Source organism: Ruegeria sp. AD9 (assembly GCF_056542305.1).
In genome coordinates, this window is the sequence record NZ_JBQFZP010000013.1 from 1 (window position 1) to 54,546 (window position 54,546).

64 protein-coding genes (1 of these 64 only partly in view) are annotated in these 54,546 nt (G+C 59.9%); 27 read left to right on the forward strand and 37 right to left on the reverse strand.

The annotated features are described in order from the left end of the window. From ACR0AM_RS16340 to ACR0AM_RS16350, 3 genes are all read right to left on the reverse strand, one after another. Positions 1–91 (reverse strand): GTP-binding protein (locus ACR0AM_RS16340; protein WP_215675807.1); only part of this gene is annotated, 91 nt, incomplete at its 3' end. A 112-nt stretch (positions 92–203) separates the two neighbouring features. Further along, a complete protein-coding gene (locus ACR0AM_RS16345; protein ID WP_480473846.1) occupies positions 204–797 on the reverse strand; it encodes a hypothetical protein in 594 nt (197 codons plus the stop codon). 99 nt (positions 798–896) lie between these two features. Further along, on the reverse strand, positions 897–3,245 hold the full coding sequence (locus ACR0AM_RS16350) for a DNA topoisomerase IV subunit A (RefSeq protein ID WP_480623485.1): 2,349 nt from the start codon (positions 3,243–3,245) through the stop codon (positions 897–899). A gap of 201 nt (positions 3,246–3,446) precedes the next feature. Here ACR0AM_RS16350 and ACR0AM_RS16355 point away from each other — a divergent pair, with 201 nt between their 5' ends. The 6 genes from ACR0AM_RS16355 (at position 3,447) to ACR0AM_RS16380 (ending at position 7,713) form a co-directional block, all read left to right on the forward strand. Beyond that, a complete protein-coding gene (locus ACR0AM_RS16355; RefSeq protein ID WP_480623486.1) occupies positions 3,447–4,076 on the forward strand; it encodes an SH3 domain-containing protein in 630 nt (209 codons plus the stop codon). A 69-nt stretch (positions 4,077–4,145) separates the two neighbouring features. Continuing rightward, complete coding sequence (locus ACR0AM_RS16360) at positions 4,146–4,973, forward strand: SDR family NAD(P)-dependent oxidoreductase (RefSeq protein ID WP_480519504.1); 828 nt, start codon at positions 4,146–4,148, stop codon at positions 4,971–4,973. Positions 4,974–5,050: 77 nt separating this feature from the next. Continuing rightward, positions 5,051–5,254: a twin transmembrane helix small protein gene (locus ACR0AM_RS16365; protein WP_480494604.1), complete on the forward strand. Its 204-nt coding sequence runs from the start codon at positions 5,051–5,053 to the stop codon at positions 5,252–5,254. After that, positions 5,254–5,826, forward strand: coding sequence for a cob(I)yrinic acid a,c-diamide adenosyltransferase (locus ACR0AM_RS16370; RefSeq protein WP_480473851.1), 573 nt, complete (start codon positions 5,254–5,256; stop codon positions 5,824–5,826). The genes ACR0AM_RS16365 and ACR0AM_RS16370 overlap by 1 nt, the downstream gene beginning before the upstream one ends. A 199-nt stretch (positions 5,827–6,025) precedes the next feature. Then, on the forward strand, positions 6,026–6,784 hold the full coding sequence (locus tag ACR0AM_RS16375; protein WP_267364208.1) for an electron transfer flavoprotein subunit beta/FixA family protein: 759 nt from the start codon (positions 6,026–6,028) through the stop codon (positions 6,782–6,784). Continuing rightward, positions 6,784–7,713: an electron transfer flavoprotein subunit alpha/FixB family protein gene (locus ACR0AM_RS16380; protein ID WP_267364206.1), complete on the forward strand. Its 930-nt coding sequence runs from the start codon at positions 6,784–6,786 to the stop codon at positions 7,711–7,713. The genes ACR0AM_RS16375 and ACR0AM_RS16380 overlap by 1 nt, the downstream gene beginning before the upstream one ends. A gap of 58 nt (positions 7,714–7,771) precedes the next feature. Here ACR0AM_RS16380 and ACR0AM_RS16385 read toward each other — a convergent pair whose 3' ends face one another. Further along, a complete protein-coding gene (locus ACR0AM_RS16385) occupies positions 7,772–8,575 on the reverse strand; it encodes a DUF6473 family protein (RefSeq protein WP_480623487.1) in 804 nt (267 codons plus the stop codon). Positions 8,576–8,739: 164 nt separating this feature from the next. Here ACR0AM_RS16385 and ACR0AM_RS16390 point away from each other — a divergent pair, with 164 nt between their 5' ends. Then, a complete protein-coding gene (locus ACR0AM_RS16390; RefSeq protein ID WP_209506328.1) occupies positions 8,740–9,615 on the forward strand; it encodes a 3-hydroxybutyryl-CoA dehydrogenase in 876 nt (291 codons plus the stop codon). A gap of 47 nt (positions 9,616–9,662) precedes the next feature. On the opposite strand, the gene ACR0AM_RS16395 is transcribed toward ACR0AM_RS16390, so the two are convergent. From ACR0AM_RS16395 to ACR0AM_RS16425, 7 genes are read right to left on the reverse strand one after another with little or no spacing between them, the layout of a single operon-like run. Next, positions 9,663–10,562 carry a lysophospholipid acyltransferase family protein gene (locus ACR0AM_RS16395; RefSeq protein WP_480623488.1) on the reverse strand — a complete coding sequence of 300 codons (900 nt, stop codon included), beginning with the start codon at positions 10,560–10,562 and terminating at the stop codon, positions 9,663–9,665. A 40-nt stretch (positions 10,563–10,602) separates the two neighbouring features. Continuing rightward, on the reverse strand, positions 10,603–10,872 hold the full coding sequence (locus tag ACR0AM_RS16400; RefSeq protein WP_209506323.1) for an HPr family phosphocarrier protein: 270 nt from the start codon (positions 10,870–10,872) through the stop codon (positions 10,603–10,605). Positions 10,873–10,888: 16 nt separating this feature from the next. Beyond that, on the reverse strand, positions 10,889–11,281 hold the full coding sequence (locus ACR0AM_RS16405) for a PTS sugar transporter subunit IIA (RefSeq protein ID WP_209506320.1): 393 nt from the start codon (positions 11,279–11,281) through the stop codon (positions 10,889–10,891). Next, entirely contained in the window at positions 11,278–12,159 is an 882-nt protein-coding gene (rapZ, locus tag ACR0AM_RS16410; RefSeq protein WP_480623489.1) for an RNase adapter RapZ, read from the reverse strand. Before rapZ ends, ACR0AM_RS16405 begins: the two co-directional genes overlap by 4 nt. After that, the gene (locus tag ACR0AM_RS16415) at positions 12,156–12,626 is read right to left on the reverse strand and encodes an HPr kinase/phosphorylase (protein ID WP_480473855.1); all 471 of its coding nucleotides are present in this window, start codon (positions 12,624–12,626) and stop codon (positions 12,156–12,158) included. The genes rapZ and ACR0AM_RS16415 overlap by 4 nt, the downstream gene beginning before the upstream one ends. 3 nt (positions 12,627–12,629) lie before the next feature. Further along, on the reverse strand, positions 12,630–14,348 hold the full coding sequence (locus ACR0AM_RS16420) for an ATP-binding protein (protein ID WP_480623490.1): 1,719 nt from the start codon (positions 14,346–14,348) through the stop codon (positions 12,630–12,632). Positions 14,349–14,379: 31 nt separating this feature from the next. Continuing rightward, entirely contained in the window at positions 14,380–15,084 is a 705-nt protein-coding gene (locus ACR0AM_RS16425) for a response regulator transcription factor (protein WP_209506312.1), read from the reverse strand. A 345-nt stretch (positions 15,085–15,429) separates the two neighbouring features. Between ACR0AM_RS16425 and ACR0AM_RS16430 the strand changes: the two genes are divergently transcribed. From ACR0AM_RS16430 to ACR0AM_RS16440, 3 genes are all read left to right on the forward strand, one after another. Continuing rightward, positions 15,430–17,028 (forward strand): phosphoenolpyruvate carboxykinase, encoded by a 1,599-nt coding sequence (locus ACR0AM_RS16430; RefSeq protein ID WP_480623491.1) that lies wholly within the window; start codon positions 15,430–15,432, stop codon positions 17,026–17,028. Positions 17,029–17,310: 282 nt separating this feature from the next. Next, the gene (locus ACR0AM_RS16435) at positions 17,311–17,697 is read left to right on the forward strand and encodes a hypothetical protein (protein WP_480483750.1); all 387 of its coding nucleotides are present in this window, start codon (positions 17,311–17,313) and stop codon (positions 17,695–17,697) included. 33 nt (positions 17,698–17,730) lie between these two features. Then, on the forward strand, positions 17,731–18,276 hold the full coding sequence (locus ACR0AM_RS16440) for a hypothetical protein (protein ID WP_267364195.1): 546 nt from the start codon (positions 17,731–17,733) through the stop codon (positions 18,274–18,276). A gap of 4 nt (positions 18,277–18,280) precedes the next feature. On the opposite strand, the gene ACR0AM_RS16445 is transcribed toward ACR0AM_RS16440, so the two are convergent. Further along, the gene (locus ACR0AM_RS16445) at positions 18,281–19,045 is read right to left on the reverse strand and encodes a sulfite exporter TauE/SafE family protein (RefSeq protein WP_480483751.1); all 765 of its coding nucleotides are present in this window, start codon (positions 19,043–19,045) and stop codon (positions 18,281–18,283) included. Positions 19,046–19,189: 144 nt separating this feature from the next. Between ACR0AM_RS16445 and ACR0AM_RS16450 the strand changes: the two genes are divergently transcribed. The 3 genes from ACR0AM_RS16450 (at position 19,190) to ACR0AM_RS16460 (ending at position 22,121) form a co-directional block, all read left to right on the forward strand. Next, positions 19,190–20,881, forward strand: coding sequence for an acyl-CoA dehydrogenase family protein (locus ACR0AM_RS16450; RefSeq protein ID WP_480623492.1), 1,692 nt, complete (start codon positions 19,190–19,192; stop codon positions 20,879–20,881). A gap of 252 nt (positions 20,882–21,133) precedes the next feature. Then, positions 21,134–21,688, forward strand: a complete 555-nt coding sequence (locus ACR0AM_RS16455; RefSeq protein ID WP_480623493.1) for a hypothetical protein — start codon at positions 21,134–21,136, stop codon at positions 21,686–21,688. Between the two features lie 40 nt (positions 21,689–21,728). Then, positions 21,729–22,121: an META domain-containing protein gene (locus ACR0AM_RS16460; protein ID WP_480623494.1), complete on the forward strand. Its 393-nt coding sequence runs from the start codon at positions 21,729–21,731 to the stop codon at positions 22,119–22,121. Here ACR0AM_RS16460 and recO read toward each other — a convergent pair. The 4 genes from recO to era form a co-directional block, all read right to left on the reverse strand. Next, a complete protein-coding gene (gene recO / locus ACR0AM_RS16465) occupies positions 22,105–22,830 on the reverse strand; it encodes a DNA repair protein RecO (RefSeq protein WP_480623495.1) in 726 nt (241 codons plus the stop codon). The genes ACR0AM_RS16460 and recO overlap by 17 nt on opposite strands. A 198-nt stretch (positions 22,831–23,028) precedes the next feature. Further along, entirely contained in the window at positions 23,029–23,568 is a 540-nt protein-coding gene (locus ACR0AM_RS16470; RefSeq protein ID WP_480559686.1) for a hypothetical protein, read from the reverse strand. 90 nt (positions 23,569–23,658) lie between these two features. Continuing rightward, positions 23,659–23,988, reverse strand: coding sequence for a DUF1491 family protein (locus tag ACR0AM_RS16475; protein WP_209598772.1), 330 nt, complete (start codon positions 23,986–23,988; stop codon positions 23,659–23,661). Next, positions 23,985–24,893, reverse strand: a complete 909-nt coding sequence (gene era / locus ACR0AM_RS16480) for a GTPase Era (RefSeq protein ID WP_209506233.1) — start codon at positions 24,891–24,893, stop codon at positions 23,985–23,987. The genes ACR0AM_RS16475 and era overlap by 4 nt, the downstream gene beginning before the upstream one ends. A 160-nt stretch (positions 24,894–25,053) precedes the next feature. On the opposite strand from era, the gene ACR0AM_RS16485 reads away from it, so the two are divergent. Further along, positions 25,054–26,436 (forward strand): multicopper oxidase family protein, encoded by a 1,383-nt coding sequence (locus ACR0AM_RS16485; protein ID WP_480623496.1) that lies wholly within the window; start codon positions 25,054–25,056, stop codon positions 26,434–26,436. 51 nt (positions 26,437–26,487) lie between these two features. Here ACR0AM_RS16485 and ACR0AM_RS16490 read toward each other — a convergent pair whose 3' ends face one another. From ACR0AM_RS16490 to acpS, 4 genes are all read right to left on the reverse strand, one after another. After that, positions 26,488–26,964: a hypothetical protein gene (locus ACR0AM_RS16490; RefSeq protein ID WP_480623497.1), complete on the reverse strand. Its 477-nt coding sequence runs from the start codon at positions 26,962–26,964 to the stop codon at positions 26,488–26,490. 154 nt (positions 26,965–27,118) lie between these two features. Next, positions 27,119–27,796, reverse strand: a complete 678-nt coding sequence (gene rnc / locus ACR0AM_RS16495; protein ID WP_480473871.1) for a ribonuclease III — start codon at positions 27,794–27,796, stop codon at positions 27,119–27,121. Beyond that, positions 27,793–28,632 carry a signal peptidase I gene (gene lepB, locus ACR0AM_RS16500; RefSeq protein WP_267366112.1) on the reverse strand — a complete coding sequence of 280 codons (840 nt, stop codon included), beginning with the start codon at positions 28,630–28,632 and terminating at the stop codon, positions 27,793–27,795. The genes rnc and lepB overlap by 4 nt, the downstream gene beginning before the upstream one ends. A 62-nt stretch (positions 28,633–28,694) precedes the next feature. Further along, entirely contained in the window at positions 28,695–29,114 is a 420-nt protein-coding gene (gene acpS, locus ACR0AM_RS16505; RefSeq protein WP_209506227.1) for a holo-ACP synthase, read from the reverse strand. A gap of 127 nt (positions 29,115–29,241) precedes the next feature. Here acpS and ACR0AM_RS16510 point away from each other — a divergent pair, with 127 nt between their 5' ends. Continuing rightward, positions 29,242–30,090 carry a CE1 family esterase gene (locus ACR0AM_RS16510; RefSeq protein WP_480623498.1) on the forward strand — a complete coding sequence of 283 codons (849 nt, stop codon included), beginning with the start codon at positions 29,242–29,244 and terminating at the stop codon, positions 30,088–30,090. 38 nt (positions 30,091–30,128) lie between these two features. Here the strand turns inward: ACR0AM_RS16510 and ACR0AM_RS16515 are convergent, their stop codons facing one another. From ACR0AM_RS16515 to folK, 6 genes are all read right to left on the reverse strand, one after another. Next, positions 30,129–30,755 carry a LysE family translocator gene (locus ACR0AM_RS16515; RefSeq protein ID WP_480559680.1) on the reverse strand — a complete coding sequence of 209 codons (627 nt, stop codon included), beginning with the start codon at positions 30,753–30,755 and terminating at the stop codon, positions 30,129–30,131. Then, the gene (locus ACR0AM_RS16520) at positions 30,752–31,498 is read right to left on the reverse strand and encodes a pyridoxine 5'-phosphate synthase (protein ID WP_480623499.1); all 747 of its coding nucleotides are present in this window, start codon (positions 31,496–31,498) and stop codon (positions 30,752–30,754) included. The genes ACR0AM_RS16515 and ACR0AM_RS16520 overlap by 4 nt, the downstream gene beginning before the upstream one ends. Beyond that, complete coding sequence (locus ACR0AM_RS16525) at positions 31,498–32,190, reverse strand: DUF2062 domain-containing protein (protein ID WP_480623500.1); 693 nt, start codon at positions 32,188–32,190, stop codon at positions 31,498–31,500. The genes ACR0AM_RS16520 and ACR0AM_RS16525 overlap by 1 nt, the downstream gene beginning before the upstream one ends. A 16-nt stretch (positions 32,191–32,206) precedes the next feature. Further along, entirely contained in the window at positions 32,207–34,339 is a 2,133-nt protein-coding gene (locus ACR0AM_RS16530) for a RelA/SpoT family protein (RefSeq protein ID WP_480473878.1), read from the reverse strand. A gap of 26 nt (positions 34,340–34,365) precedes the next feature. Next, complete coding sequence (gene rpoZ, locus ACR0AM_RS16535) at positions 34,366–34,719, reverse strand: DNA-directed RNA polymerase subunit omega (protein ID WP_209506215.1); 354 nt, start codon at positions 34,717–34,719, stop codon at positions 34,366–34,368. Between the two features lie 94 nt (positions 34,720–34,813). After that, complete coding sequence (gene folK / locus ACR0AM_RS16540; protein ID WP_480519471.1) at positions 34,814–35,383, reverse strand: 2-amino-4-hydroxy-6-hydroxymethyldihydropteridine diphosphokinase; 570 nt, start codon at positions 35,381–35,383, stop codon at positions 34,814–34,816. Between the two features lie 149 nt (positions 35,384–35,532). Here folK and ACR0AM_RS16545 point away from each other — a divergent pair, with 149 nt between their 5' ends. From ACR0AM_RS16545 to ACR0AM_RS16575, 7 genes are all read left to right on the forward strand, one after another. Beyond that, entirely contained in the window at positions 35,533–36,108 is a 576-nt protein-coding gene (locus tag ACR0AM_RS16545; protein ID WP_209506211.1) for a LabA-like NYN domain-containing protein, read from the forward strand. Between the two features lie 189 nt (positions 36,109–36,297). After that, entirely contained in the window at positions 36,298–37,248 is a 951-nt protein-coding gene (ispH, locus tag ACR0AM_RS16550) for a 4-hydroxy-3-methylbut-2-enyl diphosphate reductase (protein ID WP_480623501.1), read from the forward strand. Next, positions 37,245–37,697: a DUF3429 domain-containing protein gene (locus ACR0AM_RS16555; protein WP_480473882.1), complete on the forward strand. Its 453-nt coding sequence runs from the start codon at positions 37,245–37,247 to the stop codon at positions 37,695–37,697. The genes ispH and ACR0AM_RS16555 overlap by 4 nt, the downstream gene beginning before the upstream one ends. After that, a complete protein-coding gene (locus ACR0AM_RS16560) occupies positions 37,694–38,281 on the forward strand; it encodes a class I SAM-dependent methyltransferase (RefSeq protein ID WP_480494645.1) in 588 nt (195 codons plus the stop codon). Before ACR0AM_RS16555 ends, ACR0AM_RS16560 begins: the two co-directional genes overlap by 4 nt. After that, positions 38,274–38,741 carry a ribonuclease HI gene (gene rnhA / locus ACR0AM_RS16565; RefSeq protein WP_480519465.1) on the forward strand — a complete coding sequence of 156 codons (468 nt, stop codon included), beginning with the start codon at positions 38,274–38,276 and terminating at the stop codon, positions 38,739–38,741. Before ACR0AM_RS16560 ends, rnhA begins: the two co-directional genes overlap by 8 nt. Next, positions 38,738–39,361, forward strand: coding sequence for a trimeric intracellular cation channel family protein (locus ACR0AM_RS16570; protein ID WP_267364069.1), 624 nt, complete (start codon positions 38,738–38,740; stop codon positions 39,359–39,361). Before rnhA ends, ACR0AM_RS16570 begins: the two co-directional genes overlap by 4 nt. A 64-nt stretch (positions 39,362–39,425) precedes the next feature. Beyond that, positions 39,426–40,028, forward strand: coding sequence for a COG3904 family protein (locus tag ACR0AM_RS16575; protein ID WP_480623502.1), 603 nt, complete (start codon positions 39,426–39,428; stop codon positions 40,026–40,028). A 61-nt stretch (positions 40,029–40,089) separates the two neighbouring features. Here ACR0AM_RS16575 and ACR0AM_RS16580 read toward each other — a convergent pair whose 3' ends face one another. Genes ACR0AM_RS16580 through def (ACR0AM_RS16600) form a run of 5 tightly spaced genes read right to left on the reverse strand, consistent with a single transcriptional unit; the run spans position 40,090 to position 42,546 of the window. Beyond that, positions 40,090–40,326, reverse strand: coding sequence for a GlsB/YeaQ/YmgE family stress response membrane protein (locus ACR0AM_RS16580; RefSeq protein ID WP_480473887.1), 237 nt, complete (start codon positions 40,324–40,326; stop codon positions 40,090–40,092). 1 nt (position 40,327) lies between these two features. Next, entirely contained in the window at positions 40,328–40,564 is a 237-nt protein-coding gene (locus ACR0AM_RS16585; RefSeq protein WP_267364066.1) for a hypothetical protein, read from the reverse strand. 10 nt (positions 40,565–40,574) lie between these two features. After that, positions 40,575–41,483, reverse strand: coding sequence for a methionyl-tRNA formyltransferase (gene fmt / locus ACR0AM_RS16590; protein WP_480605983.1), 909 nt, complete (start codon positions 41,481–41,483; stop codon positions 40,575–40,577). 53 nt (positions 41,484–41,536) lie between these two features. Further along, positions 41,537–42,031 carry a peptide deformylase gene (gene def / locus ACR0AM_RS16595; RefSeq protein WP_480623503.1) on the reverse strand — a complete coding sequence of 165 codons (495 nt, stop codon included), beginning with the start codon at positions 42,029–42,031 and terminating at the stop codon, positions 41,537–41,539. Further along, positions 42,028–42,546, reverse strand: a complete 519-nt coding sequence (gene def / locus ACR0AM_RS16600; RefSeq protein ID WP_480623504.1) for a peptide deformylase — start codon at positions 42,544–42,546, stop codon at positions 42,028–42,030. Before def (ACR0AM_RS16600) ends, def (ACR0AM_RS16595) begins: the two co-directional genes overlap by 4 nt. Positions 42,547–42,640: 94 nt before the next feature. On the opposite strand from def (ACR0AM_RS16600), the gene ACR0AM_RS16605 reads away from it, so the two are divergent. Then, positions 42,641–43,813 (forward strand): MalY/PatB family protein, encoded by a 1,173-nt coding sequence (locus ACR0AM_RS16605; protein WP_480623505.1) that lies wholly within the window; start codon positions 42,641–42,643, stop codon positions 43,811–43,813. Positions 43,814–43,960: 147 nt separating this feature from the next. Here ACR0AM_RS16605 and ACR0AM_RS16610 read toward each other — a convergent pair whose 3' ends face one another. Further along, positions 43,961–44,314 (reverse strand): hypothetical protein, encoded by a 354-nt coding sequence (locus tag ACR0AM_RS16610; protein ID WP_480494662.1) that lies wholly within the window; start codon positions 44,312–44,314, stop codon positions 43,961–43,963. A 212-nt stretch (positions 44,315–44,526) separates the two neighbouring features. Here ACR0AM_RS16610 and ACR0AM_RS16615 point away from each other — a divergent pair, with 212 nt between their 5' ends. Then, positions 44,527–45,516: a glutathione S-transferase family protein gene (locus tag ACR0AM_RS16615; RefSeq protein WP_480623506.1), complete on the forward strand. Its 990-nt coding sequence runs from the start codon at positions 44,527–44,529 to the stop codon at positions 45,514–45,516. Here ACR0AM_RS16615 and ACR0AM_RS16620 read toward each other — a convergent pair. Beyond that, complete coding sequence (locus ACR0AM_RS16620; protein WP_209506176.1) at positions 45,498–45,860, reverse strand: response regulator transcription factor; 363 nt, start codon at positions 45,858–45,860, stop codon at positions 45,498–45,500. The genes ACR0AM_RS16615 and ACR0AM_RS16620 overlap by 19 nt on opposite strands. A 185-nt stretch (positions 45,861–46,045) precedes the next feature. Between ACR0AM_RS16620 and cobD the strand changes: the two genes are divergently transcribed. The 3 genes from cobD to ACR0AM_RS16635 are packed head-to-tail and all read left to right on the forward strand — an operon-like array spanning position 46,046 to position 49,103. Beyond that, positions 46,046–47,011 (forward strand): threonine-phosphate decarboxylase CobD, encoded by a 966-nt coding sequence (gene cobD, locus ACR0AM_RS16625; protein WP_480605966.1) that lies wholly within the window; start codon positions 46,046–46,048, stop codon positions 47,009–47,011. Continuing rightward, positions 47,008–47,928, forward strand: a complete 921-nt coding sequence (gene cbiB, locus ACR0AM_RS16630) for an adenosylcobinamide-phosphate synthase CbiB (protein ID WP_480623507.1) — start codon at positions 47,008–47,010, stop codon at positions 47,926–47,928. Before cobD ends, cbiB begins: the two co-directional genes overlap by 4 nt. An 11-nt stretch (positions 47,929–47,939) precedes the next feature. After that, entirely contained in the window at positions 47,940–49,103 is a 1,164-nt protein-coding gene (locus ACR0AM_RS16635; RefSeq protein ID WP_480623508.1) for a lytic murein transglycosylase, read from the forward strand. A gap of 75 nt (positions 49,104–49,178) precedes the next feature. Here the strand turns inward: ACR0AM_RS16635 and ACR0AM_RS16640 are convergent, their stop codons facing one another. From ACR0AM_RS16640 to ACR0AM_RS16655, 4 genes are all read right to left on the reverse strand, one after another. Beyond that, the gene (locus tag ACR0AM_RS16640) at positions 49,179–49,979 is read right to left on the reverse strand and encodes a hypothetical protein (protein WP_480623509.1); all 801 of its coding nucleotides are present in this window, start codon (positions 49,977–49,979) and stop codon (positions 49,179–49,181) included. 272 nt (positions 49,980–50,251) lie between these two features. Next, positions 50,252–50,602 (reverse strand): hypothetical protein, encoded by a 351-nt coding sequence (locus tag ACR0AM_RS16645; protein WP_480494786.1) that lies wholly within the window; start codon positions 50,600–50,602, stop codon positions 50,252–50,254. Positions 50,603–50,655: 53 nt separating this feature from the next. Next, positions 50,656–54,111, reverse strand: coding sequence for a chromosome segregation SMC family protein (locus ACR0AM_RS16650; RefSeq protein WP_480623510.1), 3,456 nt, complete (start codon positions 54,109–54,111; stop codon positions 50,656–50,658). Positions 54,112–54,251: 140 nt separating this feature from the next. Next, positions 54,252–54,546 carry the 3' portion of a hypothetical protein gene (locus tag ACR0AM_RS16655; protein ID WP_480494675.1) on the reverse strand. Its footprint extends 131 nt past the window's final position, so the window shows 295 of its 426 coding nt (coding positions 132–426); its start codon lies off the right edge, out of view; the stop codon is at positions 54,252–54,254.

Here is a 54,546-nt window from a genome sequence, read left to right on the forward strand (position 1 = left end):
CTGCGGTCAGCGTCGTCTTACCATGGTCAACATGCCCAATCGTGCCGATGTTGACGTGCGGTTTTGTACGCTCAAACTTTTCCTTTGCCATTCCTCAGGCGCCCTTTTGCGATTTGGGGGACCCTTGGTCCCGGGTTACTATCTGCGCGCGCGAGATATTTGGTTCAAAGGGGAAAATCAAGCACATCCTGAGGGAAATGCGGTTATCCCGCCGGATTTTGCGTAACCTCGGTGGAATCGAGGGGCTGGATCAGGTCTGGCCGTTTTTCGAACCAGCCATTCTCTTCATGTTCTTCAGCCAGCCACTCTTCGACCCGGTCGGCTACTTTCAGTGACAGACCGGCCATCTGTTCGTTTTTGGTACGCTCGTGCCCCGACCCTTTCAGCGCACTGCCTCCGGTCGTGTCTTCCAGCACCTGGAACTGCTTTCCCTTTGCCAGAAACTTTTCTTTCTTCACGTCATAAACGTTGACCAGCACAATCGCAGTGCTTTTGGGATTGTAGATGATCGGGATTCCCGGGGGCGCCAGCATGTAGCCTTCCAGGCTGATTCCGATGTCATATTCCTGCGTACCTTCATAACGGCCCAGACGAATATCGACTGCATTCTGGATGGCCTTCGTCCATTCGTCGGGTGTTGCATCGCGGGATACTGGCCCTTGCACGGCCTTGTCAGCGAACGCGTAGTTGACCCGCAGCTTGAATTCACCCAACGATTCAGGCGGCTCATAAACCTGCGTCTGCGTGCATGCGGCCATCAGGGCCAATCCGGTGATTAGGGTCAGAATGCGCAACATGTCTCTCTGTCTCGATAGGCCTGTTTTTATTGGGTGTAGCGCACCGATACGGGTTGTGCCAAGCCGTATCGGTGGATTTCTACCGCAACCGGGGTCGGATCACGAAAACTTATAGTCCCGCGGGAAGCCGTAAGGCGCTTTTTTACCTACGCTAGCGCGCTTGGACAGCCATTGGGACATATCTGCCTCATGCCGGGTCTTGTCGCCTCCCATGGACCATTTCAGGCCCTCCTCCCAGTTGAAGGTGGTGATGTCAGACAGACCGCCGTCCAGCTCAAGCGTCCCCTGCCGCCCGCGTGCCATATTGTATTTTTGCAGGCGCACGCCCTTGCCGCGAGTCATTTCGGGCAATTCTTCTGTCGGGAAGACAAGGAACTTGCCGTTCTGGGACACGATTGCAACGTGGTCGCCCTCGACCGGTTTGCAGATCACTGCTGTTTCGTCGTCCTTGACGTTCAGCACCTGCTTGCCGTTTCGCGTCTGGGCCAGCACGTCATCTTCGGGCACCATGAACCCGTTGCCCGCATCCGAGGCCACCAGCAGCTTGCGCCCCGGTTTGTGGATCAGGATATCGATGATCCGTGCCTCGTTCGGCAAATCGATCATCAGGCGCAGGGGTTCGCCCATGCCCCGCCCGCCGGGCAGATTGGCCGCGCTGACTGTATAAAACCGCCCGTTCGAAGCGAAGACCAGCAACCGGTCGGTCGTTTCCGCATGGAAGATAAAGCGCGGCCCGTCGCCATCCTTGAACTTCAATTCACGGGTCAGGTCGATATGACCGGTCATGGCGCGAATCCAACCCATCTGAGAGCAGACGACCGTGATCGGTTCGCGGTCGATCATCGCCTCAAGCGGCACCTCTTCGACCTCACCCGCTTCGGCGAACCGCGTGCGGCGCGCGCCGCCTTCGTAATCTTTGCCGAAGGTCTTTTTCGTCTCTTTCAACTGCTCGGAAATCTTGGCCCATTGCAGGCCTTCGTCGGCCAACAGGTCTTCGAGGTTGGCACGTTCCAGCATCAACTCATCGCGTTCTCGAACCAGCTCCATCTCTTCCAGACGGCGCAGGCTGCGCAGGCGCATGTTGAGGATCGCGTCAACCTGAACCTCGGACAACTCGCCCTCGCCCGGTTTGGGTGAGACATAGTCGGCCTCGCTGGTGGCGCGGATGTGGTCGATCCCCCAATCCTCGCGCATCAGCGCGGCTTTGGGGTCTTCGTCGTAGCGGATGATGTCTATCACACGGTCGAGGTTCAGGAAGGCAACGATAAAGCCCTCCAACACTTCCAGCCGGTGGTCGATCTTGGCCATGCGGTGGCGCGAGCGACGGATCAGCACCTCTTGCCGGTGATCAAGGAAAGCGCGCAGCACTTCCTTCATCGAGCAGACTTTGGGCGTCACCCCGTCGATCAGCACGTTCATGTTCAGGCTGAACCGCACCTCGAGGTCCGAGTTGCGATAAAGCATGCCCATCAGCACCTCAGGGTCCACATTCTTGGAGCGCGGCTCGAGGATCAGGCGGATGTCATCGGCGGATTCGTCCCGCACATCGGCAAGGATCGGGATTTTCTTGGTCTGGATCAGTTCCGCGATCTTTTCGATCAGCTTGGACTTTTGAACCTGATAAGGAATCTCGGTGACGATGATCTGCCACTGTCCGCGCCCCAAGTCCTCGACCTCGTACTTGCAGCGCAAACGGAACGAACCGCGCCCGGTGCGATAGGCTTGCGCGATATTCTCGGGTGGCTCGACAATCACGCCACCGGTCGGGAAGTCAGGGCCGGGCACGTAGTTCAGCAACGTGTCGTCGCGCGCGTCCGGTGTCTTGATCAGATGCAGACAGGCGTCGCAGAGTTCCGAGATGTTGTGCGGCGGGATATTCGTCGCCATCCCCACCGCGATACCACTTGCGCCATTGGCCAGCAGGTTCGGGAACTGTGCGGGCAGGACGACCGGTTCGGTCAGGGTGCCGTCGTAATTGTCGCGGAAATCAACGGCGTCTTCGTTCAACCCTTCCAGCAGCGCCTCGGCCACGATGGTCATCCGCGCTTCGGTATAGCGCGAGGCCGCCGGGTTATCGCCGTCGATATTGCCGAAATTGCCCTGCCCGTCGACCAGCGGATAGCGGACGTTGAAATCCTGTGCCAGACGCGCCATCGCGTCATAGATCGCGGCGTCGCCATGCGGGTGATAGTTGCCCATCACGTCGCCGGAAATCTTGGCAGACTTCCGGAAACCTCCGGTTGCACTGAGTCGCAACTCTCTCATCGCATAGAGGATTCGGCGGTGAACCGGCTTCAACCCGTCCCGCGCATCGGGCAGCGCCCGGTGCATGATAGTGGACAGTGCATAGGTCAGATACCGCTCACCAATCGCGCGGCGCAGCGGTTCAGCTACCTCGCCCCCACCTGCAGGGGCCTCCATGTTGGGGTCATCGATCGTATCGTTCATATATGATGTGATACGACGCAAGTGCGCCCTGGTAAAGCGAGCAGCACATAAATTGCTGGGGAAAAGTCGTGCTTTTTGCAACAGGGGGAGACACCGTGTTGTTTTCCCCCATTTTTCGACTCGTCACCCAAAATATGCTAAGATCTCATCAATTGATTTGCTGCCATTTGTTGATGTTACGATTGCTTTGGGGGATGCGCCATGACGCGCCTGATACTTGTTACCTTTGCCGCGCTCGGCTGGACCTTTTACGTGATGAGCGGCGGCCCCGATTTTGAACCGCGCGGCGTACGCCCTGCCAAACCGGAACGCGTGGTTGTCGTGGCCGAACCGGCTGCCCCGGTCGTTGAACCTGCACCTGTCGAAGATTTGGTCACCCGGGCCGCCGTCAAACCCGCTCTGGCGGATCCACCTGTTGCCGAGGCGGTAACCCAGTTGGGCGAGACCGAAACAAAGGCCCTCCTCTCGCAGGTCGCGGCTGGCTTGAAGGCCAATCCTTCGTTGTTCCAGGACGAAAGCGTGACACTGACCCTGGCGTCACTGGAACAGGGTGTGACCGCACTGGAGCAGGTGATCACCGACGCTGAGTTGCCCGTCGTCGAACTGCCCACGCCTGCCGAGGCCCAGACCGACATCCGCGAAATTTCGGGCACCCGGGTTAATCTGCGCGATGGCCCCGGCACGATCTATCCCATCATCGGCAAGGCCGCGCTTGGCCAACGGGTCGAGGTCCTGAGTGACTCCGGCACCGGCTGGCTGCGCCTGCGCGTGTTGCCCGCGCAACAGGTTGGGTGGATTTCAGCATCACTTGTCCGGAAAACATCAAACTGACGCCCGGACGTCATTGCCCTGCCGCAAACCCCACCCTAGCTTTTGGCGGGGTTCAACTTCGGAAGGCACATGCAGAAATCGATTCTTATTACGGGATGCTCGTCGGGCATTGGGCTGGACGCAGCACACGGAATGCGTGCACGAGGCTGGCGTGTGTTTGCATCCTGCCGACAGCAGCGCGACTGTGATCGCCTGCGCGCGCAAGGGTTTGAAAGCCCAAGAATCGACTATACTGACCAAGACACCATTTCCTCGGGATTGTCATACGTACTTGAAGCAACGGGCGGTACGCTGGACGCGCTGTTCAACAACGGCGCGCATGGACTGCCTGGTGCGGTTGAAGACGTCCCGACAGACGCTCTGCGCCATATCTTTGAAACAAATGTCTTTGGATGGCACGAGCTGACCCGACAGGTTATTCCCGTCATGCGCGAGCAGGGCCACGGCCGGATCGTGCAATGTTCCTCGGTACTGGGCCTTGTCGCCTTCCCCTGGCGCGGCGCATATGTCGCCACCAAATACGCCATCGAAGGACTGACCGACACCTTGCGGCTGGAGCTGCGGGATACCGGCATTCAGGTCGTTTTGATCGAGCCCGGCCCGATCACCTCGAAGCTCAGGGAAAAGGCAATCCCGGTGTTCGAAAAGTACATCGACTGGGAGAACTCGGCCCTGCGGGAAAAATACGAAGGTTCGCTGCTGAAGCGGTTATACGAAAACAGTGCACCGGACCGGTTCGAACTGCCCGCCTCCGCCGTCACCGACAAGCTGGCCCATGCGGTCGAGGCGCGCCGCCCCAAACCACGCTACTATGTAACCACCCCGACATATGTCGCAGGGGTTCTGCGCCGGATTCTGCCAACAAAAGCCACGGACCGCATCCTTTCGGATATCTGAGACGTTATTTCCCGTTCGCTTTTCGGTGCCTTGACGCTAGATGGGTGATAATCGAAAAAACCGGACGGTGACTTTAAATGGACCCTTTAATGGTCATTCTGCTTCTGGCCATGGCGGCGGTTGTCGTTGTGTTAGCCCTGGGCATCGCGAATTTCGGCAAAGGCGGCATGGAAGCAGCTAAGAAAAGCAACAAGATGATGCGCCTGCGCATCCTCTTTCAGTTCATCGCCGTTATTTTAATCGTGATTTACGTCTATCTACGCGGGCAAGGAGTACAGTAATGGTTGTACTGAACAAAATCTACACACGCACCGGCGACGATGGCAAAACCGCACTGGGAAATGGCGAGCGTGTGGCAAAGTATTCGGGACGCGTTGCCGCCTACGGAACAGTGGACGAGTTGAATTCTTTTGTTGGCGTGGCCCGCACCGAGGCTGAAGGCGAAGTCGATGCCGCCCTGTCGCGGATTCAGAACGACCTGTTTGATCTTGGTGCAGATTTTTGCCGTCCTGAAATGGAGAAGGATGCCGAAGCGGACTATCCACCGCTGCGAATCGTATCCGCTCAGATCGACCGGCTGGAAGCCGAAATTGACATCATGAACGAAACATTGGAACCGCTGCGCAGCTTTATCCTGCCGGGGGGGGCGCGGCTGGCCGCGCATTTGCACGTGTGCCGCACCGTATCGCGTCGCGCCGAGCGATTGGCAGTCGAGTTGACAAATATGGAACCGGTTAACGATGTGGCCGTCAAATACCTCAACCGGCTAAGTGACTGGTTTTTCGTCGCGGCCCGTTGCGCAAACAACGATGGCAAGGACGACGTGCTGTGGGTTCCTGGCGCGAACCGCTGAATATTTCCCAGAAAATAGGCACAATGCGGGCAACAATCTTGCGTGCCTCAAGGTAAAAAACTGCAAAACGCGACGTCCCGACGCGACGACGTGACGATTTTGCTCTGTTTTGCGGGTGCAGCAGACGTTATCAAGTCCGACGAGAGCATTGGTGGAGTCGCCTTCGCGGCTTGCCGTTTTTTGAGGAGAAAGCGCTACAATGAAGGTACTGGTACCTGTCAAACGCGTGATTGACTACAATGTGAAGGTCCGCGTGAAAGCGGACGGTAGCGGTGTTGATCTCGCCAATGTCAAAATGTCGATGAACCCGTTCGACGAGATTGCGGTTGAAGAGGCCATTCGCCTGAAAGAGGCTGGCAAGGCAGACGAAGTTGTTGCCGTTTCAATTGGTGTGAAGCAGGCGCAGGAGACGCTGCGGACCGCGCTGGCCATGGGGGCTGATCGGGCGATTCTGGTTGTTGCGACGGATGATGTGCATACCGATATCGAGCCGCTGGCGGTTGCCAAGATCCTGGCCAAGGTGGTCGAGGAAGAGCAGCCCGGCATCGTTCTGGCGGGCAAGCAGGCGATCGACAACGACATGAACGCCACCGGTCAGATGCTGTCGGCCCTGCTGGGCTGGTCGCAGGGCACCTTTGCCTCGGAACTGGATATCGAAGGCGACAGTGCCAAGATCACCCGCGAGGTGGATGGCGGGTTGCAGACCATCAGCGTCAAGATGCCGACCATCGTGACCGTTGACCTGCGCCTGAACGAGCCACGCTATGCGTCGCTGCCCAACATCATGAAGGCGAAGAAAAAGCCGCTGGACGAGAAAACCGCCGCCGATTACGGCGTCGACGTCACGCCGCGCCTGGAAATTGTCAAGACCGAAGAACCGCCGGCACGGGCCGCTGGTATCATCGTTGGCTCGGTGGATGAGCTGGTTTCGAAACTCAAAGAAGCGGGGGCTGTGTAATGGCTGTACTTCTGCTTGCCGAAGTCAACAATGGCGAACTGGCGCTGGACGCCACCGCCAAGGCCGTCAACGCCGCCAGGGCGCTGGGTGACGTGACCGTTCTGGCCGCGGGTGGCTCGGCCGCCGCTGCCGGCGAGGCTGCCGCCAAGATCGACGGCGTGTCCAAGGTGCTGGTTGCCGAAGACGCGTCGCTGGGTCATCGCCTGGCGGAATCGACCGCCGCGCTGATCGTGGGTCTGGCCGATGGGTACGAGCATATCGTGGCCCCCGCGACCACCGACGCCAAGAACGTGATGCCGCGCGTCGCAGCCCTGCTGGACGTTATGGTGATCTCGGATGCCTCGGGTGTGGTTGACGGCTCGACGTTTGAGCGCCCGATCTATGCGGGCAACGCGATCCAGACCGTGAAGTCGAACGACGCCAAGAAGGTCGTCACCATCCGCACCGCCAGCTTTGACGCGGCGGGCGAAGGTGGCTCGGCTGCGGTCGAGACCATCTCGGTCGGCGACAATCCCGGCCTGTCGTCGTGGGTCGAAGACAAGGTGGCTGCAAGCGACCGTCCGGAACTGACCTCGGCTGGCGTTGTTGTCTCGGGCGGCCGTGGTGTCGGCTCGCAAGACGACTTCAAGCTGATCGAAGCTCTGGCTGACAAGCTGGGTGCCGCGGTTGGCGCATCGCGCGCCGCTGTGGACTCGGGCTATGCCCCGAACGACTGGCAGGTGGGTCAGACCGGCAAGGTTGTTGCCCCCGATCTTTATGTCGCGGTCGGCATCTCGGGCGCAATCCAGCACCTTGCGGGCATGAAGGATTCAAAGGTCATCGTTGCGATCAACAAGGACGAAGAAGCGCCGATCTTCCAGGTCGCCGACTTCGGACTGGTCGCCGACCTGTTCCAGGCGGTCCCGGAACTGACCGAAAAGCTCGGCTGAACGCAGCCGAGACCTTAGCCCCACAATCACCAAAGGCCCGCCACCGAGCGGGCCTTTTTCAATTCAATCCCCTCAAAGCCACCTCAAGCTTCAAAGCAATCTCCCTATGCGCTGAGGGGCCAAGCATATGCTCGGCCACAGGCTGTTGCAGCGCCCCGAACAACACGTCCTCGATCTCGTCTGACAAGGAGGACACACTGACCGAGCATTCCACGACATCGGCACATAGCTGTCGAACCTGTTCGATCATGTCAGCGTCGGGCAGGACAAGATCGCGATGCCGGTCCTCCTGTCGCTGTATATGCAGCCAGAGAAGAACAACCCCCGACTTGATCCGGCGTATCAGCTCGGATGTGTTGCGCAACCATGTCTCTCGCAACTCCTGCGCCACAACCTCAAAGCGCGCGTCCTTTGTGGCCCGCAACCGTTCCAGCAAATGCCTGACAAAGTGGATTTCCGTGAAATCGACCTCGGGATAAAGATCCAGCAGATCGCGCGAAGGTTCAAGAAACCGATCATTCCGACGCGGGTGCACGCGATAGAACCTGTTCGACTGGCAGGGCACGTCCAGCACTTGCAGCACACAACGGTCCGATCCGTTGACAAGGTTTAATACCCCCGGATCGGCAAGCAACGCGTCAGCCCCGCAAAAAAGGTTACCAAAATTGATACAAGGTTTCGGCAACCTTTTTGCAAGCAATGCCGGGTACGGATATTCCACGAACCGGCCAAACGTCTCTTCTCCACCCAGGCAGGCCACATAAGGCGTATCAAGATTTCCGGGCGGCGACCGAAACCAAAGATTTGATCCTGCATATTGGCACGCGGCCTCTGTGCCGTTGCTTACACGATGAAAGCTCATACCAAGCCCCCCAAATTTTCACCCAATTGCCAATTTGCGGCCTTAGGTATTGAGAATCTCCTAATGCGCGCATTTGAAGCAAAATTGACCGGTTCGATCCTCTTGCCGCCCGCCCCGGTCTGCCGATACTGTCCCGGTATCCTCCAGGGCAAAGGCAGCTGAACATGGAAGTTAAATCGGTCGGGGTGATTGGCGCGGGTCAGATGGGCAACGGCATTGCCCATGTTCTGGCTTTGGCGGAATACGATGTCTTGCTGAATGATGTCAGTCAGGATGCGTTGAACAGCGCAATGGCCACGATCGAAGGCAACATGGCGCGTCAGGCATCACGTGGCAAGATCACTGACGATGCGATGCAGGCGGCCCTGAAGCGTATTACGACCACCCTTGAATTGCCGCAGCTGGGACAGACCGATCTGGTGATCGAAGCCGCAACCGAGCGGGAAACGGTCAAACAGGCCATTTTCGAAGATCTGCAACCGCACCTCCTGCCGCATACGATCCTGACGTCGAATACGTCGTCCATTTCCATCACGCGTCTGGCCAGCCGTACCGACCGGCCCGAACGTTTCATGGGTTTCCACTTCATGAACCCGGTTCCGATCATGCAATTGGTGGAACTGATCCGCGGTATCGCAACAGATGAGGAAACCTTCAAAGCCTGCAAGGCGGTCGTGGACCGGTTGGGCAAAACAGCTGCCAGCGCCGAAGATTTCCCGGCTTTCATCGTTAACCGCATCCTGATGCCGATGATCAACGAAGCCGTTTATACGCTGTATGAAGGTGTCGGAAGCGTCCAATCCATCGACCAATCGATGAAGCTGGGTGCGAATCACCCCATGGGGCCGTTGGAACTGGCGGATTTCATCGGGCTGGACACATGTCTTGCCATCATGAACGTCTTGCATGATGGTCTGGCTGATACAAAGTATCGCCCCTGCCCGCTATTGACCAAATATGTCGAGGCCGGATGGCTGGGGCGCAAGACGCAACGCGGTTTCTATGACTATCGCGGCGAGGTGCCGGTTCCGACACGTTAAGTAAACCGCCCGTGCCCGGTACGGTACAGGTCAGATGAAAACACGGGTCAGGACTTGCCTGACTTGCCCAGCGACAGTGTATGGTTTCTGAGCCAGGTCATGAAACCACGCGGGTCTCTCTCCAACTGTTCCATGTCCTGATCCGAGATCGGATCACCAATGACCGGCGATTGCGGTTTTTTGCACGAGCGGACGATTTCATGCAGCAACAAGCCTTGCCGCAGGATCGGCGACAGTTTGTTGGCGATCTGGTACCAGCGCGAGTTGCTGCCGGGAAAGAAAATCGGCACCACGCGCGCGCCTGAACGGCGGATCATTTTTGCGGTGAACACATTCCACTCGCGCTCGACTGCGGGGCCAAACCAGTCATCCGATGACATGACGACACCGGACGGGAACAGCGCCACGACGCCGCCGTCCTTCAGATGGTCCATCGCCTTGCCACGCATTTCCAGCATCTTGGCCTGCGCCTCGGGGTCATGCGGAAATGGAACCGGGATCATGAAAGATGTCGCGGCCTCATCCAGACCCGTCAGGACCGAGCGGGTCAGAATGCGATAATCACTGCGGACCCGCCCGATCAACTCGGCCAGAATCATACCATCCACCATTCCGTGGGGGTGGTTGGCAACGACAACCACAGGGCCGGTTTTTGGAATACGGGCGATCTGCTCTAGCGGCGTGGTCAGGTCGATCCCCATCACCTCAAGCGCGCCACCCCAGAACCGCTGCCCACGATAAAATTCGTTCTTTTTCTCGAATTTGTTGACCATCCGCAGAATGGTCAGCTTGCCCGTGCACCATTCGATGGCGCGAATGGCCGTTGAAGTCCAGGCGTCATCGAACGAGTTTGCATAGGTCAGAGTTCTACGGTCGTAGATCTCGCCCTGATCTGCGGTCCCATCCACCACCGGGCTTGTCTTGGTCTCGTGCGTCGTTTCCGCCAATTCCTGGTCTTCCCGTTCTTCCTGTCCCGGCAAGGGCAGCTTAGAACCCCTCTCCGAACTTGTCGTTCACAAGCGCTTCCAGAGCTTCTGCCAATGCTTCAGCATCCGGCCCGGAGGTCTCGACGTCAATAGTTGTTCCGCGAGAGGCTGCCAACATCAAAAGGCCCATAATACTGTCACCTGACGCAGAAATTCCGTCCTTCGACACCTCGGCATGCGCGTCGAAACCTTCCACAACCTCGACCAGTTTTGCCGAGGCGCGGGCATGCAGACCTTTTTCATTGATAATTTTCAGGCTTCGGGTGGTCATATTCATCAATCCGGTTTTAGTCCAAAGTCACATTTTGCGCATTGATGTATTTCCGTCCAGCTTCCATTGCCTGGCGGACAGCATCACCAACGGGTAAGTGGCGGCTTTTGGCCAATTTAATGAGCATTGGCAGGTTTGCCCCATACAATATCCGCCGATCCTGAGGCGCACAGGCCCGCAGGCTGAGATTTGAAGGGCTGCCACCGAACAGGTCGGTTACAACGACAACACCGTCGCCCATATCCACTTCGTCAGCCGCACGACAGATTTCCGCCTGTTTTTCATCCCTATCGTGGTCGGGTTCGATCGCAATGGCCACAAGGCCGGGCTGCGGTCCGACCACATGCTGTGTGGCGGCCAGGTATTCCTGGGCCAAACCGCCATGCGCAACGATCACTATTCCGATCAATCCGACCTCACACTCAACGACCGACGTTCCATCTCGCGATGTCTAATTGCCACCTGCTGCCCGTCCTCTGCAAGGGCCTTTGCAACAGCTTCTGCCATTGCGACGGATCTGTGTTGCCCACCCGTGCATCCAAAAGCCACCGACAGATGTGCTTTTCCTTCGGCCCGAAAGGCCGGCAGCAACAAAGTAAGCAAATCCATAACACGTTCAAGAAAGGGTGCGTAATTCATATCCGATTGAACAAAGCGCGCAACGTCCGAGTGCCGCCCGTCCGCCGCCCGCAACTCGGGGCGCCAATACGGGTTTGCCAGAAACCGGCAATCAAAGACCATGTCCAGCCCGCGCGGAAGGCCCCGCTTGTACGAAAACGACTCGACAGAAACTGCCAGATGTCGCCCCCCTTGGGGCGCAAACCAGTTTTCAACTTCTTCCCGCAGCTGATGCACGTTCAGATGGCTTGTATCGATCAGGGTATCTGCAATCTCGCGTATGGGGGCCAGCAGCTCTTTTTCACGCTGAACGCCGGTCTCAGGGCTGGCATTCTTGGCAACGGGGTGCCGCCTGCGGGTTTCCGAAAACCGGCGCACCAACACGTCGTCGCTGCAATCCAGATACAGAACGGTCAAATCCACCCGCGCCATGCGACCCAGGCTTTCGGCCAGTTCGATAAACCCGATTGTCGAGAAATCGCGATTGCGGGCGTCAATGCCCAGCGCCATTGGGCGGTCGCTGTCCGCACTGTCCAGTAGGCGCAGCAACAGGCCCATCGGCAAGTTGTCGATAGCCTCAAAGCCCAGGTCTTCCAGGACATGAATGGCTGTGGATCTTCCGGCCCCTGATGGGCCTGTAACCAACACGATCCGCCGTTGCTCTGTCATTTGTTCGGCCATTCCGGGTGTACACGCCCATATTTCAGAAGCTGCATCAACGCTGCGGCCAAGTTGGGCACGCCTGCCCCGCGAAGCAAGGGAACAGTTTGCCCCAGCAGCACGATTGTCGCCTCGGCAGGCAACCTCTGCGGCTCGTTTTGATCCAGGTCCATAACATAGTCCAAAGGGACCGGTCCGAATGCATCCGCTTTGATCAAACCAATGTGACGGGCCTCGATCAAACCCTGTATCTGCGGCACGGCGGCGGCAATGACCTGATGGCCCCGCCTTGACAGTTCGACCCGATCATCCGCAACCAGCCCTGCCCCATAGGTCATCATCTGCAATGCCAATGCCGATTTTCCCGCGCCCGAGGCACCGACAATCAACAGCCCGCGCCCGGCCACTGTTATACATGAGGCATGAACACAAGCGCTGTCCCGGTCTTTGGCGTCTGACAGAGAACCTGCTTGCATGGTTTAAACGGGCAACCCCACCACAAAACGCGCGCCCAGCGGGTCTGACGTGATATCAGCCTCTGTCGGGCGGATATTCTCAGCCCAGATTACGCCGCCATGGGCTTCGACAATCTGTTTCGAGATGGCCAAACCGAGCCCCGAATTGTTGCCGAAATGCTCGGGTGGGCGTTGCGAATAGAATCGCTTGAACACTTTGGTCAAGGCCTGTTCCGGAATACCCGGCCCGGTGTCTTCGACCACGACAAGAACACGGTTGTCGCGCTGACGCACCCAGACCCTGATCGCGTCATTTTCTTCACAGAAGGAAATGGCATTGGTGATCAGATTGACGAAAACCTGCGCCAGCCGGGCCTCAAGCCCGTTGATGACAATCGGATCGGATGGCAGATCGGTGATATAGTCGATCCCCTTCGATCGCGCATCCTCACCCAGATATTGACCTAAATTGCCAATCAGTTTGAGCAGATCAAAGGGTTGCTCTTCTTCCTTGACCAGTTCCGCGTCAAGACGCGATGCGTTCGAGATGTCGCTGACCAGCCGGTCCAGACGCCGAACGTCATGCTCGATCACAGCCAGCAGCTTGTCGCGCTGATCTTCGCGCTTGACCATGCGAAATGTACCGACAGCGGATTGCAAGCTGGCCAGGGGGTTCTTGATTTCATGGGCGACATCAGCTGCGAACTGTTCGTTTGCGTCAATCCGATTATACAGAGCATTTACCATGCCCCGCAAAGCGCGGCTAAGGCGGCCGATTTCATCGGGACGGGCGCTAAGATCAGGGATGCGAATGCGCCCCGGATTGACCCCTGTGCCCCGGTCCTTACCCATTTCCGCCGCTGCGGCCAGATCTGCCAGCGGGTTGGCGATGGTCGAAGCCAGCACAAGGCTCAGACCCACCGAAACCAGCAAAGCCACCACGAACATTTGCAGGATGCGTTCCTGCTCGCGACGGGCCAATGCGTCAATCTCGCCTGCTGGGCCGGTGATGGCGACCGCTCCGGCCGGGGTATCTTCGTAGAGGATCGGCGCAGCGGCCACGATCACGGTCTCACCTGCGGCGTCCTGAACAGCCTGCACCTGACTTTGGCCTGCCAGCGCCTGCGGGATTATTCCCTGCACCCGTTGTGCCAGCGTCGGTGCCTCGACCTCGGTCGACCAGTTGAGAAGGTTCGACACACCGATCCACACCGCGTTCAGCGTGTCGCTGATTACTGTGCTGCCGGTTTGCAGCTCGGAATTGGTTTGCAGAAGAACCGGCATGGCCGACACTTGCGGGGCGCCGCGTGTCCAGCCAATCAGGGTGCCACTGGCGTCATAGACAAAGACTTCGCCGCCTTCGGGAAGTGTCAACCCAGACAGCGTATCTCTTACGTCGAGGTTCCCAGCATCCTGTGCGGTGTGTTGCGCACCCTGTCGCAGCTGGGTTTCAAAGACGTTGCTGACCAGCTGCGCATCGCCAAGCAGATTGCGCGCTGTTTGCTGAACCGTCTCTTTCCGCGAATCGTCCAGATACAGCAGCCCCGTAACCAGGATCACCAGCGCGATCAGGTTAAAGGTGATGATCTTGCGCGCCAAAGGCGAGCCTCGCAGAGAAAACAGGTTTCTCTGAGAACGTTTTTCCCTCAGTTCCGCTGACTCGGAATCGTCGGGAATGACCCAGTCATCCCCGAGTACGACGTCACCGTCACGTAGTTCGCTTGCTGCTTCGGTGTCGCGCACGAGAGCCCATTACCCCTTGCTGGCGTGGCGCCTATTCTTCGTTGTACCGGTAACCGATACCATAAAGGGTTTCGATCGCCGAAAACTCGGGATCAGCCGCGCGCATCTTCTTGCGCAGACGCTTGATGTGGCTGTCGATCGTCCGGTCATCCACATAAACCTGATCATCATAGGCCACATCCATCAGCTGGTCGCGGCTTTTGACGAAACCCGGACGCTGGGCAAGTGCCTGAAGAAGCAGGAATTCGGTCACGGTCAGGGATACATCATTCCCTTTCCAGCTGACTGCATGGCGCAGCGGGTCCATCCGCAAGTCGCCGCGTTCCATAACCTTTGTGTCATTGCTATTGGCAGTGATCGCGTCGCCGCTTGTTGCTTCTTGCCGGCGCAGCAGCGCGCGGATGCGCTCAACCAGCAACCGTTGCGAGAAGGGCTTTTTTACATAGTCATCCGCGCCCATGCGCAGACCCAGAACCTCGTCGATTTCATCATCTTTCGAGGTCAGAAAGATCACCGGCATCTGCGTTTTCTGACGCAACCGCTGTAGCAGATCCATGCCATCCATACGCGGCATCTTTATATCGAGCACGGCCATGTCCGGCAACTTCTTGTTGAACGCATCCAACGCGGCCTGGCCATCATTATAAGTTTCAACCTCGAAACCTTCGGCTTCGAGTGTCATGGATACAGACGTCAGAATGTTTCTATCGTCATCCACAAGTGCAATCTTTGACATCGGGCTCACCCCTATTCCTGCTCACTCGCGCAATAATTCGCTTATTTGTAAGGCATTGTTGGCGGTTTTAAGACGCCGAATCAATCCGTAACTGCGAATCGTGCCTTTGTTGCGGCAGGTCTGCGGCAAATTTGCCTTTATGCCCGCAAAAATATGCCCGGTTCTCGGTCATCGAATTTTTGATGGCGCTAAACCCGAGCTTGGTTGCGCTAACTGCGTCAAACCCGCCTGTTCATGTCCTGAACGACCATGATAAGACGCGCTCAGCCGCCGGTTTTCCCGGTACACTGCCCCAAAGGCGCCTCAGGGCCCAAAGCCCCGGCGCCGCCACAGGAGAAGACACACATGACATCTGGACGGGTTAACCCGCAATTCCGCCTCGAGGATCAGGGCATCGAGGGTCTGGGCAATGTCTATTATAACTTCATGGAACCGGCGCTGATCGAAGAAGCGTTGAAGCGCGGCGAAGGTACACTTGGAAATGGCGGTGCCTTTCTGGTCACCACTGGCAAGTTCACCGGTCGCTCGCCCAAGGACAAGCATGTCGTCAAAACCAGCAGCGTGGCCGACACCATCTGGTGGGAAAACAATGCCGAGATGACGCCGGAGGGATTTGACGCCCTCTACCAAGACATGCTGGCGCATATGAAAGGCCGTGACTATTTCGTGCAGGACCTCGTCGGGGGCGCCGATCCAACCTACGCAATCAACGTGCGCATGGTGACCGAGCTTGCCTGGCACAACCTGTTCATCCGCCACCTGTTGCGCCGTCCCGACCGCGAGGATCTGGACGAGTTCACCGCAGACTTCACTATCATCAACTGCCCTAGCTTCAAGGCTGACCCGGCCAAACATAACTGCCGCGGCGAAACGGTGATCGCGCTGAACTTCGACCGCAAGCTGATCCTGATCGGCGGCACCGAATATGCAGGTGAAAATAAGAAATCCGTATTCACCCTGCTGAACTACATGCTGCCCGAAAAGGGTGTGATGCCGATGCACTGCTCGGCCAACCATGCTGTCGGCAACGCGGTCGACACCGCCGTGTTCTTTGGCCTGTCCGGCACTGGCAAGACAACCCTGTCCGCCGATCCGTCGCGCACGCTGATCGGGGATGACGAGCACGGCTGGTCGGATCGGGGCACCTTCAACTTCGAAGGCGGCTGCTATGCCAAGACCATCAACCTGAACGCCGAAGCCGAGCCGGAAATTTATGCGACCACCTCGAAATTCGGCACCGTGATCGAAAACATGGTCTTTGACCCCGAGACCAAGGAACTGGATTTCGACGACGACTCGCTGACCGCGAACATGCGTTGCGCCTATCCGCTTGAATATATCTCGAACGCCTCGAAAAGCGCGCTGGGTGGGCATCCGAAGAACATCATCATGCTGACCTGCGACGCCTTTGGGGTTCTGCCGCCGATCGCGCGGCTGACGCCTGCACAGGCAATGTATCACTTCCTGTCGGGCTTCACCTCAAAGGTGGCCGGGACCGAGCGTGGCGTAACCGAACCGCAGCCCACCTTCTCGACCTGCTTTGGTGCGCCGTTCATGCCGCGTCGCCCGGAAGTCTACGGAAACCTGCTGCGCGACAAGATCGCCCAGCACGGCGCGACCTGCTGGCTGGTCAATACAGGCTGGACCGGTGGCGCCTATGGTGTCGGCAGCCGGATGCCGATCAAGGCCACCCGCGCCCTGCTGACCGCAGCGCTGGATGGTTCACTGCGCGACGCCGAATTCCGCAAGGACGCCAATTTCGGCTTTGACGTTCCCGTCTCTGTCCCGGGCGTCCCCGAAGTTCTGCTTGACCCGCGTCGGACCTGGGATGATCAGGCCGCATTCGACAAGCAGGCCGAGAAACTGGTGCAGATGTTTGCCGAGAACTTTGAGCAGTATCTGCCGTTCATTGACGACGACATCAAAGCCGTCGCAATCGGATAAACGAAAAAAAGGGGCCGCTGAGCCCCTTTCTTTTTGCCGATCCGTAGCTTTTTTGCTGTCCGCCGAATACTCATCTTATAGTTGTATGTCGTTAAAAGCACATACAAGTGCGTTGTTTCAAAGTGCGATCTGCGCTAGGCATATTTACTGTTGAGGCGAAAAAGCCCGGCACATTCGCGCCGGGCACTGACTGAAAGGACTTTATGGAAGCTCATATGCGCACACTCACAACGCTGGATTGAGCAACCTAATCAGGCTTCTAGTCTAAGTAAACGGGGATGAGTGTCAACATGGGACTGGCTGGTTGGTATTGCTATCAGTGTGGTTCAAATGGTCGCGGACATGCGGCGGTTGGCACAGAAAACTACAGGTAACACCATGACGGAAATCTCGAAACTCACCGAACTACGCAAATTGATGCAAAGCATGGAGCGGACGCTTGGGCTGGAAAAACTATCTCCGGTTGAGCGCGACATCTATTACGCCGCGGAAGAGCTTTCAAAATCCACTCAGGAAGTGCGTACGTTCGGTTTGATCGAGCATACTTTGGTCCAAAGCATTTCACGCCCAACTTTTTTCCGCGCGCTGAAATCGCTGGTCGAAAAAGGCTATCTTTCGCAAAGCGGCAGCGCCAACCGCGGGCGGTACATCGTTCATGCCCCCAGATGACGCGCCCCGTGCGCGCACGGTGATGTGATCGCAATGCGCGGCTGGGCGACTGACACCCTTGCGGCTTCACTGGCTTATGTGCTGGCGTCGATACTGACCTTCGCCGTGCTTATGCCAATGCAGAACGTGTTTTTTCCGGAATACCCAAGCCGGGCGAGCCTGCTGTTTTTGCCGCATGGCGTGCGGGTTCTGTCGGCCTGGTTGCTGGGGTGGCGCGCAGTATTTGCGTTGCTGCCGGGTGTGTTCATCGTCTTTGCTTATCTGGCGGGAACGGATGTTTTCCTGCCCACCCGCCTGCTGGCAATTGCTGTCGCGGTTCTGACAGTTCCTGCGGTTTTCTATCTGCTCAAGGCCGTCGGATGGGACCTGTTCCCCAACCCGAACCGCAAACCCTGCTGGATTTGCGTTATGGGCGTGGGCATAGCCACATCCATTCTGGTCTCTGGCCTGACCAATCTGGTCTTTGGCAGTGCAACGGTTGAGTACATCGCCTTCCTTATCGGCGACATCTCGGGCCTGTTCTTTCTGATGCTGGGTCTGTATTTCGCGTTCCGGTTTGCAGACAGGCGACCGGGCTAGAGCTTCAGCCCATCAGGCCACGCCGCAGCAGGTTCAATCCCGCTACCAGTAAAACGAACAGCGTCGCCTTGCGAAAGCTGGCCTGATCGATGCGATCCTGCAATTTCAAACCAACCCACATGCCAAGCATGGCAGGAAAGATCAGTATTACTGAAAACGGAACCGTTTGCACCCGCAGAAAACCGGACCAGACATGCGCGGCCAGTAACATGACCGCCCCCAATCCATAGATGACGCCCTGAATTCGGATCTGCTCGGCCTTCGGGGTATTCAAAGCCGTCAGATAAGCAACTGTGGGGGGACCCCAGATGCCCGACATGCCACCCACGAACCCGGCGACGCCGCCAACAATAGCCTCAACACCGGTTGATGGATGATGTAGCACCAGCCTGACGCCCAGAACCTGCACAAGGGCGAAGAAGGACACGAATGCACCGATCAGCAGCAGGAAGACCGAGCCGGGCACCAGCGTAACCAGCTGTGCGCTCAGCACCAGAAAAATACCGCCAACGACCAGGAACACCCGAAATCGTCGAATAGAGCTGAGTGCGGCGCTGGCGCCCCCGCGAAAAGCCTGAACGCCGTTGGTGACAAGGGTCGGCAGAATAAGCCCTGCCAGGGTCAGATCCGGTGGCAGAAACGAATTCAGGCCAGATACAAACACCATGGGCATGGCAAATCCAACCATGCCCTTGACCCATCCGGCGGCAAAGGCGACGGCGATGGCAAGTAACAGCTCTTGCGGCGACAGAAGGGAAAACAGGTCCATGCCTTCTAGATATCATCTGGATTTTCTTCTGCATTGCAAAAATGATAAGGTAATTTTTGAACTTTCTAGCAGCAAATTGAGTATTTTTGTTGCGCTGCACGTGCAGCATGATATGACCAGACGACCGAGGAAAGGACGCGATTCATGGCCCATGACGGACAGGATATGACCCAAATGACAACTGATGCAGTTTTGCCCGATCTTCTGGATTTAACGCGGGCCGCCGTGCCTGCTGTGGACGCCGTTTTTGAAAAAGCCCGCGCATCCGTGCGTGGCATGGTGACTGCTGAGGGCCGGGTTTCTGGCGCATTGATCGAAACAAATCAGACCGCCGCGCATGGTCTGGCCTGGCTGGCGACATATTCGCAGTCGCTGCAACAGATGCAGCGCTGGGCAGAAGCGCTGCAAGCCGATGGTAAATTTGGCGAGATCGAGCAGTTGCTGCACCAGATAGCCTTTGGCGAATATCTGCACCAGGTCGCGGGCGGAATTCCGATGAACCAGGGCGAGGTGGTGCGTCTTCAGGATATGGGTCTTGGCTGGGACGCGCTGTCGGGCTTTCAGTCGACCGAAGTGCAGACCCTGATGGCACGGGCCAATTCTCAGGCTGCGCGCAGCCGTCTGGTTGCGCTGATGCAGGATCAGGCCGGAGCTACGATGTTCGGCGCGTCCGGTCTGGATGAAGAGCTTGAGATGATCCGGGACCAGTTCCGCCGCTACGCGCAGGAAAAGGTCGAACCAAACGCGCATGACTGGCACCTGAAGGATGAACTGATTCCGCTGGAAATCATTGAAGAACTGGCGGAAATGGGTGTTTTCGGCCTGACCATCCCTGAGGAGTTCGGTGGGTTCGGTCTGTCCAAAGCATCAATGTGCGTGGTGTCCGAGGAACTGTCGCGCGGCTATATCGGCGTTGGTTCGCTGGGTACCCGATCCGAGATTGCGGCCGAGTTGATCATCGCGGGCGGCACCGACGCGCAAAAGGCCCAGTGGTTGCCAAAGATCGCCAGCGCCGAGATCCTGCCGACCGCCGTTTTCACGGAACCTAACACCGGTTCAGACCTTGGCAGCCTGCGCACGCGCGCGGTCAAGGACGCGAATGGCGATTACAAGATAACCGGCAACAAGACCTGGATCACCCACGCCGCGCGAACCCATGTGATGACCCTGCTGGCGCGGACAAACCCCGACAGCACCGACCACCGCGGCCTGTCCATGTTCCTGGCGGAAAAGACACCGGGCACTGACGAGAATCCCTTTCCCACCCCCGGCATGACCGGTGGCGAGATCGAGGTGCTGGGCTATCGCGGCATGAAGGAATACGAGCTGGGTTTTGACGGCTTCCATGTCAAGGGTGAGAACCTGCTGGGCGGAGAAGAAGGTAAAGGTTTCAAGCAGTTGATGGAAACCTTCGAAAGTGCGCGCATCCAGACCGCCGCCCGCGCTATTGGCGTGGCACAGTGTGCGCTGGACATCGCCATGCAATATGCGATCGACCGCAAGCAGTTCGGAAAATCGCTGATCAACTTCCCGCGCGTGTCCGGCAAGCTGGCGATGATGGCGGTCGAGATCATGATCGCGCGTCAGCTGACCTATTTCAGCGCATGGGAAAAAGATCACGGCCAGCGCTGTGACCTTGAGGCCGGTATGGCCAAGCTGCTTGGTGCGCGTGTGGCTTGGGCTGCGGCGGACAACGGGTTGCAGATTCATGGCGGTAACGGCTTTGCGCTGGAATACAAGATCAGCCGCGTTCTGTGTGACGCGCGTATCCTTAACATTTTCGAAGGGGCTGCCGAAATTCAGGCACAGGTCATCGCACGACGTCTGCTCGGGTGACCCATTCCGGCAGTCCTGTTTCCCCGACTGGCCCGGCGCTTGCGCCGGGTCTTTTTCCTGTTTTGTACAATCTGTACGCGGTCCGAACCATGCAGAGTACGTTTTGTACAAAGCAAACCATCGCCCCTCGTGGCCCGCGTGACGGTCACAAATGACCCACGTGTTTCAAAACTTCCCCCTTTGATCCCACCCCTTTCACCGGTAGAGCATCAGCCGAACACGAGACGTCGCAATTAACTTTTGGGATAACGCATGACCCGACCTTTCCTTGCTATGTGTGCTGTTCTTGCGGCTCTTGCTCTGGCGGCTTGCACCACCTCGCAGCCGACGGTGAGCCGGAGTGATGTGGACGCGCTGGCGCAATCGATCCGGGCGCTTGGGGCGGATGTCGATCCGGCCGAGGCACAGCAAGCGGCCACGATTGCCTATGCCTATTCGCAGCAGCTGAAGCAGGACTGGAATGTCACCGACCCGGCAATCATCCACAATGCCAAGGTCATCAACGGGTTCCGCGAAAAGGGCCTGTGCAATGACTGGGCCGAAGCGATGACCAAACGCTTGCGGCAGGAAAATTTCCGGACGCTGGATCTGCACTGGGCCACGTCACCGCCGACCCCGTTTCGCATCATCCACCATTCGGCATCGATCAGCGCCAAGGGGGACACGATGTATGATAGCATTATCCTGGACCCCTGGCGCAACAGCGGTGCCTTGTTCTGGGCGCCGGTGCGCGAGGATACACGATACAACTGGGCACCCCGGCTGGAAGTGCGCGAGCGGCTTCTGAACGGGTCTTTGCCCTACTGACCCGGTTCCGCAGATACGGCTGATACGCTAGAACCCTGCCATGACACGCCTTATCCTGACCCTGCCTTTGATGGCCCTGTCTCAATGCGACAGGGATGAATCCGTTGCCGCCTATGGCGCAGCAGACCGGACATGGGCGCTGCAGGAAATCGACGGACAGCCCTTTGCCGCCAGCGCCCTGCTGCGGTTCCCCGAAGAGGGCAGGATCGCCGGAAACGCCCCCTGCAACAGCTATGACGGCACGCTGAACGCGCCCTACCCGTGGTTCGAAATTCAGGACCTGAGAGCAACGCGGGCCGCCTGCGCCGGGCTTGAGGCCGAAGGGGTCTATTTCGCCGCCCTTTTGGCCATGACCCAATCCGAAGTGTCGGGTGATGTGCTGATCTTGCGCAATGAGGACGGGCACGAGATGGTGTTCACAGCCGCCGAGTGACCTGATCCACGAACCGCGCGCGCGCCTCGGGCAGTGGGTTATGCCCCAGCGCAGGGGCGACGCGGTGGTTCAGGAAATATCCTGTTGTGCGCAAAGCCTGCGCAATCTCGGCATCCGGCGCGGTGCCTTCGCCCCGCAGACAGGGCGGCAGCGGCAACATCTTGTCTGCCCATTCCCCGACCCCTTTGGCACTGACGGCGCGCCCGGTCTTGGGCGACACATAGACCAGCCCCTCGGTCGTGCCGGTCGCGGCGCAGGCGGTCAGGTCAAGGCCAAAGCCAAGTTCGTCCAGCAACGCCAGTTCCCATCGCAGGTAGGCCAGCGGCCAGATCTCATCCTGTCCCAACAGGTCCATCAACCGCTCGGTCCGGGTGTAGAGCGCCGGATGCGCTTCCCGTTCGGGCAGGCAGAAGGACAAAAGCGACACGACGGCGTTCAGCCCGGACAGAGCCAGCCGCCCGGAAAACGCCGCCGCCGCGCGCGAGCGCAGGGGTTCGACCTGAAAGGTGCCGATATGTTCCTCCAGCCGCGCACGCCACAGCACATCCAGCTGCGCGCCGGGTTGCAGGATCGGTGCGATCTTGCGGCTGGTCCCGCCCCGCACCACACCGGCATGACGCCCGTGGGATTCGGTAAAGACCTCGATAATCGCCGAGGTTTCGCCGTGGCGGCGAGAAGTCAGTAGGATGCCGTGATCGCGCCAGTCCAATTCGGGGTCCTGTCGGTGATAAGTTGTGGTGTTCCCAGAAAATCGTGAAGGGTTCCGTTCTGCAATGGTTTTGCGCATCAAACGCGGAAAGATAGGTGAAACGCTTGGTCCGACGGCAGGGGACTGGGCATTTATGCGGACAACCCGGACACCGTTAAATGCGACACGATGGGATTTGTCACCTGAGTCAACAGCGTTTCACCGACGGGGAAACCGCCTTTCGGCATTGCTTATTAGCGTATGGTTTGTTGCCCAGATTGATTTGAAAACAGGAAACGCCTCTTCGTGGAACAGCGTGTGGGCAGCGCCACCGTCACCGTCGTCAAGTAGATCCGCTATGGCCTTGGACAAGGCAATAAGACCCAGCATCTGCTGCGCGTTATCGGCCATCCTTGCCTTTTCCTCGTCGCTAAGGTCTTTGTTCGATTGAAGTCGTGCGAGAAGCCGGTTTGCCTTCGGCAAATACTGGTTTTTGGCAACCTCTCTGAGGTTTTCAGCGTATGACAGGCCCACTGCGATTTCTCTGGCCATCCATCCGCCTTCAAATGAAATTATTGCCGTTGTCATCAAGAAATGCAGGTGACGACTATCATGTTCCGCTTCGCGAAAAAGCCGGAGCGCATTTTGAGTCCGTATCATTTCGGCGCGCTCACCAGAAGTGTCCTGCGCTGAAGTTACCGACGTGCCAAGTGCCAGAATAACAGTAATTATCGCGATAGCGGGCAGCAGTCTATTCACATTCGCCCTCCCCTGATTCAACCACGATAGTATAGCACATGCCGTCGCTTAAGTCCGCTCTGGCCTCAAAGCCGACATGCGTCTGGCCCGCTACTCCAGCCCCTCTTCGCCCAGCAGGTGTCGGCCTTGCCGGTCTTCAACCTCGATCACCCAGAGGTCGGGGTCAAAGCTGCGCTGGCGCTGGATGGCATGATCCACGTCGCCCTCGGGGCCAGAGGAAAGTTCGACCCATGTGCGTTCACCGCTCATCAGATCAAAGCTGCGTTGAAAGGCGGTGGCCTGCCCGTCGAGCGTGTTGAGCTTGACCAGAACCGCGCCCGCGGTGTCGTCGCCATGGGCCACAACAAAGGCGGGGATTTCCTGAAACCGGAGCCGCGCCAGATAGGCGTGAACCCAGAAATCGGCGGTCAGGCGGGTCATGCGTTGCCGTCTTTGAAATCCAGACCCATTTCCGAATAGCGCTCGGATTCCTCAAGCCAGTTGGGCCGGACTTTCACTTGCAGGAACAGGTGGATCTTACGGTCGAGGAACTCTTCCAGTTCCGCCCGCGCGGCCTGACTGACGGCCTTGATCGTCTCGCCCTTCTTGCCCAGAACGATGCCCTTGTGACCGTCGCGCATGACATAGATGACCTGATCGATTCTAGCCGAGCCGTCCTTGCGTTCTTCCCAGGTCTCGGTCTCGACCGTCAGTTGGTAGGGCAGTTCCTGATGCAGGCGCAGGGTCAGCTTCTCGCGCGTCATTTCAGCGGCGATCATGCGCAGGGGCAGATCGGCGATCTGATCTTCGGGATAGAGCCACGGGCCTTCGGGCAATTCGCCCGCCAGCCATTTGCGCAGGTCGTCGACGCCGTGGCCTTTTTCGGCCGAGATCATGAAGGTTTCGGCAAAGGGGTAGCGCGCGTTCAGGTCGCTGGTCAGGGCCAGCAGTTTCTCGGACGGCACCTTGTCGATCTTGTTGATGGCGAGCGCGATGGTGCGGCCCTGCCCGATCTCGGCCAGCCCTTCGAGGATGCGTTCAACCCCTTCGGTGATGCCGCGATGGGCCTCGACCATCAGCACGACGATATCGGCATCGGCGGCCCCGCCCCAGGCGGCGGCGACCATGGCACGGTCCAGACGGCGACGCGGTTTGAACAGACCCGGCGTGTCCACAAAGACCAGTTGCGCATCGCCTTCCATCGCAACGCCCCGGATACGGGCGCGTGTGGTCTGCACCTTATGGGTCACGATCGAGACCTTTGCCCCGACCATGCGGTTCAGGAGGGTGGATTTGCCTGCGTTGGGCTCTCCGATCAGGGCGATAAATCCGGCGCGTGTGGTCATGTGTCTGGCAATCCTGTCTGCAACTGCGCCCCCCTATAGCAGAAAGGGGCGGCGGGCCAGAGGGATTTGTCGCATTGCAGCCCTGCGTCTGCGGTGGCAGGACAGGCGCAGGTGCCCAGCCAGTTCCAGCCCGGCCGCAAATCCTTTCAATGAGGTTGTCATGAAACGTCGCGAGTTTCTTCTTGGAAGCGGCGCCGCCGCAGGTGCGTTTGGGTTGGGCGGATGGTCGCTGGCGGCAGGTGATGCAGCACATGAACTGGTGCTGCAACCCGCCAGTTACCGGCTGCGAGAACAGCTTACCGCGGGGATGGTCAGCCTGTCGCCCGATGCGCCGCCGCCGGTTCTGTTTGGGCGACAGGGCGAGCCTATGCGGCTGAGTGTGCGCAATACGCTGCCGGATTATACCTCGATGCACTGGCACGGGCTGCGCATTCGCAACGAGATGGACGGGGTGCCTTACCTGACCCAGATGCCCATCGGCGAGGGTGAGCGCTTTACCTATGAGTTCACGCCACCGGATGCGGGGACCTACTGGTACCACCCCCATTGCATGACGATGGAGCAGATGGCGCGCGGGCTGACCGGCGTGATGGTGATTGCCGAGCCGGACGAGCCGGGGTTCGACAGCGAACAGGTGATCAATCTGCGGGATTTCCGTCTGGACGAGGATGACGCGTTCCTGCCTGCCTATACAGCGCGGGGTGCGGCGCGGGCAGGCACGTTTGGCACTGTGCAGACCGCCAACTGGCAGGGCGCGGCGGTCTATGAGCACGCGGCGGGCAGTCTGGTACGGCTGCGGGTGGTCAACACGGACACGACCCGCATCTACAAGCTGCATCCCGATGGGGCCGAGACCCGGATCATCGCGTGGGACGGGCATCCGGTCGAGATCGACCTACCGGTGCCAACGGCGGATGAACCGCTGTTGCTGGGCCCCGGTCAGCGGGTGGATTTTGCCGTCCGGATGCCCGAGGGCGAAGGGCAGACGGCGGACCTGATGGCCAAGTTTCCCGGCCAGCCGCACCGCGCCATGGTGCGCTTGCGGGCTACTGGCACATCAGCGGCGCGCGATCTGCGAGAGCTGCGCCCGCTGCGTGCAAATCCCGTTGCGCGCCCCGATCCGGACCGTGCGGATTTGCATGAGTTCGTCTTTGGCTGGACGCCGGAGGGCGGTGCCCCGAATGACGGGTTCTGCGGCACGCTGGGGTATAGTTTCTGGTCGATCAACCGCAAACCCTGGCCGGGCGATGCGGCGCAGGGCACCGGGCCGCTGGCGGTATTGGAACAGGGCAAAAGCTATGTCCTGCGGTTGCGCAACGAGTCGCCCAACCTGCATCCGATCCACCTGCACGGGCTGGCCTTCGTGCCGCTGCGATCCAACCTGCGCATCCTGCCACCACTGATGACGGACACGATGCTGCTGTTGAAGGATGAGGTGGCGGATATAGCGCTGGTGGCGGACAACCCCGGCGACTGGGCGTTTCATTGCCATGTGATCGAACATCAGAAAACCGGGCTGACCGGGTTCATCCGGGTGGTTTGAACGATGAAACCCGTCGGCCCGACACCGGACCGGCGGGTTGAACGGATCAGATCACGGGTGACGTCGCAGGATGGGGTTCAGCACGGCCACAAACACGATGCCGTACAAAACATGTCCGATCAGCGCGACCCATGTGATGCCGACAAAGTTCAGGAACGGCGGCAGACCGGCAAAGGTCGTGACACCTCCAATAGCAAATACCCACAGACCGAAACCATAGATTGCCGAGGCAACAAACATGTGGACCGGACCCAGAACCTTGACCCAGATTGGCTGGAAAATAAGGAACCAGCCCAAAGGATAGGCAATCAGACCGACAATGTAGAAATGCACGAAGAAGCCCAGAAAAGCGTTGCTGGGCAGGCCCAGACTGGACAGCAAACTCTGCGCCAGCCCTTCGGGTGAAAGGTTGGCCCAGCCGATACCTGGGCTGACGACCTGCCCCCAGAAATCGAAGGCCATAGTTGCCACAAACCCGGCAATGAACAGAAAGCCGATATTGACGAGCGAGAGTTTTGCACGTTGCATTGGATTGCCTTTATCCGTTGTTTCCCAAGTGCTTTGACCTGCCGTAGTCAGACTGATGCCAAAGCAGCTAACACCCAGATACATGTCTCGGGTCGTGGCGGATATAGTCTTCAAGTTTGATTGAAACTTGTGACAGGCCGGGCGGCAGCACCGATCAGCTGACCCGATCCAGCAACGCCTTGGCGGCCGCCTGTTCGGCCTGGCGCTTGGAGCCTGCGGTGGCTTGTGCCTCGGTTCCGTCCTGAAGGCGGGCGGCGATTGTGAAGACGGGGGCGTGGTCGGGGCCGCTGCGTTTGACCTCGACATAGCTGGGTGGTTTCTGGCCGCGCGCCTGCGCCCATTCCTGAAGCGCGGTTTTGGCGTCGCGGGCGTCGGCCTCGACCTTGTGGATGCGGTCGCCCCAGAGGGCGAGAATGACATCGCGGGCAGCTTCGAACCCGGCGTCGCGGTAGATGGCGGCAATCACCGCCTCCATCGCGTCGCCCAGCAGCGCCTGTTTGCGGCGCCCACCCGAGAGCATCTCGGACCGGCCCAGTTTCAGCACCGCGCCCAGATCGATCTGGCGGGCGACATCTGCGCAGGCCTCTTTCCGGACCAGAGCGTTGAACCGGGGCGCAAGCTGGCCTTCGGAGGCTTTCTTGTCGGCCTCAAGCAGCGCGGTGGCCATGACAAGACCCAGCACCCGGTCGCCCAGAAATTCAAGCCGCTGATTGTCGGGCCGGGTCGACGATGAGACCGAGCCGTGGGTCAGCGCACGCACCAGCAGCTCGGGGTTGGCAAATTCATACCCCAAACGCTGCTGAAACGCCTTTATCTCGGCTGAGAGCTTCAATTGACCGCCTTGAAGAAGCGATCCCCGCGCCAGGTCCAGAAGAACAGCATCGACCGGCCGGCAGACGAGAACATGATCCGGTCGGCGCGACCGATCAGGTTTTCGTAAGGCACATAGCCAACCCCGCCAGCGGATTGCGGCAGGCGGCTGTCAGCCGAGTTGTCGCGGTTGTCGCCCATGAAGAAATAATGGCCCTCGGGCACAGTATAGATGCCGGTATTGTCCGAGCCCTGATTGCCGATATTCAGCACGTCATAGGTGACGCCGTTGGGCAGGGTTTCGATCAGGCGCGACTTTTCACAGGCGCCGCCAACGCCAACGGGGCCGTTTTCGCAGCGTGGGCGCAGGCGTTGCGGGCCCTGTGGTTCGGCGATTTCGGTGAATATGCCGTCAGGCTGTTGCGGAACCGGTGTGCCGTTGAGGATGATCTGCCCCTCGCGGACCTGAATGCGGTCGCCCGGCAGGCCGATCAGGCGCTTGATATAGTCGCGCCCGCTGACCGGGTGGCGGAAGACAATGACGTCGCCGCGCACGGGATCGCCGCCCCAGATGCGGCTTCCGTCGTCGCCCTGCATCCAGCCACAGAGATCTTCGGCGTCGATATTCAGGCCGACACTGGGAATGATCAGGCTGGGGCATGAGGCGTAGGAATAGCCGTAGGCCATCTTGTTGACGAAGAGGAAATCGCCGATCAGCAGCGTCTGTTTCATCGAACCGGAGGGAATCCAGAACGGTTGAAAGAAGAGTGTCCGGAACACGCCCGCGATCAGCAGGGCATAGACGATAGTCTTGATCGTTTCCCAGACGCCGCTTCCGGTCTTGGCTTCGTCGGCCATACTGCTCTCTCCAGTTCTCTGTGCTTGGCTTCGCTGCTACATGCGGGGGGGATGGGGTCAAGTCAAGGCTGTGTGACGTGATCTTGCAGGGGACGCGCCTCGATCACGACAAAGGCCTGTGCCCAGGGGTGGTCGTCGGTCAGCGTGACGTGGATGATCGCCTCGTGCCCTGCGGGGGTCAGTTCGTTCAGGCGTTCGGCGGCCCAGCCTGTGACATGCATCACCGGCTGCCCGGTGCGCAGGTTGGTGACGGCCATGTCCTTCCACGAAATGCCCATGCGCAGGCCGGTGCCGAGCGCCTTGGAACAGGCCTCTTTCGCGGCCCAGCGCTTGGCATAGGTGCCTGCGGTATCGGCGCGGCGTTCGGCCTTGCGCTGTTCGGTGTCGGTAAAGACACGGTTGCGGAACCGGTCGCCGAACCGGTCGAGCGTGCCCTGAATGCGGTCGATATTTGCAAGGTCTGTGCCGATTCCGAGGATCATGTGGCTCTCATTTCTCTGGTCGGGCCAATCAACGGCAATTGATGACCACACGCAAGCGGTTGGTTGCCGCATTCCGTGATATACTTTACCGGAATGTTCAATTTTTACGTTGGTGCGGGGGGACGCAATGTCGAAAATTCCGTTCATGGCAATCGCGGTGGCTGGCATTGTCGCAAGCACCGTTTTCCCCGCTTTTGCACAGGATTGCGGAACCGAGGATACCCCCTGTCAGGTAGGAGAGTTGTCCTATCGGGTGGTTCTGCCCGAGGCCGCGCCCGAGCCGCCAGCTGTTATCTATCTGCATGGCTATGGGGCAACGGCGAATTCAGCCGTGAATCTTTCCGGCCTCGCGGCGGCCTTTACCGACCGCGGCATCGCCTTTATCGCGCCGAACGGTCAGGTCGACATTGGCAACCCCAAGGCGCTGGATTGGGGGGTGCATGATGGCTATCGCTGGCCGCGGGATGACCTGGCCGCGCTGGAGCAGATCAAGGAAGACGCCATTGCCCGTTTCGACCTGAACGCAGATCGCATTTTGCTGGCGGGGTATTCACGCGGCGGATCACTGGTTTGGGACAAGGCCTGCACGGATCATTCCTTTGCCTTTGCCTATGCCTCGGCATCAGGGGCTTTTTGGGAGCCGATGTGGCGGCGGTGCAGCGGCCCAGTTCACATGCATCATTCCCACGGATTTGCAGACCGGACCGTCCCGCTGGAAGGGCGTTTTGTGACCTTTGGGGACTATGATTTCGAACAGGGTAGCGTTTTGAAATCCATTGAAATTCTGACCAGAACCAATGGATGCGGGCAGATGGCGAACAGCGTTTCAACAGAAGGTGCAACCTGGCGAAAGAAGTGGACCGAGTGTCTGGACGGCTCTGTCACCCTGTCGCTGGGGCCACATGGTCACGGCAGGCAACCCGGTTGGGCAAATGCTGTTGCGGAATGGTTTCTGGAAATCTCGAGCGCGCCCTAGCGCCTCCACCGGCATTTGCCGAAATCAACTTGCCTGCTCTACGACAACCGCACCGTCAGGATCTTGTAACTCGCCACGCCAAAGAACCCGGCGAAGGCGAAATCGAACCAGCGGCGGGCACGGCGGTAGGTGCGGACCATGCGGGCGGATGAGAACAAAAACGCATAGCCGATGAAGATCATCAGTGATCCCGCGTACAGCATGGCGAAATAGCTCAGCAGCATCGGCAGGCTGGCATCGCTTGGCGCGACGATGGCATAGATCGACCCCCAGCTGAGGATTGCCTTGGGGTTGGTCAGGTGGATCGCCGCACCTTTGGCAAAGATCGTGGGCAGCGTGCCGGTGACCGGTTTGCCCAGGGCGACCTCATCATCCGAGGTCATCGCGCGTTTCAGGGCCTTCAGCGCCAGCCAGCCCAGATAGGCCACGCCGACATAGCGGATCACCTCGAACAGCCAGACATTGGCCAGCATGACCGCCGACAGGCCCAGTGCTGCGGCAATGCCCCAAGCGGCCGATCCGGCGCAGATGCCAAGGGCAAAGGCCAGCCCGGCGGTGCGGCCTTCGTTCATGGCGGTTCCGGCAATGCCCATCGTGGCCGGGCCCGGCGAGCCCCCGGCCATCAGCCAGGCGAACCAGATGGCGATAAAGCCGGGGGTGATCACGCGCGTGCCTCGTCCATCAGACGGCGCATTTCCCGAATGGCGGGGGTGAGACCCAGAAAGATCGCCTCGCCAATCAGGAAATGCCCGATGTTCAGTTCCATGACCTCGGGGAAGGCGGCAACCGGCTTTACGGAGTCGTATGTCAGGCCATGGCCTGCATGAACCTCGAGCCCCAGCGAATGGGCAAAGGTGGACATCTGGCGCAGCGATTCAAGCTCGCGCGCGGCGGTGTCCATGCGGCCTTCGGCATGGGCATCGCAATAGGCGCCGGTGTGCAGCTCGATCACCTCGGCACCGATGCGGTGCGCGGCCTCGATCTGGCGCTGATCCGCGGCGATAAAGATCGACACGCGGCACCCGGCCTCGCGCAGGGGGGCGATGAAATGCGCCAGCTTATTTTCCTCGCGCGCGACTTCGAGCCCGCCTTCGGTTGTGCGTTCCTCGCGCTTTTCGGGAACGATGCAGACGGCGTGCGGCTTGTGGCGCAGGGCGATTTTCTGCATCTCATCGGTGGCGGCCATTTCAAAGTTCAGAGGCACCGACAGAACCTCCATCAGGCCGTCGATATCGGCGTCCGAGATATGGCGGCGGTCTTCGCGCAGATGCGCGGTGATGCCGTCGGCGCCAGCCTCTTCTGCCAGCTTGGCGGCGCGCAGCGGGTCAGGATAGGCCCCGCCGCGCGCGTTGCGCACGGTGGCGACATGATCGATATTCACACCCAGACGCAGACGGCTTTCGGACATCATTTGGTTCCTTTTGCAGATTTTCGCCCCGACCTTAGCGATCTTGGCGCGGGACCGGCAGATGTTTCTCCGGCCAGACGTTTGATTTCTTCAAACTTTGCCTTGATCTTGGCGCGGCGGCGCAGCTGGTAGGTCAGGATCAGCGGCAGGCTGAGGTAGTAGCAGATAATGCCCGCCACGATACCGGGAATGATGCCGCCAATCATGTAGGGATAGAAAACGTCATCGTAGAACTGACCCAGCCCGTGCCAGTCGGCCACGCGGTCCGTGAACAGGGCAAGAAGATTGTCCTTGAGGTCGCCGATGGCGTCGGCAAACTTGCCCATCAGCCCCTGCGTGTCGCCTTCTTCATATTCGGTGCCCAGCAAGAAATGCCCGGTTTGCAGGCAGATCACCCCAATCGGGACATAGGTCAGGGGGTTGCCGAAGAACGTACCGCTGAGCGCGGCCAGAATATTGCCCTTGATCAGCCGCGCACCAATTGCGGCGACCAGAAAGTGCAGCCCATAAAACGGCGTAAAGGATGCGAAAACGCCCGCCCCGATGCCGCGGGCAATCCGGTCAGGGGAATCCGGCAGGCGGCGGACACGGTGTTTGACATAGTGGAAGGCGCGGGTCCATCCGCCACGCGGATAGACGAGTTCCGAAGCGACCTGAACAGGAGAGCGTCGGTCTCGGCGCTTGAATACCACCCGTGATCACCCCTTCTCAGCCAGCCGCGGTCGCGGTTTTGGTCCGGTCCCGATAACGCTCGACCGCTGCAACGTCGCTTTCAGCCTCAAGCATCAGCATCAGCGAATGCAACTGTTCAAGGTCGCGCAGTTCGACATTGATCAGCAGGCGGTAAAAATCCGGTTTGCGGTCCACAAATTCCAGGTTCGAGATATTGGCCTTTTTCTCGCCGATCAATGTGCAAATGCGCCCCAGAACCCCGGCATCGTTGCCGATGGTCAGATCCAGTGTCGCCCCATAGACGGCCGGGTGCGTACCCGAATGCCAGTGCAGATCGACCCAGCGTTCCGGTTCGCTTTCATATTGGCTGAGCTTGTCGCAGTCGATGGCGTGCACCACAACACCCTTGCCCCGGTAGGTGATGCCGACGATCCGTTCGCCCGGCAGCGGCTGACAGCAGGGCGCGCGGTCGAATTTCTGGCCGGGTTCAAGACCGATCACGGCGCGCCGCAGCGGAATGGCGTCGCCGTCATCCTGAGCCAGTTCGGGATAAACGGCCTGAACCACCTCATGAGCGGTCAATTCGGCACTGCCCAGACGGGCCAGCAATTCATGCCGGTCTTTCAGGCGCAGGTGCTTGGCGGCGGTATCAAGCGCCTTGTCGGTGGCCTTGCGCCCCACATGGTCAAAGCCCGAGCGCGCCAGTTCCTTGCCCAGCTTGATGAACCGTTCGCGATCCACCTCGCGCAGGGCGCGGCGGATGGCGGTACGGGCCTTGCCGGTGACGGCGATCTCAAGCCACGTGACCTGCGGTGTCTGCCCGTCAGCGGTGATGATATCCACGGACTGGCCGTTCTTCATCCGCGTCCAGAGCGGCACACGAATGCCATCGACCTTGGCCCCCACGCAGGCATGGCCGATCCGGGTGTGGATGGCATAGGCGAAATCGATCGGGGTCGCACCGCGCGGCAGTTTCACCACGTCGCCCTTGGGGGTGAAGCAAAAGACCTGGTCCGAATACATCTCGAGCTTGACGGCTTCGAGGAAATCTTCGTGATCATCCTCGTTGTCAAATTGCTCGGTCAGGTTGGATATCCACTTCGCCGGGTCCACCGCAAAGGGGTTTTCCGTGCGCACCCCGTCCCGGTAGGACCAGTGCGCCGCAACGCCGGTTTCGGCCACATCGTGCATCTGGCGGGTGCGGATCTGAACCTCGACCCGTTTGCCGTCGCGCCCTGAAACCGTGGTATGGATTGAACGGTAGCCGTTCGATTTCGGCTGGCTGATATAGTCCTTGAACCGCCCCGGCACCGCGCGCCAGCGCTGATGGATGGCGCCAAGCGTGCGATAGCAGTCTTCTTCCGTCTGCGTGATGATGCGGAACCCGTAGATGTCCGAGAGGCGCGAGAAGCCCTGATCCTTTTCCTGCATCTTGCGCCAGATCGAATAGGGTTTCTTGGCGCGGCCAAAGACTTCGGCCTCAATGCCTGCCTTTTCCAGCTCGTGGCGCATGTCGCCGGTAATGCGGTGGATCACATCGCCGGTTTCGCGTTGCAGCGTGATAAAGCGACGGATGATCGACTGGCGGCCTTCGGGGTTCAGGACGCGGAACGCGAGGTCTTCAAGCTCCTCGCGCATCCATTGCATCCCCATGCGGCCCGCAAGCGGCGCGTAGATATCCATCGTCTCGCGCGCTTTTTGAACCTGCTTTTCGGGCCGCATCGCCTTGATGGTGCGCATGTTGTGCAGACGGTCGGCCAGCTTGACCAGAATGACCCGCAGGTCCTTGGACATGGCCATGAATAGCTTGCGGAAATTCTCGGCCTGCTTGGTTTCGCGGCTGGACAGTTGCAGGTTGGTCAGCTTGGTGACGCCATCGACCAGTTTGGCGACCTCATCCCCGAACAGGTCGGACACCTTGCCGTAATTGGCCTTAGTGTCTTCGATCGTGTCATGCAGCAAAGCCGTAATGATCGTCGCATCATCCAGACGCTGTTCGGTCAGGATGGCGGCAACGGCAACAGGGTGGGTAAAATAGGGTTCGCCAGAGTGGCGGAATTGCCCTGCGTGCATCTGCTGGCCAAACTCATAGGCCAGCGCGAGACGTTCAGCATTTGTCTTGGGATTGTAGTTGCGGACCAGCGCAATCAGATCGTCAGCAGAAATCATCCGGCCCGCACCTTCGTCTTTGGAGCTTACCCCTGCCCTTGAGCCTCCATCAGAGCGCGCAGGAGCTTTTCTTCGGACATGTCGTCCATCGCAGGCTTGTCCGACTCGGCACCCATCAGCAGCGCCATCTGATCTTCTTCCGGCTCATCAACCTCGATCTGGGTCTGGTTGGCCTCGATCAGGCGTTCGCGCAGGGCGTCCGCACCTTGGGTCTCGTCGGCGATTTCGCGCAAGGACACGACAGGGTTCTTGTCGTTGTCGCGGTCAACGGTAATCGCGGCACCGGCAGAAATCTCGCGCGCCCGATGGGCGGCCAGCATCACCAGTTCGAACCGGTTTGGAACCTTGTCTACGCAATCTTCAACCGTCACGCGGGCCATTGGGCGCTCTCCGTTTCTGAGTCCATGTCAGGAAGAGGTTTATCTAAGCGCGATTCCGCGCCTTGACAAGCAGGAAATGCTGCATTTGCAGGGATCACAGCGGCGTAACCGCCGCAACCTCGGACGGGGGCAGGTCGGCGACCATCTGGGAAACCGTGCGATCAAGCACAGGGTGGCGCCAGTCGGGCACAATATCCGCCATCGGCACAAGCACAAAAGCGCGGTCCTGAAGGCGCGGATGCGGCAGGATCAACTGTTCCGGTGCTTCTTGCCGCTGTGCCTCGGGCGGCAGAGTCAGCCAGCGGTCGAACAGGGCGCGGTCGGGCAGAATCTGATCGCCATAGCACACAAGATCCAGATCCAGCGTCCGCATTCCCCAGCGCTGCACCCGTTCACGACCGAACTGGTGTTCAACCTCGTGCAGTACGCGCAAAAGCTGGGCCGGGGATTTGTCGGTTTCGATCAGCACAGCCGCATTCACGTAGTCCGGACCAGCGCCAGCGGGGAAGCAGGGTGTCGCAAAAAACCGGCTGACAGAGCGAATCACTACGCCCTGTTGCGAAAGTGCGTCAATTGCGCGCTGTAGCGTTACAGCGGGCCCATTTCCTCTCAGATCGAGATTTGCGCCCAATGCCACAACCGCATTTGGCAAAGAATTGTACATATGCTACCCTATATTCGACACATTGCATACTTGCGATAACCGACAAAAGTTCTAATTATAAGCCCACCAGAGTGCGCCATATTATAACTCACACACCCACTCACTCACGTAACGCGGCGCAATCTGGATTATACCGGAAGGACCTATTTATGTTTTATAAGGACGAACGGCTAGCGCTGTTCATCGACGGCTCGAATCTTTATGCCGCGGCAAAAGCACTCGGTTTTGACATAGACTACAAACTTCTGCGGCAGGAATTCATGCGCCGTGGCAAGTTGCTTCGGGCTTTCTACTATACAGCGCTGCTTGAAAACGACGAGTATTCACCGATCCGCCCATTGGTTGACTGGCTTCATTACAATGGCTTCACCATGGTCACAAAACCGGCCAAGGAATACACCGACAGCATGGGGCGTCGGAAAGTCAAAGGAAACATGGATATCGAGCTGACTGTCGATGCCATGGAACTGGCACCGCGTGTGGATCATATCGTGCTGTTCTCGGGTGACGGGGATTTCCGCCCGCTGATCGCCAGCCTGCAACGTCAGGGCGTTCGCGTATCAGTCGTGTCGACCATCCGCAGTCAGCCGCCGATGATTTCGGACGAACTGCGCCGACAGGCCGACAACTTCATCGAGTTGGAAGACCTGCGCGACGTGATCGGTCGCCCGCCGCGTGAAATGCCGGCAGAGCATCGCAGCGTCGCGGTTGCAGGCGGCAGCTGATCCGGCACCACTGCCTGTTGATGGGAAAAATTCGCGCGGTCAGGACCGGGGTCCTGGCCGCGCTTCTTTAACTAAGGATTGGTGCTGAAACATCCTCTGACTAACAACGATTCGTGTCAGATGAATGACAATGTCCTGTCTGGACCAAGGCCGGGAAAAGACTTACCTGTGCCCTAAGGAGACAGCCGAATGACCAAGCCGCCACTGACACTTTACCTGGCCGCCCCGCGCGGGTTCTGCGCCGGTGTGGACCGCGCCATCAAGATCGTTGAAATGGCCCTGCAGAAATGGGGGCCGCCGGTCTATGTGCGCCACGAGATCGTGCATAACAAATTCGTGGTCGACGGGTTGCGGGCCAAAGGGGCTGTGTTTGTCGAAGAACTGCATGAATGCCCCGATGACCGCCCGGTGATCTTTTCCGCCCATGGTGTTCCGAAATCGGTACCCGCCGAAGCCGCGCAACGTGAGATGATCTATGTGGATGCCACCTGTCCCCTGGTGTCGAAGGTTCATGTCGAGGCGCAGCGCCATGCGGATGCGGGATTGCAGATGATCATGATCGGCCACAAGGGCCATCCCGAAACCGTTGGCACGATGGGACAGTTGCCAAAGGGTGATGTGCTGCTGGTCGAAACGGTCGAGGATGTGGCCACCGTGCAGGTGCGCGACCCCGACAAGCTGGCCTTTGTCACCCAGACCACCCTGTCAGTGGATGATACCAAGGACATCATCGCAGCCCTTCAGGACCGGTTCCCGGCCATTGTCGGGCCGCATAAGGAAGACATCTGTTATGCCACCACCAACCGGCAGGAGGCCGTGAAGGCCGTGGCCCCCAAGGCCGATGCGCTGCTGGTTGTGGGGGCTCCGAACTCGTCCAATTCCCGCCGTCTGGTCGAGGTTGCCTCACGCGAGGGGTGCAAATACGCGCAGCTGGTCCAGCGCGCGACCGAGATCGACTGGCGCGCTTTGCAGGGCATCAAAAGCGTTGCGGTGACCGCAGGCGCATCGGCCCCGGAATTGCTGGTGAACGAGGTGATCGACGCCTTCCGCGACCATTACGACGTCACTGTCGAGCCGGTCGAGACCGCAACCGAAAACGTCGAGTTCAAAGTACCGCGCGTGTTGAGGCAACCGGCGTGACCGGCGTGCCGAAGGCGCCGCTTTATCTTGGGTTGGCGGGACTGGTCCCGTTTGTCTGGGGCGCGCTGACATATCTGAACGGCGATCTGAACGACTGGGGCACGCATACATTTGGCCCGCGCTTTGTCGGGCCTTATGTGCAGCTGTTCTATGGCTCGGTCATCCTGAGCTTTATGTCCGGTGTTCTGTGGGGGTTTGCCACCAAGACCTCGGGCAGCAAGGCGGCGCTGTGTTATGCGCTGTCGGTCCTGCCTGCGCTGTGGGCCTTTGCCATGACGGGCGGCGGGCCGGTCACTGCGGGCACCAATCTGATCTACGGGTTCACCGGCTTGCTGCTGCTGGACGCCCTGTTTTCATACTGGCGGCTGACGCCGGTCTGGTGGATGCAGCTGCGTATCCTGCTGACCGCAGTCGTTCTGGCCAGCCTAGCCGTCGGAGTGTACCTGTGAGCGACAAACGCACAATTGATGCCTATACGAAGAGAGTAAACGAATATCTGGCCATTCCTTTGCCAGCCGAACAGCTCAAGACCCGTCAGGATTTTGCCGATGCGGTCGGTGCGGGCGGCTATGTGCTGGATCTGGGGTCAGGACCCGGATCGGACAGCGGTTTCCTGATGCGTCAGGGGCTGAAGGTGCGGGCGCTGGATGCCACCCCCGCCTTTGTCGAACATGCCCGCCGGAACGGGGTGGACGCGCATCTGGGCACGTTCGACGACGTTACCGAAACCGCCGAATATGATGGCGTCTACGCCAGTTTTTCCCTGCTGCACGCGCCGCGTGCGGATTTTCCGCGTCACCTGAAAGCGATCCACACGGCCCTGAAGCCCGGAGGCCAGCTGTTTCTGGGCATGAAGCTGGGCTCGGGCGAGCATCGTGACGATCTGGACCGCTATTACACCTATTACTCGGAAGCCGAAATCCGAGAGGCGCTGACCCAGGCCGGGTTCACGGTTGACCGCGCGGTCGAAGGAATGGGCAAGGGTCTGGCCGGGTCGTACGACGGGTTTATTCTGGTGTTCGCCCATGCCTGAGTTGTTTGCCTATACAGATGGCGCCTGTTCCGGCAATCCCGGCCCCGGAGGCTGGGGCGTGCTGCTGCGCGCGAAGAACGGGGACAGGGTTCTGAAAGAGCGGGAACTGAACGGGGGCGAGGCCGAGACGACCAACAACCGGATGGAGTTGCTGGCTGCCATCAGCGCGCTTGAGACGCTGGAGCGCCCGTCGAAGATCACCATTGTCACCGACAGCGCCTATGTGAAGAACGGCGTCACCGGCTGGATATTCGGCTGGAAGCGGAATGGCTGGAAAACCTCGAACAAGAAGCCGGTCAAGAATGTCGATCTGTGGCAGCGTCTGGACGAGGCGCAGGAACGACATGATGTGACATGGGAATGGGTCAAGGGCCATGCGGGCCATCCCGAAAACGAAAAGGCCGATGAACTGGCCCGCGCAGGCATGGCGCCCTTCAAGCCGAAAAAGGCGCAGGCGTGAGCGCGCTGACGCTGCTGGATTATGCCTCGGTTCTGATCTTTGCGCTGACCGGGGCGCTGGTGGCCAGCCGGGCGCAGCTGGATCTGGTGGGTTTTGCTTTCATGGCCTGCCTGACCGCAGTTGGCGGCGGCACGGTACGCGACCTGCTGCTGGACCGGCACCCGATCTTCTGGGTCGGCCAGCCGGATTACATCCTGATCGCCGTCGCGGCGGCGGTGTTTGTGTTCTTTACCGCCCATCTGGTGGAAAGCCGCTATAACTGGCTGGTCTGGCTGGACAGTTTCGCGCTGTCGGTCGCCGTTGCGGCCGGAACCGGTGCCGCGCTGTCACTGGATCAGCCCGGTATCATCGTCGTGCTGATGGGTGTGACGACCGGGTGTCTGGGCGGGCTGATGCGCGACGTGGTCTGCAACGAGGTGCCGCTGGTCCTGAAACAGGGCGAACTTTACGTCTCGTGCGCGTTTGTGGGGGCGTTGACGGCGGTCCTTGCGGTCAGACTGGGGCTGGAGCCTGCCTTTGTGCTGGGTCTGTGCGCCCTTGTGTGCTGGGCCTTGCGGGCCGGGTCGCTGGTGTTTGGTTGGCAGTTGCCCGTCTACAAAAGCCGCCCGCCCCGAAACTGAACCTGTCGGTGGACGCGACCGGGGCGGGCTGATAGCTGTTTGGAACGCGCAGCCCGGAGGCCAAATGCCGTTCAGACTTACATCGATTGCGGTCTCACTGGCTTTGCTGGCCTCATGCGGCGCATATTATGCACCCGTCCGCTTTGTTGCTGAGGGTGACCGGATCATCGCCTCGGGCACGATTGACGAAACAACGCTGTCCGCTTTCGAAGACGTCACCGCGGAAAATCCCGAAGCGCGCACGCTGGTGCTGCAATATATCGAGGGGTCGGTGGATGACGACGCCAATGTCATCTTCAGCCGAGAGGTGCGCAAGGCCGGGTTCGATACCGTTGTGCCCTCGGACGGTCTGGTTGCCAGCGGCGGCACCGATTTGTTTCTGGCTGGACACCGACGTGTTTTGCAACCGGGGGCCTGTGTCGGTGTTCACAGCTGGGCCGGATCGGGGCTGGTGGCCACGGAGTTGCCCAAAGATGACCCGGAACATGACCGCTATCTGGATTACTTCAGGGACATTGGCGTGGATGAGGCGTTTTACTGGTACACGCTGTATGCGGCCCCGGCCGACAGCATCCACTGGATGACTGCCGTCGAGGTGAACCGGTTCGATATGACGACGAAAGCCTCCCCGGCGCTTGGTTCAGCGCTGGAGTGCGACGAGCGCTGATCTGCTGCACTATCTTGTCGAGTGAAGGTTTCCAGGACGGAATGCGCGGCCAAGGAATATGCTAGCGGCGCAGGTAGGTCTGCCAGATCCAGATCACCAGCAATGCGCCCAGAACCGCGCCCACAAAGCCCGACATCCAGCCCATAACGGTTATCAGAAACCGCAGAACGAACCCTCCGATCAGGGCCCCGAAAACACCGATCAGCATGGTGGTTGGAATGTCCGCCTCGATCCGCATCAGGCGGGTGGCGAGGAACCCCGCGGCAGCGCCGATGATGATCAGGGCGACGACGGGCATGTCATTTTCGCCAATGGGTCGGCACGATGATCAGCGCGCCGATAGACGAGATCACCGCATCCAAACCCGGAGGGCCAAAGCTGATGCCGAACATGATGCGGATGAAGTAGAACAGGAACGCCCCGCCCACGCAGATGATGATCGACTGAAGATAGCCGTTATGGGTGAACCCGGTCTGTTCGGACAGATATCCGACGATCCCGGCAATCACGACGGTCCCCATCATCACCATGAACATCGGGCTTCTCCTAGGTCAGGCGGGTGCCGGTGGGAATGGGCCAGCCCCGCAGGAAGGTTTCCCTATCCTGCGCGCCTTTGCCCGCCCGTTGCAAGCGCAGCAGTTCGACCGCGCCCTGACCGCAGGCCACGTGCAGGTCGTTGTTCAGAACCTCACCCGCTGCGCCCTGCCCGTCTGCCAGCCGCGATGCCAGCAGCTTGATGCGTTCGCCATTCATTTCGGTCCACGCGCCGGGAAAGGGTGACAGTCCGCGAATTTGCCTGTCGACCTCAACCGCCGGGCGCGTCCAGTCGATGCGGGCCTCGGACTTGTCGATCTTGGCGGCATAGGTCACGCCATCCTCGGGCTGCGGTTCCGGTGTGAGATCCGGCAGCTTGGCCAGAGCCTCGACGATCAGCGCGGCCCCCATGGCCGAGAGCCGGTCATGCAGATGCGCGGTGGTTTCTTCAACCTCAATCGCGGTTGCCTGTCGCAGCAGGACCGGGCCGGTGTCCAGACCGGCCTCCATCTGCATGATGCAGATCCCGGTTTCGGCATCGCCGGACATGATCGCCCGGTGGATCGGGGCGGCACCGCGCCAGCGCGGCAGCAGGCTGGCGTGGATGTTCAGGCAGCCGTGTCGCGGCGCGTCCAGAATGGGTTGCGGCAGGATCAGGCCATAAGCGACGACGACGGCGATATCGGCGTTCAGCGCGGCAAACGCGGTCTGTTCGTCAGCAGATTTCAGAGAGGTTGGGTGGCGGACGGGCAGGCCCAGCGCCTCGGCCCGGGCGTGAACCGGTGTCGGGCGGTCTTTCTTGCCACGTCCGGCGGGGCGCGGGGGCTGGCAGTAGACGGCGGCGATGTCGTGCCCGGCCCTGACGAGTGCGTCCAGCACCGGGACCGAAAAATCGGGGGTTCCCATGAAGATGATGCGCATCGTTGGCTCCGGCAGTTGGGACGGGTGCCGGGCTGAAGCCCGGCCTAGGGACGTCAGGGTTGTTTGCGGGCCTTGCGCAGCAGCATGTCACGTTTGACCTTGCTGAGACGGTCGAAATACATCCGTCCGTTCAGGTGGTCTATCTGGTGCTGCACGCTGGTCGCATCGATCCCGACGAAATCGCGGCGATCCAGCATGCCATGTTCGTTCAGGAACTTCACGGTCACCGCGCGAGGGCGTTTGATTTTGGCCGAGACGCCGGGCAGGTTCGGGCTGGCCTCTTCATGTTCGCGCAGCTCGATCGAACTGTGCAGGATTTCCGGGTTTGCCAGACGCACGGCCCGGCCCCGTTCGGCAGAGCCGTCAACAACGGCAAGCCGCAGCATCACCCCGATCTGTGGCGCGGCAAGACCGACGCCGGGCATCGCCTCCATCGTGTCGATCATGTCGTCCCAGATGGCGCGGACCTCATCGGTGATCTCGGGCACCTCATCCGCCTTGGTGCGCAGGCGTTTGTCAGGCCATGGCAGGCAGGTACGAACGGTCATGCACGAGCCCGTTCGCGTTTGAGCTTTTGCATCTTGCGGGTGATCATCTGCCGTTTCAGCGGCTTGAGATAGTCAATGAACAGCTTGCCGTCCAAGTGATCGATCTCGTGTTGAACACAGGTGGCCCAGAGCCCGTCAAAGGTTTCCTGTTGCAAGTTTCCGTCGCGGTCCATCCATGTCACATCGACCACTTTGGGGCGCGTCACCTCGGCGTATTGATCAGGGATCGACAGGCAGCCTTCCTCGTAGACATTGGTTTCTTTCGAGGCCGCGATGACCTGCGGGTTGAACATGATCAGCGGGCGCGGCGCCTCGCCTTCTTCCTTAATGCAATCCAGCACGATCAAGCGATCCAGCACGCCGATCTGTGGCGCGGCAAGGCCAACACCCGGGGCGTCATACATCGTTTCCAGCATATCATCGGCCAGTGCGCGCAGGTCGTCCGTGAGGTCGGCCACGGGGGCGCAGACCTTCTTGAGACGGGGGTCGGGATAGATCAGGATGTTACGTTTCATGAGGCTGATTTAGGCCATCCCGCCCCGCGCCGCAACGCCCCCCTTGCACCTGCCTGAATTGCGGTTAGCTTTCGGTCGAGAAAATGGAGCAGACATGACCTTCAACGACCTGATCGACCGCCGGGGCACCAACAGTTCCAAATGGGACAAGATGGAGATGCTGTATGGCGTCTCGCCCGAGGATGGGCTGGCCATGTGGACGGCCGATTCCGACTACCCGACAGCCCCCTGCGTGATCGACGCGGTGCGCAAGGCCGCGGATCACGGCGTGTTCGGGTATTCCTGGGCGCACCCGGAGTATCTGGCCTCGGTCCAGTGGTGGATGAAAACCCGCCACGACTGGGAGATTGACACGGACTGGGTTCTGACCACTCAGGGCTTGGGCAATGCAATCGCCCTGTCGCTGGATGTCTGGACCGATCACGGTGATGGCATCGTGATCTTTACCCCCGTTTACCATGAGTTTGCCCACAAGGTGAACAAATCGGGCCGCCGGGTCGTGGAATGCCCTTTGGTGCGGGACGGGGAAAGTTATGGCCTTGACCTGGACGACGCCCAGTCGCGGCTGGACGGGTCCGAGAAGATGTTGCTGTGGTGTTCGCCGCAGAACCCGTCGGGCCGGGTCTGGACGCCGGAGGAACTGCGCGCCGTGGCCGCATTTGCCGAGCGCAACGGGCTGATCCTTGTCTCGGACGAGATTCACCACGATCTGGTCTATCCCGGTGCCAAGTTTGTGCCGATGGATGTGGCGGCCCCGGATGCGCGGCCTTGGACGGTGACGCTGACAGCGGCATCGAAGACCTTTAACATCGCCGGGCAGCGCACCGGCAACATGATCATTCCCGACCCCAAACTGCGCGAGGCGATGAAGCATCGGTTGACAACGCTGGATTATGGCCCCAGCGCGTTGGGTGTGGCGATGATCACCGCCGCCTACAGCCCGGCCGGCGCGGAATGGGCAGATGCCCAGATCGCGCATCTGGAGGAAAACCGGCGTCTGTTCGACCAGACCATCGCCGAGATTCCGGGCCTTTGGTCGATGCCTTTGCAGGCGACCTATCTGGCCTGGGTCGACTTTTCCGGCACCGGCATGGATCACACCGAGTTTGTCCGCCGCCTGCGCGAGGATGCGCGGATTGCAACCTCGTCCGGGCCCGGCTTTGGCACTGGCGGAGAAACGTTTGAACGGTTCAACCTGGCCACACAACGGGCGCGGGTCGAGGACGCCTGCGCGCGACTGAAACGGGCCTTTGGCGACCTGCAATAAGCCAAGCGGTGGCTGGATTGACTGGCCTCACGATGAACCGCGCCTGTTGTCCGGGCGCGGACCCCATGGCGAATTCCATAGCGATAGCCAGCCCTACGGCATGGTGGGCGTCACCCTGACCGAACCCGGGACGATGAAAATCCGAGCCTAGTCTTCGTAGCCCAGCAGTGCGATGGGCGCATCCGGGGCGCGGTAGAAATCCAGCGGTGCCTTGTCATGGGCGGCGGTGCTGCGCTTGAATTCGTATCGCATCTCTCCGCCTTCATCCTGATCGGCAATGATCAGGCATTGATACATAAGATTGGCCCCGTCATAGATATCGACCAACCCGCGCAGGCGCGGTGTTGTTTCCGCCTCAACCGTGAAACCATCTTTCCACAATTTGAGAATTTTATAGGTATTGTCGCCCATTTGGACACGAAGGCGACTGGCCTTTTTCAATGTGGCGATTCGGGCCGCATCCAACTCGGCGCGTATTTCCTTTGAAACATAAGTACTCATTAAATCATTCCCCCGCTAATGACCTCTATTGTGCGGGAACTGTTGTAAAAATCCAGTGAACGCGTTCACGGAACTGGCTGTGCCTGCGGTTTGTTGCACAGAAATCCCAGCATTGGCTGTGCGCGCATGCAGGTCTTGTGCGCGGGCAAATGCATAGGAACGGGCGGGGCTTGGACCTATCTTTGACCAAACGCCTGTGCGGAGGATGAGATATGGGCCTGCTGGTCGACGGAAAATGGCAAGACACCTGGTATGACACCAAATCCACCGGTGGCGCATTCAAACGCAGCGCGGCGCAGTTTCGCAACTGGCTGACCGCCGATGGCCGCGCGGGACCGTCGGGCAAAGGCGGGTTCCGGGCCGAAGCCGGGCGGTATCACCTGTATGTCAGCCACGCCTGCCCCTGGGCGCATCGCACCCTGATCTTTCGCGCGTTGAAAGGGCTGAGCGATCTGATCCCGGTTTCGGTCGTGCATCCCGACATGCTGGACCAGGGCTGGACCTTTGAGGTGGATGATCACGGTGCCACGGGTGACATTCTTTACGGGCTGAGCCATGCACATCAGATCTATACCAAGGCGGATCCGTCCTATTCCGGTCGCGTCACGGTTCCGATCCTGTGGGACAAGGTGCAGGAGACCATCGTTTCGAACGAAAGTTCGGAAATCATCCGCATGTTCAATTCGGCCTTCAACGATATCACTGGCAATACGGACGATTACTGGCCCGAGGCGATGCGGGACGAGATCGAAGAGGTCAACGCGCGCATCTATTCAGACGTCAACAACGGCGTCTACAAGTCGGGCTTTGCCACCACGCAGGACGCCTATGACGCTGCCGTACACCCATTGTTCGACACGCTGGACTGGCTGGAGGAGCGTCTGGCCCGGAACCGTTACCTGATGGGGGATCGGATCACCGAAGCCGATTGGCGGTTGTTCACAACCCTGATCCGCTTCGACCCGGTCTATCACCTGCATTTCAAGTGCAACCGGCGGCGCCTGGTCGATTACCCGAACCTATGGGCCTATACGCGTGAGCTGTATCAATGGCCCGGTGTCGCCGAGACCGTGAACATGGCCCACATTGTGCGCCACTATCACTACAGCCATGACAGCATCAATCCGCACCGGATCGTTCCGGTGAACCCGGTACTGGATTACATGGAGCCGCATGGACGCGGTCAGCGCCCCGCAGCGTAATGTTCGACCATCGCCGCCAGATCCTCTGGCGGCGTTTCGCTTTGAACATAGGCACAGGCATTGGGACTGTGCGCAAAAATCGACCCGTCGGAAAAGAAGGTGGTGTTGGTGACAAAAATCACCCGCGCCTCGGGGCGGCGATAGCTGGCAAAATCGGCCACAGCCAATGCGCTTCCGGTTTCCAGAACCAGATCCAGCACGATGATATCAAAATCCGTGCCATAGAGCGCCAGAATGGCGGCCTCCTGAGCGTCAACCAGCGTGACTTCGGCGTCTTGCCGCTCCAGATGTCTTTTCCAGACCCGACCAAGGTCGGGGTTACTCTCAACAATCAGAACTTTCATTTGCAACAACCTCGGCACTTGGTATGGTGAGTGGTGCCGACCCCCGTGGTCCGTGATCTCGTTATTTCCTTAACAAAGTGTTAACAGCAGCCGCACGCTTGCGTGTTCGGGCGGATTTGCTTGTGTAAATGGCAAAAATCCGCTTGAAGCACCCCGAAACCGGTCAATCCCCGCAGAGAGAGCAGATGAGTACACTTGATCACGGCTTGGACCCCCGCGCAGTTCGCGACCACGGCGGGGGGCTGGACAGGGCGATTGTCAGGTATGGTGGAACGCGCGCAGATTGGATCGATCTGTCGACCGGAATCAATCCGCATCCTTATGCAGTCGCGGGTCTGACCGCCGGAGATTGGGCCGAATTGCCGGATCACGGTGCCTTTGAACGGCTGAGTGATGCGGCCCGCAGGTTCTGGAACGTGCCACAGGGGGCTGAGATCCTGCCGGCACCCGGTGCATCGGCTGTCATCTCTCGCATTCCGGCGCTGGCCGCGCCAGGTCGTGTCCAGATCACACTGCCCACCTATAACGAACACGCCGCCGCCTTTTCGGCGCAGGGGTGGCGTGTTCAGCCTGAGGGCGCGGCTGACGCCCGCGTGATCGTGCATCCAAATAACCCGGACGGACGTATCTGGCAGGAAAGCGACGTCTCGGCCCCGCTGACCGTGATCGACGAGAGCTTTTGCGATGTCACGCCAGAGGTATCGTTGATCCATCTGGCGGAACGTCCCGGCGTGATCGTGCTGAAGAGCTTTGGCAAGTTCTGGGGGCTGGCCGGGATGCGGCTTGGGTTTGCCATCGGGCGGCCTGAACTGATCAACCGCCTGAACGACCTGACCGGACCCTGGTCAGTGTCCGGCCCGGCCCTGCGGGTTGGGACACAGGCCCTGTCGGACGATGACTGGGCCGATGCCACGCGCGCGCGACTGGCGGATGAGGCGGCCCGGCTGGATGCGCTGATGCTGACCAGGGGCGCAAATATTGTCGGTGGCACCAGCCTGTTTCGTCTTTACAAAGTCGATGACGCCTTGGGCTGGCAGGACCGGCTGGCCCGCGCCCATATCTGGAGCCGTATCTTTCCCTATTCAGCAACCTTTCTGCGTCTGGGTCTGCCGCCAGAAAAGGGCTGGGACAGGCTGGAGGCCGCGCTGTGAGCCCTGCCCTGATGCTGGTCTGCGCCCTGTGTCTGGACGCGGCACTGGGAGAGCCCGATTGGCTCTGGTCCCGCGTCAAACACCCGGCGGTGATGATCGGCAACCTGATCGGCTGGCTGGACAAGTGCCTGAACCACGGAAGCAGACGGAGGCTGAAAGGGGTGGCCGTGCTTGCCCTTCTGATCTGCGGCGCATGGGGTCTTGGGTGGGGTCTGTCGCAGCTGGGGCCGGTGGTTGAAATTCTTTGCTGCGCAATCCTGTTGGCGCAAAAGTCGCTGGTTGCCCATGTCCGCGCGGTTGGTTACGGGTTGCAATCTTCGCTGGAAGACGGGCGGGCGCAGGTGGCTATGATCGTCTCGCGCGACACGCAGGATATGACCGAAGCACAGGTGGCGCGTTCCGCCATCGAAAGTGCGGCAGAAAACCTGAGCGACGGGGTCATTGCCCCCGCATTCTGGTTTCTGGTCGCGGGGCTTCCGGGATTGCTGGTGTACAAGGCGGTGAACACCGCCGACAGCATGATCGGTTATCGCACCGAAACGTACCGCGATTTTGGCTGGGCCGCGGCCCGGTTCGACGACCTGCTGAACCTGATCCCTGCCCGACTGACCTGTGTGATGATCGTGGCGCTGTCCGGCCAATGGTCTCGCTGGTCTGAGATGGTGCGGGATGCGCAACGCCATATCTCACCCAACGCTGGCTGGCCCGAGGCCGCCATGGCCCGCGCCCTGAATGTCGCGCTGGCTGGGCCGCGCAGCTATGACGGGCAGGTGCGCGACCTAGCCTGGGTCAATGGCGACGCCCCGCGCGAGATCGGTGCATCAGAAGTTTTTCGCGCATGTGACATGCTCTGGCGGGTTTGGGGGCTTGCGCTTGGGCTCGTGTCAGTGTGGGTTGGGACCAAACTGATATTCTGACGGACCTTTTCATGCGTATACTCTCTGGCCTGATCGCCGCTGCCCTGTTCACCTCACCTGCGCTGGCGCAATGTGGCGGTGGTTTTAATTCCTTTGTCAAAGGGCTGAAGGCCGAGGCCGTGCAGCAAGGTTTGGACAAATCAGCAGTGAACGGGTTCTTTGACGGGGTGCAGCAGGACAGCGCCGTGCTGAAGGCCGACCGGGCGCAGGGCGTTTTTCAGAAGCCCTTTGTTGAATTTTCTCGTCGTCTGATTTCTCAAAACCGGATCGAGCGCGGGCAAGCGATGTCGCGCAAATACGATGCGGTCTTTGATCGGATCGAGCGGGAATATGGCGTTTCCCGCGGGGTGCTGCTGGCCTTCTGGGCATTTGAAACCGATTACGGATCGTTTCAAGGCGACTTCAACACCCGCAACGCCTTGGTGACGCTGGCCCATGACTGCCGCCGCCCGGAGCTGTTCCGACCGCAGATCTTCGCCGCCATCGAGCTGTATCAGAACGGTGATTTCGACCCGGCCCGCACCACCGGGGCTTGGGCCGGAGAGATCGGCATGGTGCAGATGCTGCCGCGTGACATACTGGAAAACGGCGTCGATGGTGACGGTGACGGGCATGTCCGCCTGAAGAGCTCGGCCCCTGATGCGCTGATGTCGGGGGCCAGAATGCTGTCTCATCTAGGATGGCGCGCGGGTGAGCCTTGGTTGCAGGAGGTCACCGTGCCCGCGCAGATGGACTGGTCCCTGTCCGGCCCCGGCAAACCGCGTTCGGTGGCGGAATGGCAGGCGATGGGCGTTCAGGCGCGCGGCGGGTCCTTGGCCAACCTGCCCGCCTCGCTGATCCTGCCACAGGGGCGCAACGGGCCTGCCTTTCTGGCCTACCCCAATTTCGACGTCTATTTCGAATGGAACCAGAGCTTTGTCTATGTTCTGACCGCCGCTTATTTCGGAACACGGCTTGAGGGCGGCCAGATCTATGATGCGGGCAATCCCGCGCAGGGCCTGAATGGCGCACAGATGAAACAGTTGCAGACCAAGCTTCAGGCCAAAGGATATGATGTCGGCAAGATCGACGGGATTCTGGGGTCAGGGACGCGAGCTGCGACGCAGGCGGAACAGAAACGTCTGGACCTGCCCGCGGACGCATGGCCAACGATGGAATTGCTGGAAAAAATCTGATCCAGCGGCCCGCACCGCTGCGGTATGGCGCAAAACCCCAAGATTATTCGACGATATCGGCACCGACGCCGCTGATTATGTGACCGGATATTTCTCGGGGTCAATTCCATGTCTTTGACAGACAAAATCGATGTAACTTCCCTTTGGAGTAATACCACCGAATTTGCTGCGAATACCACTGCGGGTTTCGCCCTGGAAGTGGTGAAACCGGGCCCAATCGGGTTCGTAGTCTTCAATGTTCTCGACCGGGTCCAGAAACCCGCGACGCGGCCAATACAAAATCCAATGCTGGCCTCGGTCGATTTCACCGGTGACCCCCAGCGCCCAGCGGGTCACGCTTGGGCCGGTTGTCGTCCACGGAAGGTCATAGAGCGTGATTGTCTCGCCCGCTTCATAGCGTTTGACCAGTTTCTCAACACGATCACTGCCCAACCAAAACGGGATCGGGACTTCTGACTCAAGGAAATTCAGGATCAGCCTCAGTGCCAGAGAATTTTTGGGAAGGCGCAACACGCAATTGTTCATCGCCTTATTGCGCCAGACGACACCAAACAGATAGTCCGGTGGAACATCCAGCGGCCGGATGCAGTAGATATCCAGATCAACCCACACATAGTCGGTTTTTTGCAGCATGTGGATACGGAAGATGTCTGAATAGACCGCCATCCGTCGTCGGCCACCGGTCAGGTTTTCGGTGGTTTCATCTGTATAGATTTCGCGGGCATCATGAACAACGACGCCTTCGGGAACATCCATGTTCATATCCAGCACGTACAGGTGGAAGACATAGCCATGATCCAGAAAGGACTGAATGCATACTCTTTCAACGCAAGATAACGGCGAACCAAACCAGAAACTTGCAACTTGAAATTCCAAAACAGCACCTCTTGCCCTAAGCCGAAACGGGGTCGCTGCTGCACTAACGAAGCGGTGCGTGGCTCGTCAACCGCGGCGTCGGTTTTGGCACGACTTACCCTGCTTTGCGCCAGCGCGCTGTGTCGAGGTGCCCACAGTTTGGTTCTGGCCTATCTTCGGGCGTGCATTTTTGGGCTAATGTTCCTGGCGTAGCCTTTGGCACCTGCCGCGGGTTCAGTACGCTGCACGGGTTGGTCCATTGCCAAAGTGACCGTCCTGAACTGCTGACTTCCTTATTCGGGCCGCACCGGGTATCGATCCCCTTTCTGATCGATCAAGATCAGCCGCTCGCCGCTGCGGACATACAGGTCGCAGCGGCTGAACCCGTTGCGGTACGCAATGCAGACGGAACCGTCATCGGCGATGGCGTAGGTTCCAAAGGCGGAATCTCCTCCCGCGTAGGTATAGGAATAGGCCCCACCGGCCGAAAACTTGGCCTGACCATCATCGTAGAAGGTCAGCGTCTGGCCTGCGAGGGCGTCAAGCTCGGCCACTGTCAGCGGGACATCGCCGGGTTTGACGGGCCAGTCGGCGGCGACAACCGGGGTGGCGGCGATGAGGGCGGAGATCAGGAAACGCGTCATGAGGCCAAGGTAGCGCGTTATGCCTGCAATCATCATAACGTTGCGGTGAGCGGTCAGGCCACCATCTGCTCGGCCTTCTTCAGATCGACCGAAACCAGCTGGCTGACGCCCTGTTCCTGCATGGTGACGCCGAACAGACGATCCATGCGCGCCATGGTCACCGCGTGGTGGGTAATGATCAGGAAACGGGTGTCAGTCTGGCGGCACATCTCGTCCAGCAGGTCACAAAAACGGGTGACGTTGGCATCGTCCAGCGGCGCGTCGACTTCGTCCAGCACACAGATCGGGGCCGGGTTGGCCAGGAAAACGCCAAAGATCAGCGCGGTCGCGGTCAGGGTCTGTTCGCCGCCAGACAGCAGGCTGAGGGTCGAGAGCTTCTTGCCCGGCGGCTGACACATGATTTCCAGCCCCGCATCCAGCGGGTCATCGCTTTCGACCATGACCAGATTGGCCTCGCCCCCACCAAAGAGATGCTTGAACAGCATCGCGAAGTTCGAGTTCACCTGTTCAAACGCGGTCAACAGACGCTCGCGCCCTTCGCGGTTGAGGCTGGAGATGCCACTGCGCAGAGCTTTGATCGCCTCTTCCAGATCGGCCTTTTCACTGCTGAGCGTGTCAAATTCTTCCTGAACGTCCTTGCTGTCTTCCTCGGCCCGCAGGTTCACCGCGCCCATGGCGTCACGCTGGCGTTTGTGGCGGTTCACTTCGGCTTCCAGAGCATCCGCGGCGGGCATCTGGTCGGGGTTGACGTCCAGCTGGTTCAGCAACTGGTTCGGGGTCAGTTGCTGGTCTTCGGCAATCCGTTCTGCCGCCGCAAGCACGCTTTCCTTTGCCGCGTCACTGCGCGCCTCGGCTGCGGCGCGGTTTTCGCGGGCTTCTGAGGCCAGGCGTTCGGCCTCACGCTCGGCCGTCACCACTTCGCGCAACTGTGTTTCTGCTTCGGCCAGCTTGTCAGCGGCATCGGCCCGCCGGGCTTCGGCGGCTTCGATCAACTCGTTCAGCTCTTCCCGCGCCTCGGCGATTTCGCCGGGGACGGCCATAGCCTCGGTCAGTTCCTCTTCCGAACTTTCCTTGCGCTCGGCCAGTTCCGAAATCCGTTTCTCGGCCGTTTCCAGACGGTGCCGCCAGCCGCTCAGGTCCTTGGTGACCTCCTGCGTGCGTCGGGTGCGGGCGTCGCCTTCACGGCGCAGCTCATCATGGGTCGAGCGGTGGGTCAGCATGGTGATCCGCGCCGCCTCGACCGTCTGCTTGATGTCCTCAACCTCGGCGCGGGCGCTGGCAAGATCACCCAGGTCGTTCAGCGCCGCCTCGGCCTCGCGCAGTTGCACGCGGGCGGACATGGCGTCTTCCTTGTGACGGTCCACGGCGAGGGCCAGGGTTTCCAGCTTGCCCTGCGCGAGGTTGCGATCCGCCTCGGCGCGGCTGAGCTGGCGTGCGGTTTCGGCCATGCGCTGATCGGCGGCACGGCGGGCTTCGCGCGCGCGTCGGTCGGCCTCGGTCACGTCCGCCAGTTGCCGCGACAGGGTTTCATGCGCGGCGCGGGCACCGTCGGCCTGCGCCTCGGTGCGGGCCAGTTCCTGTTTCAGCGCCTCAAGCTTGTTGAGCTGTTCCAGACGCAGCGCCGCCGCACTTGGCGCATCCTCGGCCCAGGCGCGGAACCCGTCCCAGCGCCACAGGTCGCCCGAGCGCGACACAAGACGCTGGCCCGGCTTCAACGACGCCTGCAACCGCGCGCCCTGATCCGCATCGACCAGCCCGATCTGCGCGATGCGACGGCTGAGCCTGTCCGGCCCTGACACGTGCAGCGCCAGCGGGTCGACCCCATCGGGCAAGGGTTGATCGCTGTCATAGCCTGCCACCTGAACCCAGCCGGACGGGCCGTCACCTTCAACCAGCGGCGCACGGAGGTCATCGGCCAAGGCTGCTCCCAGCGCCTTTTCAAAACCCGGTTCCACGCGCAGCAGGTCCATCACCTGCCCGCCTTCGGCCGTGTCGCGTTCCACCAGCTTGGCAAGCGCGGTTGTTTCGGCGCGGATTGCACCCAATTCGCCTTCGGCCTCGGACCGTTGCGCGCGTGCCTCGGCTTCGCGGGCCTGCGTTTCATTGCGCAACTCATCTGCGGCGGCCAGCGCCTCTTCGGCGGCCTCGGCGGCTTCGCGGGCTTCTTCCTCGCTTTCCTGCGAAGTTTCAAACGCCTCGCTGGCACGGGTCAGGGCTGTTCTGGCCTCATCCACGGCCAGGCGGGCTTTTTCCTCTTCGCCCTCAGAGCGTGCCAGCGTCTTGCGGCTGTCTTCGACCAGTCGCTGCGCCGACTGGTGACGGGCGACAAGACGCGCCATATCTTCGGTCTGCTGCGACAGGTGGTCTTCGCGGTTCTGAAGGATCGACGCGGCTTCGCGGGCAATTTCTGCGGCTTCCGCCACCTTCGCGTCATGCCCTTCGGCGGCCTTGGCCAGTTCGCGGGCTTCCCATTCCAGCCGTTCGATCATCTGGCCCGCATCGCGGTTCAGGCCGGTTTCCCGGTCGATATCCTTGCCGAGTTGATGAATGCGGCTGGTCAGTGTTTCAATGGTCTGGCGCGCGCGGGTTTCCTGATCGGTCAGTTGATCGCGCTGCACCTGCTGGCGTTGCAGGACAGCGGCGGCGATGGCCTCTTCCTCGCGCAGAGGGGGCAGGGTTTCTTCGATCCCGGCCCTTTTTGCTGCTGCGGCGCGGGCTTCGGCCTCGGCGCGGGAGGCCTCGGAAATCCGGGCCCGCAGCTTGTCTTCAGCCTGCTGGCGGGCCATGTCGGCCTCTTTCCAGCGGCGATAGAGCAGCATCCCCTCGGCCTGACGCAGCTGTTCGCCGATTTCGCGATAGCGTGCGGCCTGACGGGCCTGACGGGCCAGTTGCGCAAGCTGCCCGCCCAACTGCTCGAGCACGTCATCGACGCGGGTCAGGTTGGCCTCGGTCGCTTTCAGCTTCAGCTCGGCCTCATGCCGACGTTGATAGAGTCCCGAGATCCCGGCGGCCTCTTCCAGAATGCGGCGGCGGGCGCGGGGTTTGGCGCTGATCAGCTCGGCGATGCGGTTCTGCCCCACAAGCGCGGGGGAATGGGCACCGGTCGAGGCATCCGCGAACAGCATCTGCACATCGCGCGCGCGCACATCCTTGCCGTTGGTCTTGTAGGCGCTGCCGACATCGCGGGTGATCCGGCGCACGATTTCAAGCTGGTCGGTGTCATTGAACCCCGCGGGCGCCAGACGTTCGGAATTGTCCATGGTCAGGACAACTTCGGCGAAATTGCGGGCGGGCCGTGTGGCGGCACCGGCAAAGATCACATCCTCCATCGCGCCGCCGCGCATGGATTTGGGGCGGTTTTCCCCCATCACCCAGCGCAAGGCTTCCAAAAGGTTGGACTTGCCACAGCCATTCGGACCCACCACACCGGTCAACCCGTCCGCGATGATCAGATCGGTCGGATCAACAAAGCTTTTGAAGCCGGTCAGTTTGAGCTTGCTGAAACGCAATGGCCGCGTGTCCCGTGATTCCTATGAATTGAAAGTCTGCGCAAGGGATGGGGTCCGAGTCAACGCAGTTGCGCAGGATATGGGATATCAGTGCAAGTTATCCACAACATCTTGCCGAAATGCGCAGGAACACGCGTATGTCAGTATGGGCTGCACTCAAAGACCTGATAGCCGCTGTCGCCTCCGACATTTTCGTAGATACCATAGTCGATACATTCATATCTGGGCGTCGAGACGGCAGTCAGCAGCAGCCGTTCCCCCGCTTCGCGGTCACAACCCAGAACACCAACCGTGACAGCCGCGTCGCCCAGCACGTCGAGGATCGGGCAGCCCGAAACCTGCGCCATGGCCAGCGCGGCGCGATCCCGAACAGGGCCAAGCCGCGGGGCGTATTGCGCGTTGATCCGCACCGCCTCGGCCAGATCGCCGCGCACG

What these genes read in the sequence shown, in the direction of transcription:
- rnhA (WP_480519465.1), top strand. Translation starts at nt 38,274, where the DNA reads ATGCCTGAGTTGTTTGCCTATACAGATGGCGCCTGTTCCGGCAATCCC.
- ACR0AM_RS16390 (WP_209506328.1), top strand. Translation starts at nt 8,740, where the DNA reads ATGGAAGTTAAATCGGTCGGGGTGATTGGCGCGGGTCAGATGGGCAAC.
- ACR0AM_RS16475 (WP_209598772.1), bottom strand. Translation starts at nt 23,988, where the DNA reads ATGACCCGCCTGACCGCCGATTTCTGGGTTCACGCCTATCTGGCGCGG.
- ACR0AM_RS16355 (WP_480623486.1), top strand. Translation starts at nt 3,447, where the DNA reads ATGACGCGCCTGATACTTGTTACCTTTGCCGCGCTCGGCTGGACCTTT.
- ACR0AM_RS16615 (WP_480623506.1), top strand. Translation starts at nt 44,527, where the DNA reads ATGGGCCTGCTGGTCGACGGAAAATGGCAAGACACCTGGTATGACACC.
- ACR0AM_RS16610 (WP_480494662.1), bottom strand. Translation starts at nt 44,314, where the DNA reads ATGAGTACTTATGTTTCAAAGGAAATACGCGCCGAGTTGGATGCGGCC.
- ACR0AM_RS16585 (WP_267364066.1), bottom strand. Translation starts at nt 40,564, where the DNA reads ATGTTCATGGTGATGATGGGGACCGTCGTGATTGCCGGGATCGTCGGA.
- def (WP_480623504.1), bottom strand. Translation starts at nt 42,546, where the DNA reads ATGAAACGTAACATCCTGATCTATCCCGACCCCCGTCTCAAGAAGGTC.
- acpS (WP_209506227.1), bottom strand. Translation starts at nt 29,114, where the DNA reads ATGATCCTCGGAATCGGCACAGACCTTGCAAATATCGACCGCATTCAG.
- ACR0AM_RS16575 (WP_480623502.1), top strand. Translation starts at nt 39,426, where the DNA reads ATGCCGTTCAGACTTACATCGATTGCGGTCTCACTGGCTTTGCTGGCC.
- fmt (WP_480605983.1), bottom strand. Translation starts at nt 41,483, where the DNA reads ATGCGCATCATCTTCATGGGAACCCCCGATTTTTCGGTCCCGGTGCTG.
- ACR0AM_RS16430 (WP_480623491.1), top strand. Translation starts at nt 15,430, where the DNA reads ATGACATCTGGACGGGTTAACCCGCAATTCCGCCTCGAGGATCAGGGC.
- ACR0AM_RS16485 (WP_480623496.1), top strand. Translation starts at nt 25,054, where the DNA reads ATGAAACGTCGCGAGTTTCTTCTTGGAAGCGGCGCCGCCGCAGGTGCG.
- ispH (WP_480623501.1), top strand. Translation starts at nt 36,298, where the DNA reads ATGACCAAGCCGCCACTGACACTTTACCTGGCCGCCCCGCGCGGGTTC.
- ACR0AM_RS16375 (WP_267364208.1), top strand. Translation starts at nt 6,026, where the DNA reads ATGAAGGTACTGGTACCTGTCAAACGCGTGATTGACTACAATGTGAAG.
- era (WP_209506233.1), bottom strand. Translation starts at nt 24,893, where the DNA reads ATGACCACACGCGCCGGATTTATCGCCCTGATCGGAGAGCCCAACGCA.
- ACR0AM_RS16425 (WP_209506312.1), bottom strand. Translation starts at nt 15,084, where the DNA reads ATGTCAAAGATTGCACTTGTGGATGACGATAGAAACATTCTGACGTCT.
- ACR0AM_RS16380 (WP_267364206.1), top strand. Translation starts at nt 6,784, where the DNA reads ATGGCTGTACTTCTGCTTGCCGAAGTCAACAATGGCGAACTGGCGCTG.
- rapZ (WP_480623489.1), bottom strand. Translation starts at nt 12,159, where the DNA reads ATGACAGAGCAACGGCGGATCGTGTTGGTTACAGGCCCATCAGGGGCC.
- ACR0AM_RS16440 (WP_267364195.1), top strand. Translation starts at nt 17,731, where the DNA reads ATGCGCGGCTGGGCGACTGACACCCTTGCGGCTTCACTGGCTTATGTG.
- ACR0AM_RS16345 (WP_480473846.1), bottom strand. Translation starts at nt 797, where the DNA reads ATGTTGCGCATTCTGACCCTAATCACCGGATTGGCCCTGATGGCCGCA.
- ACR0AM_RS16620 (WP_209506176.1), bottom strand. Translation starts at nt 45,860, where the DNA reads ATGAAAGTTCTGATTGTTGAGAGTAACCCCGACCTTGGTCGGGTCTGG.
- ACR0AM_RS16545 (WP_209506211.1), top strand. Translation starts at nt 35,533, where the DNA reads ATGTTTTATAAGGACGAACGGCTAGCGCTGTTCATCGACGGCTCGAAT.
- ACR0AM_RS16645 (WP_480494786.1), bottom strand. Translation starts at nt 50,602, where the DNA reads ATGACGCGTTTCCTGATCTCCGCCCTCATCGCCGCCACCCCGGTTGTC.
- ACR0AM_RS16520 (WP_480623499.1), bottom strand. Translation starts at nt 31,498, where the DNA reads ATGTCCGAAAGCCGTCTGCGTCTGGGTGTGAATATCGATCATGTCGCC.
- ACR0AM_RS16510 (WP_480623498.1), top strand. Translation starts at nt 29,242, where the DNA reads ATGTCGAAAATTCCGTTCATGGCAATCGCGGTGGCTGGCATTGTCGCA.
- ACR0AM_RS16605 (WP_480623505.1), top strand. Translation starts at nt 42,641, where the DNA reads ATGACCTTCAACGACCTGATCGACCGCCGGGGCACCAACAGTTCCAAA.
- folK (WP_480519471.1), bottom strand. Translation starts at nt 35,383, where the DNA reads ATGTACAATTCTTTGCCAAATGCGGTTGTGGCATTGGGCGCAAATCTC.
- cobD (WP_480605966.1), top strand. Translation starts at nt 46,046, where the DNA reads ATGAGTACACTTGATCACGGCTTGGACCCCCGCGCAGTTCGCGACCAC.
- ACR0AM_RS16365 (WP_480494604.1), top strand. Translation starts at nt 5,051, where the DNA reads ATGGACCCTTTAATGGTCATTCTGCTTCTGGCCATGGCGGCGGTTGTC.
- lepB (WP_267366112.1), bottom strand. Translation starts at nt 28,632, where the DNA reads ATGGCCGACGAAGCCAAGACCGGAAGCGGCGTCTGGGAAACGATCAAG.
- ACR0AM_RS16445 (WP_480483751.1), bottom strand. Translation starts at nt 19,045, where the DNA reads ATGGACCTGTTTTCCCTTCTGTCGCCGCAAGAGCTGTTACTTGCCATC.
- ACR0AM_RS16450 (WP_480623492.1), top strand. Translation starts at nt 19,190, where the DNA reads ATGGCCCATGACGGACAGGATATGACCCAAATGACAACTGATGCAGTT.
- ACR0AM_RS16350 (WP_480623485.1), bottom strand. Translation starts at nt 3,245, where the DNA reads ATGAACGATACGATCGATGACCCCAACATGGAGGCCCCTGCAGGTGGG.
- ACR0AM_RS16415 (WP_480473855.1), bottom strand. Translation starts at nt 12,626, where the DNA reads ATGCAAGCAGGTTCTCTGTCAGACGCCAAAGACCGGGACAGCGCTTGT.
- ACR0AM_RS16455 (WP_480623493.1), top strand. Translation starts at nt 21,134, where the DNA reads ATGACCCGACCTTTCCTTGCTATGTGTGCTGTTCTTGCGGCTCTTGCT.
- rpoZ (WP_209506215.1), bottom strand. Translation starts at nt 34,719, where the DNA reads ATGGCCCGCGTGACGGTTGAAGATTGCGTAGACAAGGTTCCAAACCGG.
- ACR0AM_RS16635 (WP_480623508.1), top strand. Translation starts at nt 47,940, where the DNA reads ATGCGTATACTCTCTGGCCTGATCGCCGCTGCCCTGTTCACCTCACCT.
- ACR0AM_RS16385 (WP_480623487.1), bottom strand. Translation starts at nt 8,575, where the DNA reads ATGAGCTTTCATCGTGTAAGCAACGGCACAGAGGCCGCGTGCCAATAT.
- ACR0AM_RS16490 (WP_480623497.1), bottom strand. Translation starts at nt 26,964, where the DNA reads ATGCAACGTGCAAAACTCTCGCTCGTCAATATCGGCTTTCTGTTCATT.
- ACR0AM_RS16530 (WP_480473878.1), bottom strand. Translation starts at nt 34,339, where the DNA reads ATGATTTCTGCTGACGATCTGATTGCGCTGGTCCGCAACTACAATCCC.
- ACR0AM_RS16400 (WP_209506323.1), bottom strand. Translation starts at nt 10,872, where the DNA reads ATGACCACCCGAAGCCTGAAAATTATCAATGAAAAAGGTCTGCATGCC.
- ACR0AM_RS16360 (WP_480519504.1), top strand. Translation starts at nt 4,146, where the DNA reads ATGCAGAAATCGATTCTTATTACGGGATGCTCGTCGGGCATTGGGCTG.
- ACR0AM_RS16580 (WP_480473887.1), bottom strand. Translation starts at nt 40,326, where the DNA reads ATGCCCGTCGTCGCCCTGATCATCATCGGCGCTGCCGCGGGGTTCCTC.
- ACR0AM_RS16370 (WP_480473851.1), top strand. Translation starts at nt 5,254, where the DNA reads ATGGTTGTACTGAACAAAATCTACACACGCACCGGCGACGATGGCAAA.
- def (WP_480623503.1), bottom strand. Translation starts at nt 42,031, where the DNA reads ATGACCGTTCGTACCTGCCTGCCATGGCCTGACAAACGCCTGCGCACC.
- ACR0AM_RS16460 (WP_480623494.1), top strand. Translation starts at nt 21,729, where the DNA reads ATGACACGCCTTATCCTGACCCTGCCTTTGATGGCCCTGTCTCAATGC.